The 57671-nt window shown below is 70.5% G+C and carries 40 protein-coding genes (1 of these 40 running past the window's edge); 15 read left to right on the forward strand and 25 right to left on the reverse strand.

What is annotated here, in order from left to right; genetic code table 11:
• Positions 1-106: 106 nt before the first annotated feature.
• From VJ693_RS18845 to VJ693_RS18855, 3 genes are read right to left on the reverse strand one after another with little or no spacing between them, the layout of a single operon-like run.
• Positions 107-514 carry a hypothetical protein gene (locus VJ693_RS18845; protein ID WP_324156673.1) on the reverse strand — a complete coding sequence of 136 codons (408 nt, stop codon included), beginning with the start codon at positions 512-514 and terminating at the stop codon, positions 107-109.
• A 32-nt stretch (positions 515-546) separates the two neighbouring features.
• Entirely contained in the window at positions 547-1257 is a 711-nt protein-coding gene (stbB, locus tag VJ693_RS18850) for a StbB family protein (RefSeq protein WP_324156675.1), read from the reverse strand.
• Positions 1257-1769: a hypothetical protein gene (locus VJ693_RS18855; protein ID WP_324156677.1), complete on the reverse strand. Its 513-nt coding sequence runs from the start codon at positions 1767-1769 to the stop codon at positions 1257-1259. The genes stbB and VJ693_RS18855 overlap by 1 nt, the downstream gene beginning before the upstream one ends.
• Positions 1770-2065: 296 nt before the next feature.
• Between VJ693_RS18855 and VJ693_RS18860 the strand changes: the two genes are divergently transcribed.
• Both VJ693_RS18860 and VJ693_RS18865 read left to right on the forward strand, forming a co-directional pair.
• Positions 2066-2692 (forward strand): hypothetical protein, encoded by a 627-nt coding sequence (locus VJ693_RS18860; protein ID WP_324156679.1) that lies wholly within the window; start codon positions 2066-2068, stop codon positions 2690-2692.
• Positions 2689-3690 (forward strand): relaxase/mobilization nuclease domain-containing protein, encoded by a 1002-nt coding sequence (locus tag VJ693_RS18865; RefSeq protein WP_324156681.1) that lies wholly within the window; start codon positions 2689-2691, stop codon positions 3688-3690. Before VJ693_RS18860 ends, VJ693_RS18865 begins: the two co-directional genes overlap by 4 nt.
• 83 nt (positions 3691-3773) lie before the next feature.
• Here the strand turns inward: VJ693_RS18865 and VJ693_RS18870 are convergent, their stop codons facing one another.
• From VJ693_RS18870 to VJ693_RS18885, 4 genes are all read right to left on the reverse strand, one after another.
• The gene (locus VJ693_RS18870; protein WP_324156682.1) at positions 3774-3941 is read right to left on the reverse strand and encodes a hypothetical protein; all 168 of its coding nucleotides are present in this window, start codon (positions 3939-3941) and stop codon (positions 3774-3776) included.
• Positions 3942-4623: 682 nt separating this feature from the next.
• Entirely contained in the window at positions 4624-5922 is a 1299-nt protein-coding gene (locus tag VJ693_RS18875) for an IS1182 family transposase (protein ID WP_324156684.1), read from the reverse strand.
• Positions 5923-6337: 415 nt separating this feature from the next.
• Positions 6338-7315: a hypothetical protein gene (locus tag VJ693_RS18880; RefSeq protein WP_324156686.1), complete on the reverse strand. Its 978-nt coding sequence runs from the start codon at positions 7313-7315 to the stop codon at positions 6338-6340.
• A gap of 14 nt (positions 7316-7329) precedes the next feature.
• The gene (locus VJ693_RS18885) at positions 7330-9603 is read right to left on the reverse strand and encodes a hypothetical protein (RefSeq protein WP_324156688.1); all 2274 of its coding nucleotides are present in this window, start codon (positions 9601-9603) and stop codon (positions 7330-7332) included.
• 167 nt (positions 9604-9770) lie between these two features.
• On the opposite strand from VJ693_RS18885, the gene VJ693_RS18890 reads away from it, so the two are divergent.
• From VJ693_RS18890 to VJ693_RS18940, 11 genes are all read left to right on the forward strand, one after another.
• Positions 9771-10535 carry a helix-turn-helix transcriptional regulator gene (locus VJ693_RS18890; protein WP_324156690.1) on the forward strand — a complete coding sequence of 255 codons (765 nt, stop codon included), beginning with the start codon at positions 9771-9773 and terminating at the stop codon, positions 10533-10535.
• Positions 10536-10702: 167 nt separating this feature from the next.
• Positions 10703-12166 (forward strand): hypothetical protein, encoded by a 1464-nt coding sequence (locus tag VJ693_RS18895; protein WP_324156692.1) that lies wholly within the window; start codon positions 10703-10705, stop codon positions 12164-12166.
• 102 nt (positions 12167-12268) lie between these two features.
• Entirely contained in the window at positions 12269-13429 is a 1161-nt protein-coding gene (gene glf / locus VJ693_RS18900; protein WP_324156694.1) for a UDP-galactopyranose mutase, read from the forward strand.
• A 59-nt stretch (positions 13430-13488) separates the two neighbouring features.
• Entirely contained in the window at positions 13489-15123 is a 1635-nt protein-coding gene (locus VJ693_RS18905) for a ShlB/FhaC/HecB family hemolysin secretion/activation protein (RefSeq protein ID WP_324156696.1), read from the forward strand.
• Positions 15124-15136: 13 nt separating this feature from the next.
• The gene (locus VJ693_RS18910; protein WP_324156698.1) at positions 15137-25642 is read left to right on the forward strand and encodes a filamentous haemagglutinin family protein; all 10506 of its coding nucleotides are present in this window, start codon (positions 15137-15139) and stop codon (positions 25640-25642) included.
• A gap of 33 nt (positions 25643-25675) precedes the next feature.
• Entirely contained in the window at positions 25676-27367 is a 1692-nt protein-coding gene (locus tag VJ693_RS18915) for a DUF2341 domain-containing protein (RefSeq protein ID WP_324156700.1), read from the forward strand.
• Between the two features lie 217 nt (positions 27368-27584).
• The gene (locus tag VJ693_RS18920; RefSeq protein WP_324156702.1) at positions 27585-27998 is read left to right on the forward strand and encodes a biopolymer transporter ExbD; all 414 of its coding nucleotides are present in this window, start codon (positions 27585-27587) and stop codon (positions 27996-27998) included.
• A gap of 3 nt (positions 27999-28001) precedes the next feature.
• Positions 28002-28403, forward strand: a complete 402-nt coding sequence (locus VJ693_RS18925) for a biopolymer transporter ExbD (RefSeq protein WP_324156704.1) — start codon at positions 28002-28004, stop codon at positions 28401-28403.
• Between the two features lie 10 nt (positions 28404-28413).
• Complete coding sequence (locus VJ693_RS18930; RefSeq protein ID WP_324156706.1) at positions 28414-29136, forward strand: hypothetical protein; 723 nt, start codon at positions 28414-28416, stop codon at positions 29134-29136.
• A gap of 67 nt (positions 29137-29203) precedes the next feature.
• Positions 29204-30871 carry a putative porin gene (locus VJ693_RS18935; RefSeq protein WP_324156708.1) on the forward strand — a complete coding sequence of 556 codons (1668 nt, stop codon included), beginning with the start codon at positions 29204-29206 and terminating at the stop codon, positions 30869-30871.
• Between the two features lie 9 nt (positions 30872-30880).
• A complete protein-coding gene (locus VJ693_RS18940; RefSeq protein WP_324156710.1) occupies positions 30881-31525 on the forward strand; it encodes a hypothetical protein in 645 nt (214 codons plus the stop codon).
• Positions 31526-31550: 25 nt separating this feature from the next.
• Here the strand turns inward: VJ693_RS18940 and VJ693_RS18945 are convergent, their stop codons facing one another.
• The gene (locus tag VJ693_RS18945) at positions 31551-32651 is read right to left on the reverse strand and encodes a hypothetical protein (RefSeq protein WP_324156712.1); all 1101 of its coding nucleotides are present in this window, start codon (positions 32649-32651) and stop codon (positions 31551-31553) included.
• A gap of 11 nt (positions 32652-32662) precedes the next feature.
• Positions 32663-33700: a sulfotransferase family 2 domain-containing protein gene (locus VJ693_RS18950; protein WP_324156714.1), complete on the reverse strand. Its 1038-nt coding sequence runs from the start codon at positions 33698-33700 to the stop codon at positions 32663-32665.
• 56 nt (positions 33701-33756) lie between these two features.
• Here VJ693_RS18950 and VJ693_RS18955 point away from each other — a divergent pair, with 56 nt between their 5' ends.
• On the forward strand, positions 33757-34761 hold the full coding sequence (locus VJ693_RS18955; protein WP_324156716.1) for a hypothetical protein: 1005 nt from the start codon (positions 33757-33759) through the stop codon (positions 34759-34761).
• An 18-nt stretch (positions 34762-34779) separates the two neighbouring features.
• On the opposite strand, the gene galU is transcribed toward VJ693_RS18955, so the two are convergent.
• The 15 genes from galU to VJ693_RS19030 form a co-directional block, all read right to left on the reverse strand.
• The gene (gene galU, locus VJ693_RS18960; RefSeq protein ID WP_324156718.1) at positions 34780-35649 is read right to left on the reverse strand and encodes a UTP--glucose-1-phosphate uridylyltransferase GalU; all 870 of its coding nucleotides are present in this window, start codon (positions 35647-35649) and stop codon (positions 34780-34782) included.
• A 25-nt stretch (positions 35650-35674) separates the two neighbouring features.
• Positions 35675-37168, reverse strand: coding sequence for a sulfotransferase (locus VJ693_RS18965; RefSeq protein WP_324156720.1), 1494 nt, complete (start codon positions 37166-37168; stop codon positions 35675-35677).
• Between the two features lie 5 nt (positions 37169-37173).
• Positions 37174-38007, reverse strand: a complete 834-nt coding sequence (locus VJ693_RS18970) for a sulfotransferase domain-containing protein (protein WP_324156722.1) — start codon at positions 38005-38007, stop codon at positions 37174-37176.
• A gap of 24 nt (positions 38008-38031) precedes the next feature.
• On the reverse strand, positions 38032-38826 hold the full coding sequence (locus tag VJ693_RS18975) for a hypothetical protein (RefSeq protein ID WP_324156724.1): 795 nt from the start codon (positions 38824-38826) through the stop codon (positions 38032-38034).
• 40 nt (positions 38827-38866) lie between these two features.
• Positions 38867-41287 (reverse strand): glycosyltransferase, encoded by a 2421-nt coding sequence (locus VJ693_RS18980; protein WP_324156726.1) that lies wholly within the window; start codon positions 41285-41287, stop codon positions 38867-38869.
• Between the two features lie 114 nt (positions 41288-41401).
• Complete coding sequence (locus VJ693_RS18985; protein ID WP_324156727.1) at positions 41402-41674, reverse strand: hypothetical protein; 273 nt, start codon at positions 41672-41674, stop codon at positions 41402-41404.
• Positions 41675-41743: 69 nt separating this feature from the next.
• Positions 41744-42544 (reverse strand): hypothetical protein, encoded by an 801-nt coding sequence (locus VJ693_RS18990; protein WP_324156729.1) that lies wholly within the window; start codon positions 42542-42544, stop codon positions 41744-41746.
• Positions 42541-45060: a glycosyltransferase gene (locus VJ693_RS18995; RefSeq protein WP_324156731.1), complete on the reverse strand. Its 2520-nt coding sequence runs from the start codon at positions 45058-45060 to the stop codon at positions 42541-42543. The genes VJ693_RS18990 and VJ693_RS18995 overlap by 4 nt, the downstream gene beginning before the upstream one ends.
• 13 nt (positions 45061-45073) lie before the next feature.
• The gene (locus VJ693_RS19000; RefSeq protein ID WP_324156733.1) at positions 45074-47665 is read right to left on the reverse strand and encodes a glycosyltransferase family 2 protein; all 2592 of its coding nucleotides are present in this window, start codon (positions 47663-47665) and stop codon (positions 45074-45076) included.
• Positions 47665-48900, reverse strand: coding sequence for a glycosyltransferase (locus VJ693_RS19005; RefSeq protein WP_324156759.1), 1236 nt, complete (start codon positions 48898-48900; stop codon positions 47665-47667). The genes VJ693_RS19000 and VJ693_RS19005 overlap by 1 nt, the downstream gene beginning before the upstream one ends.
• A gap of 10 nt (positions 48901-48910) precedes the next feature.
• Entirely contained in the window at positions 48911-49735 is an 825-nt protein-coding gene (locus tag VJ693_RS19010; RefSeq protein ID WP_324156735.1) for a hypothetical protein, read from the reverse strand.
• A gap of 101 nt (positions 49736-49836) precedes the next feature.
• The gene (locus tag VJ693_RS19015; protein ID WP_324156737.1) at positions 49837-51729 is read right to left on the reverse strand and encodes a methyl-accepting chemotaxis protein; all 1893 of its coding nucleotides are present in this window, start codon (positions 51727-51729) and stop codon (positions 49837-49839) included.
• Entirely contained in the window at positions 51726-53552 is a 1827-nt protein-coding gene (locus VJ693_RS19020) for a GGDEF domain-containing protein (RefSeq protein ID WP_324156739.1), read from the reverse strand. Before VJ693_RS19020 ends, VJ693_RS19015 begins: the two co-directional genes overlap by 4 nt.
• A gap of 218 nt (positions 53553-53770) precedes the next feature.
• Positions 53771-55921 carry a LamG-like jellyroll fold domain-containing protein gene (locus VJ693_RS19025; RefSeq protein ID WP_324156741.1) on the reverse strand — a complete coding sequence of 717 codons (2151 nt, stop codon included), beginning with the start codon at positions 55919-55921 and terminating at the stop codon, positions 53771-53773.
• A 198-nt stretch (positions 55922-56119) separates the two neighbouring features.
• Positions 56120-56269: a lmo0937 family membrane protein gene (locus VJ693_RS19030; protein WP_324156742.1), complete on the reverse strand. Its 150-nt coding sequence runs from the start codon at positions 56267-56269 to the stop codon at positions 56120-56122.
• A gap of 126 nt (positions 56270-56395) precedes the next feature.
• Between VJ693_RS19030 and VJ693_RS19035 the strand changes: the two genes are divergently transcribed.
• The gene (locus tag VJ693_RS19035) at positions 56396-57373 is read left to right on the forward strand and encodes a DUF72 domain-containing protein (RefSeq protein ID WP_324156743.1); all 978 of its coding nucleotides are present in this window, start codon (positions 56396-56398) and stop codon (positions 57371-57373) included.
• Here the strand turns inward: VJ693_RS19035 and VJ693_RS19040 are convergent.
• On the reverse strand, positions 57370-57671 hold the end of the coding sequence (locus tag VJ693_RS19040) for an SDR family NAD(P)-dependent oxidoreductase (protein ID WP_324156745.1). Its footprint extends 463 nt past the window's final position; only the last 302 of its 765 coding nucleotides appear in the window; the start codon falls outside the window, past its right edge; the stop codon is at positions 57370-57372. The two genes, VJ693_RS19035 and VJ693_RS19040, sit on opposite strands and share 4 nt — an antisense overlap.

A 57671-nucleotide genomic window follows, 5' to 3' on the forward strand; every position in this document is an offset into this window, starting at 1 on the left:
CGCCTGCTTGTCCGACCCTGCAGGGCCGCGCCGCCGGGCGATACCGCTCTGCCGGGTCACCGCTGGCATCCCGGGCGCATGAGTTCAAGTGCGTGGACTTGTCGCCTCAGCCGCCCAGACCGACCAGGTAGATCACCAGGCAGGCCGTCAGCATGCCGGCGGCCGCGCCGATCGCCGCGCCGGTGGCCACAAGTCGCAGCCAGTCGGTGCGCGAGCGCTGGATCGCTTCCCTCGTCAGGCTCTGGCGCACGGCGGCCATGGCGGCTCGTTCGAGGACCTGGGCCTGTTCGCCTACGACGCTGCGGGCGGCGTGCTCGGTCGCGGATGCCATCAGCGCTGCAAACTCCACTCGCAGCCTAGCGAGGGTGTCATCGACACTGGCGCGGAACTGGCTGCTGGCCTGCAGCAGGCTTTGCGCCGTGTTCTTCGCATGTGCCTCGGACCGGTCCTGCAGGTCCCGCAGCGCCTCGACGCGATCGGCCATGCGCTGCAGATCGTCGAGCAGCTCGGCCATCAAGGCCTGTCTGACCGTCTGAGGCTTGTCGCTCATGCCAGCTTCAGCGCGGCGAAGCAGGCCTCCAACTCCGGCAAGACGCCCTGCGCCAGACGGCGCAGGGCCAGGGCCTCCGCCAGCTTGATCTTCTCGGCCCGATCATCGGCTAGCGCGATCAGGCGCTTGAAGTCAGTTTCGTCGTGGGCGACGTCGATCACCGATCGGTCGCTGCCCACCAGGAGCTGGTACAGCTCGTTGGTCGTCAGGCGCGCGGCCGGGTTCAGTTCGCCGCACTCCGGATGCTCCCCGACGAAGGTGAACAGCGCGGCGAACGCTTGCCGGACGTCGGCTTCGGTCCCGTCACCTTCGACCTGGTTGAAGACAACCCGCAGTTTTTCGGGGGGGACACGCATTCGCGCCAGCTCGCTCAAGGTGCCGACGGTATTGAGTTGCTGTTTGACACCGGGCACGGCCGGGACCACGAAGTAATCGAAATCGTGCTGGCTGCCGCTGTATTTGCGCATCAGTCCCAGCAGTTCTTCCACGTTGCTGGCCCCGATATCGACGATGACGTCGGCTGCGGTTTGCAGATATACCTGCAGCTCCTTGAATTGGCGGCCCTTGATGGATTCCTCCTCGGCGTAGTCCGTATTGATTGATTCCACCGAAATCAGACGGGCGCCGGGAATTCGAGGCGCCAGCAGATGCCGGGCCATCGTGGTTTTGCCGACATTGCCGGAGAAATTGATGACAGCGACCTTCATTACTTCTTCCCTTCCTTGAAAAGCGGATTGGCTATGTAGGTGCTGAAGAACTCGCCGGCAATCTGCATCCCGGTTCGAGGGTCGCCGGCCAGACCGGCGGGTTTGTCCGGCCCGGCGCGGGGCGGGCGGGCGGGCGTGACCGAGCCTTCGGATGAATCCGACCAGGCTGCTCGAGGACTGACCGGGCCTGGGGTGAGCGCGGCGGGTCCTGAGGGAGTCTGTCCAGGCGGCCCGGGCGGCGCTGGCAAATCGATCTGCGGCGGCGATCCGCCGGCACGCGCCGCGCTGCTCAGGCGTGCGACCTCGCGTGCGACGGTCGTCTTGCCGACCGGCAGGCCGACGTCGCTGAGCACCAGCTGGATCTCCGCCAGGGAGTACCCGGCTTCGTGCAGCCGAGCAATCTCGTGCGCGAACAGGCCCGCCTTGCGCCGGAGCATGCCGGGCTGCAGGCGGGGGGTGAGCGCCACGCGCTCGGTCTGGTCCCAGAAGGTCTTGAGGCTGTTCGTGGTCATCGGTGCATCGCGTGCCGGATTCGTTCCGGATACCAACCCTTTATGGACCGGATACTACCCACTTGCGTGCCGTTTAGTCCACCACTTGCGTTCCACCTTGTAACTCGCATTCCCGTTTCGTTCCACTTTCGGCCCACATATGGACCGTTTGCGTTCAGGTCTGCAGTTACGAAGTGGAATGCCGGGGGCTGGATTGGGGTCGGATAGCCGGATTATTGGCTGGTAGTATTGGTTGCAGGATAGGCTGCCGCCGGCAAATGTATTACGTCCGCGGAATCGACCAGGGAGATGGCGACGTGACGACGACCGAGTCCCACTTGGAAAGCGCCAATGCGAAGGAGCCTCGATCCGCGGGCCTGCTGTCCGTGGACCTCGGCCCAGCCCTGAAAGCCGCCTGGCGCGCGCATTGCGACGCTCTGGGGGTGAAGGCAGGGCCCGCAATCTGCGCGCTCGTGGAGGCTTCTCTGAAGGCTCCTGAAGCTGCCTCAGCACGCGGGGCCAGCAACGGCGCCATGTCTGGCGTCGGCCGCCCACTCGCTTCGCCGGCTCTGGCCCGGCTTGGCTGCCGCCCCGACCATGGGCCGAAGGTGCCGCGCGAGATCGCGCTCACGCCGACCGAAGATGCTGCCATCAAGGACGTGTGCGCGTCGCAGGGTCTCGGCTACCAGGCGTGGCTGGTGGCGGCGGTCCGCGCTGCGCTCACGCAGACGCCCACCTTCGGTCAAGCCGAGATGGAGGCATTGACGGCCAGCAATGCGCTGCTGGCCGGCGTAGCCATCGACCTGGCCCAATGGCGCCGGCAGGTTGCAGAAACTGCCCTGGCAGATCGCCTGGAATCGTTGGAGGCCACCATCAAGCGGCATGTCGAGTTGAGCAGCCGAACCATGGCCCAAGGCACTCGCCGTTGGGAGATCACGGTATGAATGCGAGGACCGCGGGCAGCGACGATTTCATCGGACCAGCTGCCGATCTGCTGTTGGGACGCAAGCGCAAGAAACCTGCGCAATCTCGACGCGGTCGATCGCTCTGGACCGGGGCTCCTGTCGCGGCGCGGACGCGGCCCGAATATCCCGGCCGGGGCAGCAGGGCCGACCTCACGGCACGCCTGAAAGCCGTCGCGAGCCGACGCAGCCAAGTGGTCGTGAAGATTCCAACCAAGGGACGCAAGACTGCGACGTCGCTGGCAGGGCATTTCAGGTACCTGTCGCGTGACGGTGAAGAAATCCTGCGCGACCAGGACGGCCGGGAGTTTCGGGATGCTGAGTCGGTCACGGACCTGCTGTGGGCCTGGAAGCACACCGGACCCGTCCTGGACGACGACAGCCCGCGCAAGGAGGCGTTTCACATCATCTTCTCGATGCGCGAGGGTACGGACGAGCGAGCGGTCTTCGGTGCCGTCAAGGCAAGCGCGGAGCTCGAGTTCGCTGGCCATCAATGGGTCATGGTTCAGCACCATGACGAGCCGCAGGTCCACGTTCACGTGTGCGTCAAGACCGAGTCACTGGATGGCCAGCGACTGAACCCGCGCAAGGCTGATCTGCAGCGTTGGCGCGAGCGCTTTGCCTACGAGCTGCGAGAGCGTGGCGTCGAGGCCGAGGCCACCCGGCGTGCGCCCCGCCTGCAGCGCGAGAAAACGAACAAGCCCCGGGAGGTGAGCCAGATGGAAGGCCGCGGCGAGCCTTCGAACCGTGCGCCTTCGATGCCGGAACCTGGCAAGGCCGAAGGCTGGCGCCGGGTAGAGAAGGAGGTCACCGGCTCCTACTACAGAATTGTCGAAGCGTTGGGTGCCTCGGAAGACGCTTCTGATCGACTGCTCTCGTCGCAGCTGAGCCGGGTTGTACAGGACAGGATTCAGCACAACCGCCGAACCGATCGTGACCGGCCGGGTCGCGGTCGCGATTCACAGCTCGAACGAGGGTGAGTGTTCTGCGCTGCGGGATCCGGCCGCCGACGATGCGCGAGGTCGGCCCCTGGCTCGCTGCCCAGCTGCCCGACCGGCGGGATTCAGTCGAAGACGGCGCGCAGCGGAACGCGTCGTTGCGCCACCGCTTCTCCTGGGATCGCACCCAGCACCGTGTCCATCGACTCGCTTGCGCGCTCGAGCACCACGCGGCCGTCGGCCTCGATCACATGCAGCGGCCGTGCCGCGAAATCGAGCCATCTCACGTCCACGCGGATTGCAATGCATGGCGCTTGCGTCGGACCTCCTCACCCAGCCGCCGGCGTTGCCGTCAAAGCCGAGCCAGGCGACACGGCCAGCGCAGGCCTCGGGCAGCCACGGCGCCCATCGTCCGATGGTCGCCACGCCGCTGTAGCCGCAGACTGCCAGCGAGAGCGCGTCAAAGACGCCCTCGACCAGGATCAGCGGATCGCCGTGCCAGCCATGCCCGACACAAAACACGTCTCCGCCGGGGCCGATCGTCAGCATCATGTCCTGCACGCGCAAGGTGCTCAGGTAGCGGCCATGCACCGACCTCAGCGTTCCCGTTCGGTCGTAAAGGCCTACCAGCACCGCGGCGCGATCACTCCAGTCTGGGTCGAATCGCAGGCCGGTGGCGTCGGCCAGTTTGATTGGGATGCCGTGCCGCTCCACATAGGACTGGCCGGGCGTGCCTGCCAAGGGCGCAGCTCGCGCCAAGCGCTCGGCTGGCGTATCGCCCGATTGAGGCATGCACAAGGGGTCGCTGCCAAAGTGGGCCCGTGATTGCCGGCCGGTGGCAGACGGCTCGCGGCACGTGGGAAGCTGACTTCAACGGCATCGGCGGCTTGAGTCCGGGCTGTCGATGACGTTGTGCGCGTTCAACCGGCGGCCCGGGGGGCGGCCGTGGAGGCTGCAGGAAGGCCTTGCAGCCCCTCAACAGGCCTGCATTGCAGCCATTCGCCGCAGGTTCAACGCCAAGCAGACGAGTTTCCACTCGGCTTTGACACGGTGCAGCCCGCGCAGGCTGAACTGGCGGAACCCCAGCACGTTCTTGATCCAGCCGTTGGGTGGCTCGGCGATCCACTTGCGTCGCCGGTAGGCGGCCTTGCCATCATCGGTCTGCAGCTTGGCGGCCATCGCCGCCGTGTGCGGTAGCCGCTCGGCATCGAAGCGCAGCGGCCGCTTGCCCTCGCGGCCAATGGCCACCACCAGATCGCAGCCCTTGCCCGCCAGCGCCTCGAACACCGCCTCGGACTTGTAGCCGGTGTCGGCCAGAGCCTGCTCGGGCAGGCATCCCAGGTTGTCCTTGACGGCTTGCAGCAGCGTGGGCAGTTCAGCCGCGTCACTGGCGTTGTTGGTCAGCTCCGCGGCCACGATGATGTGCGCCGCATCGTCGACCGCCGTCTGCGCGTTGTAGCTGGCATCGAAGCCGCCGCCGGCGCGCTTCATGATGCGGCTGTCGGGGTCGGTGAAGTTGTCCTGCGCTTTGTCCTCGGGCACGCCGAACTCGCGCTTGTAGCGCCCGCCTCGGGGCGGCTCGTCGGGGTCGCGCCCGCGCTCGATCTCGGCTTCGCGCTGGCGCTGCTCCAAGCGTTGGCGGGCCTCGGCGATGGCCGCGAGCCTCGCCTCGCGCCGCGCGATCTCGGCCGGGATGTCCAGCTCGGGCTCGTTCTTCTCGGCCTCGTCGGCCTGCTGAGCGCGCTTCAGAAGCGCATCGATCTGCGCCTTCAGCTCCGCTTCTGCCTTGAGCATGTGGCCGTAGCTCATCGCCTTGTGGCGGCTGGCGTTGGCCTTGACCTTGGTGCCATCCACCGCGATCGTGCCCAGCTTGACCAGGCCCATCTCGCGCGCCAGGCGCACCACCTGCACGAACAGATCCGACAGCTCCTTCAGGTGGAACGCCCGGAACTCGCGGATCGTGCGGTGCGCCGGGAAGTTGCCCGCGGCCAGCACCCGGAAGGCCACGTCCTCGTGCAGCTTCTTGGCGATCTTGCGCGAGCTGAACACACCCGTGGCGTAGCCGTACACCAGCACCTTGACCATCATCGCCGGGTGGAACGGCTGGTTGCGCGGGCCGTCCTTGTCGTAACGGGCGTGGAACGCGCCCAGGTCCAGCGTATCCACTGTGTCGCTGATGAAGTGCGCCAGATGCCCCTCGGGCAGCCAGTCCTGGATCGCCTCGGGCAGCAGCAGCATCTGCTGCGGCTCGTACGGGAGGTAGTTCGCGGCCATGGCCGCCAACGTACCTCATCCGTCAGCGGCAGTCAGGGGATTCCCTTCTGCCGCCCAGACTCCTAGCGTCGAAGGTGTCGGGTGCAGCCGAGGCGAGGGCGCACGTGTTCCACGCTCCGGCGAGCGGAGATCGTGGCGATCAACTTGTCGTAGGTGCGCATGGCAAGGTCTCGGAACAAAACAAAAACCCTGGGAAGTTCGCACTTGCCGGGGTTTGGTGCCGGAAGGCGAATGCCTCCCGATCGCGTCGAAAGGCGGGTTCAGCTGGCGAAAGTCGCCTTGGTCATTTGGGACGCGATGTGCATGGGGCTGAATTTTCCGATGTTCGACCTTGACGCGCAAGCGGCCCGGCCCATGACCGTTGCGGCGCCATGACGCTGCGGCGCGAAACCAGTGCGAGCGGGTCCTGACGCCCTCACGCGGTGGCTTCAGCCGCGGACGCGGAGCGCTCCCGGGACAGCCCGCCCAGCAACTGGAGCGTGAAACCGGCGTCGAGATCCTCGAGCGCACAGGCTGGCTCGTGCGGCGGCAGTTCGCCGCCGAATTCGACGCCGAACTCGGCGGCGAGTCGTCGGTTGCAGTCCTCGAACTCGGCGAGCATCCGGCGTCGCTCGTCGCCGCCGAGCAGGTGTCTGACCGGCGGCAGGCCGGTCTGGGCAAGCGCGCGCGCGGCCTGCAGCAAGGGCGCAAGTTCGTAGGGCACCCGCAGCCGGTTCATCCGGTTGAGCAGCAACGCAAGCCGCATGTCGGGCGACGGGTTCGCGCGCCGGTCCGGCAGGCCGAGCGGAGGCAGGCCGAGCGCAGTCTCGAAGGCGGCCATCAGGCCCGGGCCGCGCACCGCAGGGCCGTCGAAGTCCAGCGCCCGCACGCGTGCCGGCAGCGCGGCCCAGCGACCGAGCAGCGCACGGTAGTTCAGCCGTTCCCGGGTCGCCGGCGCGCGCGCGAACGTCAGGATGGGGCGTGACTCGCGACGCGCCGCTTCGCGCACGAACTGGTTGAACAACGCCTCGACGAACAGGTCCTGCCGGCGCAGGAAGCACAACACCTCGATCTCGAAGCGCGCGGACAGCGGGGCGAAGAATTCGGCCACTCGCGGGTCGGGTTCGGACAGGCCCTCTTCGCTGATCAGCAGCGTGTGTGCGCCACTGGCGTCGAACTCGGCGAGCAAGGCCTCGCGCTCGCGCGCCTGCAAGGCCGGGCTGCCGGAAGCCGCCGCGTGGTAGACCGAGCAATGCTTGGGCAGCTCGGGCCAGGGCGGGCGCCGGGTGTCGGGGTAGAGCACGCCATGCTGCCGCAGCACGTCGCGCGCACCGTCGAGCGCGGCCTGCAAGGCGCTGGTGCCCGTCTTGTGCGTTCCGATGTGCAGGATCAGCCGGGGTCGTGAAGAGCTCATGCAAAAGGGGGTCGTCAAAGCCGGTAGCGCCGACCTTCGGCGCGGCCGAACTGGGCATAGTGCAGGGCGGCGTCGATGCCGGTGCGGGCAACGTCGGCGTTCAGCGCCAGGTACTGGGCCGGGTCGAAGTCGGCCGGCAGCGGCTGGGCAGGGCTGCCGGGGTGAGGGTGCCTGGCTGCCCGGCTCACCGGGCGGCGCAGCCCCTGCCACCAGCGGGCCAGTGGCGAGGCCGGTCCCACCATGCCAGCGTGCTGCTGCGGCGCCCGGCCGGCTTGCGCGGCCGCGCCCTGGCGCAGCCGTGCCAGTTGCACCAACTCGCGCTCGATGCGCTGGCGCAGTTCGCGCACGGGCAGGGCGGCGGGCCAGTCGGCGTCGGGCGGTGGCGGGCCGGGCTCACCCGCCGCGGGTGCCGTGGGCGGTGGCGGAAAGCGGAACTTCGCGTGCGCCAGTGCGCGCGTCTCGTCCGCGTGACGCGCGGCCACCTCGGCCCAGAACGCCGCGCCGCCAGAGACGGCCAGCCGCTCGCGCCAGCGAGCGCGCAGGGCATCGAAGTGCTCGACGAATGCGGCCAGCGCGGCCAGGTAGCGGCGCATCAACCACAGCCGATCGGCCGGTGCGACCGGCGGCAGCTCGCGGTAGGTGCCGGCACCGGCATTGACCAGCACGACGGCGCGGTAGCGGCTCGCGTCGGGCTGGTAGCCGGGGTAGAGAAAGGGCCGCAGCAGCACGCCGTGCTCGCCGGCATCGCGCTCCAGGCGTTGCCGTTCGGCCTCGGGCAGCGGGCTCATGCGGGCGGCCTGGAGGGCCGGCAGGGCCGCGCGGTAATGGGCATCGAAGTCGGTCGTCAGCAGGGCGCTGGGCTCGTCCTGCAGGTGCTCGAGCACCTGCAGGTACAGCCTGGCGCCCTCGAGGTCATCGAGGGCCGTGTGCTCGGCCAGGCGTTGCTCGAACCAGCGCGCGAACTCGGCGGCGCCGCTGTCCGAGTGCCTGAAATTGATCAGCACCGCGTGCAGGATGGCCATGTACTCCTGGGCGTAGGAGTGGCCGGGCTCGTGCCAGGCGGCGAGGTTCGGGTTGGTGATCACCGGCACGCCGGCGGCCTGGGCGCGCAGCGAATATTCGATGTCGTCCCCGCGCAGGAAGAAGGCCGCCGGCAGGCCGATGCGGCGAAGCGTGGCCAGCGGCAGCGCGAAGAAGATGAAGGTCGTGTACTCGCAGTGGTTCAGCGGGCCGAACTCGTCGAGGTGCTCGAAGCCGTTGAGCGACAGGCCGTGCTTGAGCAGGTGCGGGAACATGTTGCGCTTGAGGCCGAACCCTCCCTGCTCCTTGAAGTTCAGCCGGCCCCAGAAGCCGCCGTCTTCCCACACGCGCGTGGGCTGGCTCTTCATCAACACCGGGAGGCTGGCCACGTGTTCGACGGCGCGGTAGGCCGAGGCCATCCAGTGCCGCGCCAGCGACTCCATCGACAGCAGCAGGTCGTCGTCCAGGATCAGCACCTCGTCGGGCGCTTCGGCCGGTGCGGCATCGCAGCGGACCAGGAAGTGGTGGATCAGGTGGCTGGCATTGCCGCCGCCGCCCAGGTTGGGCCCGGTCATCACGCGCAGGTCCAGGCCCAGGGCGTCGGCCTCGGGCCACAGGTGATCGGCGGCGGCGCTGGTGTCGAGCACCCAGAATTCGGTGCGGGCCAGCAACGCGGCGTGAAACGGGTCGCTGCGCGCGCCTTGCGCGAAGCGCTCGAGCTGAGCCTGCAGATCGCGCGTGCGGCCCCAGGTGCGCATCAGGACGGCGAGCCGCGCGCCGACGCGCGGCGTCGAGCGGGTGCACCAGGCCGCTTCGTGCAGGCGCGCACCGTCGATCGCGTCGACGTGCCAGAACAGGCGGCTGCCCTCCGGCAGCGCCGACAGCGATCCGAGCGGCAGCACGTGGCGGCCGCGCATCGGCGCATCGATGTGCATTTCGCGCAGCACCACCGGCGCCTGGCCGCGCGTGGCACGCATGACCCGCAGGCGCAGGCTGCCGCGTACATCGACCACCAGCCCCAGTTCGCGTGCGTGGCTGAGCTTCGCCCAGGGGTCGACATAGAAGCTGTTGCGCAGCGTGCCGCCGCCGAGCCAGTCGTCGGCTCGCAGGTCGAACCGGTCGCCGCCGCCGGCCCAGGTGCTGCCTTCGCTGCCGGCCAGGTACAACACCGGTGCGCCCAGCATCGAGCGGTCGATCGCCTGGAGGCGATGCCAATCGGCACCGTCGTGCCGGTGCCAGGCGGGAAGGACGGTCGGCGAAGGTGTCACGAAGGCGGGCGCCAGGAGGCGCAGGCTGGGAAGGCCGCCATCATCACCAGCTCCGATGACGCCACCGCGTCAGCGCGGCGCCCGAAGGGACCAGGAGCCGACACGCTCGCGTCACGGCGGTTTCATGCGCGGCGCCTACCCTGCGCCGTCCTGTCGATCGGCCCCCCATGCATGCCCCGTTCTCCAGCGTGCCCGAACTTGGCGACGCGTTCCTGCGCGGCGTCGAGGCCGCGCACGCGATTGCCTCCCCACAGCAGTTCTTCGTCTGGTTGCGCCTGCACCTGCATCGCTTCGTGCCGCACGAACTGGCCTTGTGCTGGTGCGATGCCGGACGGGATGCAGGGGGGTGCCGTGCCCTGGTGCTGAACTGCGTGCCGCTGCCCGAGTCTCTGATGCTCGCCCTGTCGAACCCGGCGGCGCACTGCTGGCGGCAGCTGGCCGAACAATGGGAGCGGGCCGACGGGCGGGCCTGTCGTGTCGTGCTGGATACCTTGCCGGCCGAGGGCGCGCAGGCGCTGGCCGGGGCCGGCTTCGGTGCGCTGGAACTGCACGCCGTGCAGGGGCCCGGCCGGCCGGGGCCCGAGCTGATCTTCGCGTTCGCGAGCCGCCAGGGCGCGGCGCCCGGCGCCGATGCCCTGCTGGCCCTCGAGTTGTGGATGCCCTACCTGCAGTTCGCCTGGTGGCGTGCCGAAGGCACCGGCGCGCGCCGGGTCGCCACCCGACTGGCGCTTGGCGCGCCGCCGCTGACCGAGCGCGAACTGCAGGTGCTGGTGGCCGTGCGCGAAGCCAAGGCGAATGCACAGATCGGGGCCCTGCTGGGCATCAGCCCGCTGACGGTGAAGAACCACCTGCGCAGCATCCAGCGCAAGCTCGGCGCACGCAACCGCGCCCACGCGGTGGCCGAGGCCATGGCGCGTCGGCTGATCAGCTGAGTCGGCGAATGACAGTCGCTCGAGCCTGCATGGCCCGTTCGCATGGTGTGCGAATCGCTCAGCGCCCACACGCATGTCACCCCGGCTTCGGATAGTGACCCCAGTTCGCCGCGGCATCGCTTCGCGGTGCAACTGATCGACAAACCCATATCTAGGATGGAGTCACCATGAAGCTTCGTTTGATCGCCCTGGCCGCGCTGGCTGCTGCCAGCAGCGCCCATGCGCTCACCCCCGCCCAGATCGACACCGCGCGCAGCAACGGCACGCTGAAGGAGGTCTACATCGCCGGCGCCTCGGCGCAGCGCCTGTTCATCGGCGCCTGGTTCCAGACGAACTGCAACGCCTCGACCTTCGACGTGTTCTTCAACGGCACCGGTGCCGCTCCGGCCGGCAGCAGCCACCGCGCCTATTCGTGCAACCTGAAGAAGAAGGTCGGCAACTGGGTCACCGGCACGCCCGTGCTGCTGGTCAAGCGCGACGCGGGCGGCTCGTTCCAGGGCGTGAACCCGATCGCCACCGGCACGGCGCAGGACTTGATGGCCGTCGACGGCACCTGCACGGCCACCGGCAACCCCAGCCCGGCCACCGACATCCTGCTGCCGAGCTTCGCCTGCAACAACGTCGTCTCGCGCCTGGCCGACGCCGGCCTGTCGGACGTCGAGCCGGCCCTGTTCCAGAAGCAGGTCAACCTGCCCTCGCCGCAGACCGCCGTCAGCACGACGACGCTCGATTCGAAGGCGTTCAACCAGACCATCATGGGCGTGGCGGTCAACAAGAAGCTCTACCGTGCCCTGCAGGAAGCCCAGGGCCTGATCCCGGCCGGCGGCGTGCTCGACGACGCCCCGGCGAAGATGCCCAGCCTGTCGCGCACCTTCGTGACGGCGGCGTTGTCCGGCAACCTGTCGGGCAGCTCGGTCGACAAGCGTGGCTGGAACCTCGTCGTGCCGGCCAGCGTCGACGCCGGCGTGCTGAGCAAGCAGGTCAACGTCTGCCGCCGGGTGATCGGCTCGGGCACGCAGGCCAGCTTCAACGTCGAATTCCTGAACGCCGGCTGCGGCGCGGGCACCTCGACCTACGCCCCGGTCGGCCAGACCGTCGGCGCCAACAACTCGACCCCGCTCGCCTCGCCCGCGCTGTCCGAGAACGGCACGCTGGCCTGGAACCTGGGCTCGGGCTCGGGCAACGTCGAGACCTGCCTCGGCACCACGGTCGAGAACCTGGGCGGCACCGCCTACGCGATCGGCATCCTCAGCCGCGAGAACAGCCCGCTGCCGACGGGCCTGGGCATCGACAAGGGCTACCGCTTCGTCAAGCTCGACGGCATCTCGCCGGCGCGCGACGTGGCCAAGGTGGGCACCTACCAGTTCGCCTACGACGCCACGATGCAGTGGCACAAGACGCTGCTGACCGACGCCGACGTGAAGTCCTTCCTGACCGCGCTGCGCGCCAATGGCGGCAAGGCGGCCCAGCTCAACATCGCCGACGTCGACACCCAGCAGGGCGTGATGGCCCTGCCGACGACCTACACCGGCGCCTATGAGGACCTGACCGACCCGGTCACGCTGAAGTTCGCTTCGCGCATGGACCACAACACGGCGGCGAGCTGCTCGCCGATCCGCATCGTCAAGTAAGACGAGCGTCGTTGGGACGGGCCGGCCGGTGCCGGCCCACCACAACCGGGGGCGGTCACTGCGCGCGGTGCCCGCCCTCAACCCGTTTCCTGCCTGTTATTCATGAGCCAACGCATCCTGATCGTCGGCGCCGGTCTGTATGGCGCCACCTGCGCCCGCGAGCTGCACGATGCGGGTCACCGCGTGCACGTCATCGAGCAGCGCGACGCCCCCGGCGGCAACTGCGCCACGCGCTACCTGCCTGAGGCCGACTGCCACGAGCACGTGCACGGCGCGCACATCTTCCACACCGACAGCGATCGCATCTGGGCCTGGGTCAACCGCTTCGCCCGCTTCAATGCCTACGTGCACCGGGTCAAGGTGTGCCATGCCGACGCGATCTACAGCTTTCCGATCAACCTGTTCACGCTGTACCAGGTCTTCGGCGTGCGCACACCGCAGCAGGCGCGCGATGCCCTGGCGCGCGAGCGGCAGCCGATCGCCGCGCCGGCCAACCTCGAGGAACACTGCCTGGCGACCGTCGGCCCGACGCTGTATCGCCTGTTCATCGAGGGCTACACGCGCAAGCAATGGGGGCGCCATCCCAGCCAGCTGCCGGCCGAGATCATCAAGCGCATTCCGGTGCGGTTGAGCTTCGACGACAACTACTTCAACGACCGCTATCAAGGCATTCCGATCGGCGGGTATGCGGCGCTGTTCGACCGGCTGCTGGCGGGCATCCCGGTGGAGTTCGACGTTGATTTCCTGCGCGACCGCGACCACTGGCTGGCGCGCTACGACCGAGTCATCTACACCGGCCCGATCGATGCGTTCTTCGACCGCTGCCACGGTGCGCTCGAGTACCGCTCGCTGCGTTTCGAGCGCGAGCTGCTGCCGCTGGCCGACTTCCAGGGGGCCGCGGTCGTGAACTACAGCGATGCGGCCGTGCCTTTCACCCGCATCATCGAGCACCGGCATTTCGAGCTGCCGAGCGCCGCGCGCACCGAGGCGGCGCGCCACACGCTGATCACCCGCGAGTACCCGGCCCATGGCGGCCCGGGCCGCGAGCCCTACTACCCGGTGGGCACGGCCGTGAACCTGGCGCGTTACGAGCGCTACCGCGCGCTGGCCGATGCCTTGGCGCCGCAGGTTCACTTCGGCGGGCGGCTGGCCGAATACCGCTACCTCGACATGCACCAGGTGATCGGCGCCGCGCTGGCGCAAGTGCAGCGTCTGCTGTCGCCCGGCCGTCACGGCGCTGTCACCATCGCCCGCGCGGCATGAGCCGATCGGTGCATGTGCCGGGGCGGCCGCCGTCACCCCGGCTCGCGAACATGCCGGCCGTGAGAACCCTCGCCGCCCTCGTCGTCCTGCTCCTGTCGCTGCTGCCCATCGGCCGCGCGTTCGCCGAGGCTGGTTTCGACCTGCTGGCGATCGACGTCGAGGGCAACAGCGTGCTGCCGGTGACGGCAATCGAGGCCGCGGTCGAGCCGCACCTGGGCCCGGGGCGCGGCATGGCCGGGGTCGAGGCGGCGCGCACGGCGCTCGAGGCGGCGTACCAGAGGGCCGGCTACCTGACGGTGCTGGTCGACATCCCGGAGCAGCAGGTCCAAGAAGGGGTGGTGCGACTGAAGGTCATCGAGGGCCGTGTCGGCGCGCTGTACGTGCTGGGCTCGCGCTACCACGACCAGGGTTTCATCCGCGCCAAGGTGGCAGCGCTGCAGCCCGGCGCCGTGCCCGAGTTCAACACCGTGCAGGTCCAGCTGGCCGAGCTGAACCGCAGCGACGACCGGCGCGTGCAGCCGGTGCTCAAGCCCGGGCGCCTGCCGGGCACGGTGGACGTGGAGCTGCAGGTCGAGGACACATTGCCGCTTGGCGGCACCGTCGAGTTGCACAACCAGCATGCCGCCGGCACCGAGCCGCTGCGCCTGCAGGCCACGCTGCGCTACGACAACCTGTTCCAGCGCGATCACGCGCTGGCACTGAGCCTGATCACCGCGCCGTTCGAGCCCGGGCAATCGCGCGTGCTGGTCGCGAACTACACCATCGCGGATGCCGAGGCCGAGACGCTCGGCGACAGCTGGAACCTTTCGCTGACGCTGTCCGACAGCGATGTGGAAACCCTCGGCGGCACGCAGGTGCTGGGCCGTGGCACGACACTGGGCCTGCGGCGCGCACGCGCCTTCGCCCGCCGCGGCGGCGACCGCACGGGCGTGCTGACCTGGGGCGCCGACCTGAAGCTGCTGCGCGAGCGCACGGTGTTCGGCGCCGACGAGATCTCGACGCCGCTGCGCTACCTGCCGTTCCAGCTCGCGTACAGCGACCTTGCGTTGGACGGCCCCACGCGCTGGCAGTGGAACGCCAGCCTGACGGCAGCGGCCCGCGCGCTGCTGCAGCGCGACGTCGACTGCCCGCTGGCCAGCGGCGGCAGCGGCCCGCAGGACCAGTTCGCGTGCAAGCGCAAGGGCGGCGACGGCAGCTTCCTGGTCGGCCGCTTCGATCTGCGCGCGCAGCAGCGCCTGGGGCAAGCCCTGGGTCAACGCGAGGGAGAGGGCCAGCTCGCGCTGCGCCTGGGCGCGCAGGCGGCTTCCGGCGCGCTGGTCAGCGCCGAGCAGTACGCGATCGGCGGTGCCGACACGGTGCGCGGCTACCTCGAAAGCGAGGCCACTGGCGACCACGCGCTGCTCGGCTCGCTGGAATGGCGCATCGCCAACATCGCTTCGGCCGGCACCCCGGACCTGCGCGAGCTGGTGCCGCTGGTCTTCGTCGACGCCGGCCGCGTCTTCACCATCGACCCCGCTGCGGGGCAGCCCGGCGCGCAATCGCTGGCCGGCGTCGGGCTCGGGCTGCGCGTATCCGGCAGCGGCGCGGCGGCCGGGCTCGAAGGGGGGCTGGACCTCGGCTGGCCGCTGCGCGACAGCCCCAACAGCGCGCGCGGCGAACTCCACCTGCATGCCCGGCTCGCGGCGCGCTTCTGAGCGAGATACCACCATGGCCCCTCGTCACCTGTCCGCACGCCTTGCACTGCCCGTTCGCTTGACGCCGCTGGCCGCCGCACTCGCCGCCTGCTGGCCGCTGTGGGCCGCGGCCGCGCGCCCGCCGGCGCCGAGCGCGGTGCCCATCCCGTCGGCGAGCTGGCGCATCTACGGCAACGGCAGCGCCGCGCCGGTCAACACGCCCAACGCACAGGGTGGCATCGACCAGGCCATCCGCCAGGACAGCCAGCGCGCCATCTACCAGTGGCAGAGCTTCGACATCGGCTCGAACAGCAGCGTCACCTTCGACATGGCGTTGAAGAACTCGAGCGCCTTGAACCGCGTGCTGGGCAGCACCGCGCCCTCGCAGATCTTCGGCAAGTTGAAAGCCACCAACGGCGGCGAGATCTACCTGATCAACGCCAACGGCATCCTCTTCGGCCGCGGCGCGCAGGTGAACACCGGCAGCCTGATCGCCTCGGCCTTGAACGTGTCGGACGGTGAATTCCTCTCCGGCCTGACCAACAGCCTGCTGTTCGACAAGACGACGCCCGCCTTCGCCTACGACGGCGCGGCCGGGAACTTCGTCGACAGCCGGAACTTCGTCCGCGTCGACGAGGGCGCGAGCATCACCACCGCCAACGGCGGCCGGGTGTTCCTGTTCGCCAAGCGGGTCGAGAACGCCGGCAGCATCAGCACGCCCGGCGGCCAGACCATGCTCGCCGCCGGCGGCAAGGTCTACCTGCAGCCCCCGGCGGACAACCTGCTCTACGCCTCGGAGGCCAACCCCGAGGTGCCGTCCCTGCGCGGGCTGCTGGTCGAGGTGGGCGCGGGGCCGTCGGACGCACCCGAAGGCGCGCACGGCAGCGCCGTCAACGAGGCCAGCGGCTCGATCGCCGCGCCACGCGGCAATGCGACCATCGTCGCGATGGCGGTCAACCAGATGGGCCGCGTCAGCGCCACCAGCAGCGTGACCGAGAACGGCTCGATCATCCTGCGCGCGCAGGGCGATGCCCGGGCCCTCAACGAGGGCGTGCGCGCCACCCAGGCCGGCGCGCTGGTGCTCGGCGCGAACAGCCAGACGACCATCGGGCTGGACGACGGCGCCGGCCAGAACGGCGGCAAACCGCAGACCAGCGACGGCAATGCGACCTTCGTCAACCCGCGCATCGACCTCGCGGGGGCCAGCGTGTTGCTCGACACCGGCGCGCAGGTGACCGCCCCGGGCGCGACCGTGGACGTGCGGGCCGAGGCGACGCCCAACTTCCAGGCCCATGATGGCCGCAGCTTCGAGGCCGCGGCCGGCGATGGCGAGCGCATCGTGATGGGCGACGGCGCGGTGATCGACGTGTCGGGCACGACCGACACCACCGAGAGCGTGGCGCGCTTTTTCGTGACGACCGGGCTGCTCGGCAGCAACGACCTGAAGGACGCGCCGCTGCAGCGTGACGGGCTGCTGTACCGCAGCAAGGTCACCGTCGACGTACGCGAGGACTCGGCCATCCTCGGCAGCCTCGACGGCTACCGCGATGGCCTGCAGCAGACGATCGGCGAGCGCCTCTCGGCCGGTGGCCAGGTGCGGCTGACCGCCGGCAGCGGCGTGCTGACCCACGCGAATTCGCGCATCGACGTGTCGGGTGGGCAGGTCAACTACACCGCGGCCGAGGTGCGCGAGACGCGCCTGATCGGCGCCGACGGCCGGGTCTACAACCTCAACGAGGCGCCGACCGACCAGGCCTACGGTGCCGCGCTGAACCTGCAGAAGGGCAGTGCCGCGGGCTTCGACCGCTGGGGTGTCAAGGTCAACTACGGCAACCTGACGCCGACCCGGCATGAAGAGGGCTATGTCGAGGGCCGGGCCGCGGGCGGCGTCGCGATCGTCGCGCCCACCGTGGTGCTGCAGGGCGCGCTGGCGGCCGGGACGGTGTCGGGCACCCGGCAGCAGCAGGGCGACGACGCCGAGGCGTCGCGCGGGCGACTGAGTGTCGGGGCCGTGCGCCAGGGCGCGCAGGATTTCGACAGCGCCACCTACGCCGGCGGCGCGGTGCTGCGCAACTTCCAGCTCACGCTGCAGGGCCCGCCGGACGACGCCGGCTGGTGGGGCGAGCCGATGGCGGCCGAGCTGCCGCCCGTCTCGGGCATGTCGCTCGCCACGCTGACCGGGGCGGGCTTCGGCGCGATCGCCATCGCGGCCGACGGCAATGTGCTGGCCCTGCGCCAAACCACCGACGCATCGTTGGCACTGGGCGACCAGGCGTCGCTGCGCCTGCTTTCCGCCGAGGGCGACGTGGTGCTGGGCGGCAGCACGCGCAGCGCCGGCGGCAGCGTCGAGCTGAATGCCAGGCGCGGCAATGCGACGCTGGTCGACGGCGCTCGTGTCGAGCTGGCGGGTCGCTTCGTCAACGTGCTGCAGGACGGCCCGACGCGCACCGACACCGTCAGCGGCGGCCGCTTCAGCGCCAGCGGCGGCCTCGGCGTGCAGCTGGGCAGCGGCAGCCTGGTCGACGTCTCCGGCGGCGCGCTCGTCGATGCATCGGGCCGGGTGAGTGGCGGCGCCGCCGGCAGCGTGCAGCTGGCGCAGACCGGCACCGAGGCCGGCGAGGCCCCCGGGATCGTGCTCGGCGGCACGCTGCAAGGCCAGTCGCTGGCCGCGGGCGGCGCTTTCAGCCTGAGCGCGCGCGCGATCCACGTCGGCGCCGGCGAGGCCGCGCCCGATGCGATGCGCATCGACCCGGCGCTGCTGACGCAGGGCGGCTTCGGCAGCTTCACGCTGGATGGCCGCCAGCAACTCGACGTGGCGGCCGACACGCGCATCGCGCTGCATCGCGACGAGTGGCAGCTCGACCCGCGCGCGGCCGCGCTGGCCGCCAGCGGCAGCGATTGGCTGTCGCTCGCCAGCAGCGGGCCGGCGCCCGGTGTCGCGCCCGCGGCGATGAGCCTGGCGCTGCGCTCCTCGGGCACCGACCCGAGCGATGGCCGGCTCGTGGTGGAGCAGGGCGTCGTGGTCGAGGCCCCGGCCCGCTCGTCGCTGGCGCTGTCGGCCCAGAACCAGCTGTGGATGGACGGCACGCTGCACACCGCCGGCGGCCTGGTCGCGCTGTCGATCAACGCCAGGCAGATCACCGACGCGGGCCAGCCGGCCGCCACCGCCCTGTGGCTTGGCGAGCATGGCCGCATCGACGTATCCGGGATCACGCTGCGGGCCCCGACGACCAACGGCCTGCGCCAGGGCCAGGTGCTCGACGGCGGGCGCATCACGCTGTCGGCCAAGGGCGCGGCCGGCACCGAGCCGGTCCTGGTGATGCAGCAGGGGGCCGAGCTGGTCGCGCACGGCGCCAGTGCGGTGCTCGATCGCAGCGAACTCACGGCAGGCGGTGTGCGCTGGGTGCGCGAGCGGGTCGACAGCGATGGCGGCACGCTGGCCATCGAGGCCAACCGCGCGCTGGTCAGCGAAGCGGCGATCGACCTGCATGCGGGCGGCACGGGCGGCAGCGGCGGCAGCCTGGGCGTCACGCTGACGGCCGAGGCCAGCAGCCAGCCCGGCGCACCCGAGAACGAACGCCGGGAGCTGCGCATCGCAGCCGGGCCGACGCTGAAGACCGCGGGCCTCGCGCTGGGCGACACCGCCGGCGTCGACGGGCTCACCGGCATCGCATCGATCTCGGCGCAGACGATCGTCGCCTCGGGCGCCGCGGACCTGAGCCTGGGGGCGCGCGATGCGCTGCGCTTCCTCGAGGGCGTCGACCTCGATCTTGCCGGCACGCTCACGCTGTCGTCGCGTGCCATCGCGGCGCAGCCCGGCCAGGCGACGCAGCTCGATGCCGGCCAGATCTGGCTGCAGGGCCTGGCGCCGCTGGACGCCGGGGCGGCCGCGCCGGTGCCGGCCGCGCGCGCCGGCGATGCCAGCATCACCCTGCATTCGCGTGACGGGCTGCTGGTCTCGGGCGACTGGGTCACCCAGGGCCTGGACCGGCTCACGCTGGCCGCCGAAGGCGACCTGATGCTGCATGGCACCGGCGCCAACCGGCTCCAGGGCAGCCTGACGAGTGCCGGCGACCTGCGCCTGTCCGCGCGCCAGGTCTACCCCGGCACGGCGACCGAATTCCGCATCAGCGCCGTGGGCCGCGACGTGACGATCGCCGGCCACGCAGACGGCGCGGCGGCCGGGGCCGCGCCGCTGTCGGCCGGCGGCACCCTGAGCATCGAGGCGGCCACCATCACGCAGGGTGGCGTCGTGCGCGCGCCGCAGGGCCGGATCGTGCTGAAAGGCAGCGAGTCGGTCACGCTCGGCGAGGGCAGCGAGACCTCGGTGTCGGCCGACGGCCTGCGCCTGCCCTACGGCAGCAGCGCATCGGGCACCTGGACCGCGCCGGACCAGCAGGCCATGGCTGCCGCCCCGGGCAAGCGCATCGACATCGAGTCGCCCGTCGTGGCCCAGCAGCAGGGCGCGACGCTGGACCTGCGCGGCGGCGGCGACCTGGTCGCCTACGAATTCGTGCCCGGCCGCGGCGGCTCGACCGACGTGTTCGCCGGCGGCAACGGCGCCTACGCGCTGGTCCCCGGCGTGCAGGCAGCGGCGCTGTTCGACGCGACGATCAACGGCGCGGCCGCCCTGGGCCGGCAGATCCAGATCGGCGAGGGCGGCCCGGTGCCGGCCGGCACCTACACGCTGCTGCCGGCGCGCTATGCGCTGCAGCCCGGCGCCTTCCTGGTCGAGCCGGTCGCGGGCGCGACGCCGCTGGCGCTGGGCGCGGCCGTCGCCCAAGCCGACGGCTCCGCCTGGGTCGGCGCGCGGCTGGCGACCGCCGGCACGGCGAACGCCGATGCGCAGACCAGCACCTGGCGCATCAGCAGCAGCGCGGTGGCGCGGCAGCGTGCGGAGATCCGCGAGACCTTCGCCAACGCGGCGTTCACCGAGAGCGCCACGCAGCAGGGCCAGGCGCCCGGCGAGCGGCCGATGGACGCGGGCACGCTGTCGCTGGCGACGACGAGCGCGCGCCTGGACGGCCGCATCGAGATGGCCGGTGCGGCGCCGGGCAGCGGCCGCTCGGCCGGCCGCGGCGGCCGGGCCGAATTCGCTGCCGAGGAGATCGTCGTCGGCGCGCCCGGCGGGGAGCTTGCGGACGGCGCCGACGGCGCGCTGCAGCTCTCGGTGGCCACGCTGAACGGGCTGGGTGCGCAGACCCTGGTGCTCGGCGCGCGCAGCGGTGACAGCGGCGAACTGGGCACGGCGCTGGAGGTCGGTGCAGCCAGCGTGCGCATCGCGACCGGCGGCCAGGCGCTGCAGGTCGAGGACCTCGTCGTCGCGGCCCAGCGCGAACTGCAGGTCGAGGCCGGCTCGGTGATCAACGCCGTGGCGGGCGCGGCCGGCAACGCCGCGGCGCCGACCACCTTCGTGCTCCAGGGCGACGGCGCCGCGCTGCGGCTGGCGGCCGCGCCCGGCGCCGGGCTGACGCGGCAGGGCGCCGCGATGCAGGCGGGCACGCTGTCGCTGGGCGATGACGTGCGCCTGGACACCACCGGTGGCAGCCTGGTGATCGACGCGACCCGCGACACCAAGATCGCCCGGACGGCCTCGCTCGGCGCCGGTGAGCTGACCCTGGGCTCGCCGGTCATCACGGTCGGCGGCCCGGCCGGCGGTCCGGGTGTGCTCTCGTTGACGCCGGCGCTGCTCGAGCAGGTCAGCGAGACGGACCGGCTGACGCTGCATGCCTACCGTTTCGTCAACCTCAAGGATGGTGCCGTGCTGGGCGAGGACGTCGTCGGCGCACCGACGCTGGACCACCTGGTGCTGGACACGCCGACACTGCGCACGACCGAAGCCACGCAGACCGGCGCGCGCATCACGGCCGGCGAGATCACGCTGGCCAACAGCAGCGGCCTCGCCGGGGCACCGGCCCTGGCCGGCGAAGGGCAGCTGACGCTGCACGCCAGCCAGGCGGCGGGTGGTCGCGGCGACATCCGCCTGGCCCCAGGCCGCGTGGTGGTGCAGGACGCCGCGTCGCTGACGCTGCTGGCCGACAACGCCATCGCGCTCGCCGGGCCGGGCGCGGCGCTGGCCACCGACGGCGCCGTGGTGCTGCGCTCGCGCGGCATCGTCGCCGAGGCGGCCGGTGCCGACGGCACGCTGAAGGCCGGTGGCGCGTTGCGCATCGAGGCGCTGGCCGGTACCGTGGCGCCGCCCTCGGCGCTCGGCGCCTCGCTCGACATCGAGGCCGAGCGCATCGCGCAGCTCGGCCGCATCGTGCTGCCCTCGGGCTCGGTGTCCTTGGAGGCCGAGGCCGGGGTGGAACTCGGCGCCGACAGCCGGCTGGACGTGTCGGGCCGCAGCGTCGCCGTCGGCGAGGCCTCGGTGGACCTGGGCGGCGGCCAGGTGACGATGCTCACCCGCACCGGCGACGTGGCGCTGCAGGGCGGCGTGGTCAACGTGTCGGGCGCCGGCAACGGGCCGAGCGGCGGCGCGGGCGGCCGCATCACGCTGGCCGCGCCGCAGGGGGCCGTTCAGGTCCAGGCCGAACTGCGCGGCACCAGCGGCAACACGCAAGGCGCCGAGCTGTCGATCGACAGCGGCGCGCCGGTCGACCTGGCCGCGCTGGCGCGGCACATCGGCGAGGCCGACCCGGCCAGCTTCTCGGGGGCGATCCGGCTGCGCCAGCGCAGTGGGGACTTGACGCTCGGGCCCTTGACCGAGCTCGCCGCGCGCGAGATCGACCTGGCGGCCGACAGCGGCGCGCTGGGCGTACAGGGCACGCTCGACGCGCGCGGGGCTGAAGGTGGCCGCGTCGCGCTGGCCGCCGGCACGGCGCTGACCGTGGCGCCCGGCGCCGCCTTGCTCGCATCGGCCGACTCGGCGGATGGCGACGGTGGCCGGGTCGAGCTGTCGGCGGCTCATGGCACGCTGGCCCTGCGTGCCGGGGCGACGATCGACGTGTCGGGCGGCGTGGCCGGCGATCAGGGCCGCCTCACGCTGCGCGCCGAGCGCCAGGGCATCAGCGACGCGGCCCCCGGTGGCGCCGGCGTGGACATCGCCGCACTGGGCGCCGAGATCCGCGGCGCCGGCCGCATCGACGTGGAGGCGGTCAAGGTCTACGACGGCATCGGCCTGGTCACCGACTACGCGGCGCCCGCACCCGGCACCTTGCTCGCTGGCACCTTGGCCCGCGACGGCCTGGCTTTCGTCGGCACCGAAGGGGGCAAGGCAGCCCTGCTGGCCGACCGCCTGGCCAGCGGCAACGAGGGGCTGCGCGACGCCCTGCGCATCCACGCGGCGGCCGAGATCCGCAGCGACGCCGACCTCGAGGTCTCGATGCTGGCGGGCACCTGGACGACACCGTCCGAGCGCGCGGAGGTGGCGCTGCATGCGGGCGATGTCTCGGCGGTGGGCGACAGCACGATCACCTTGCGCGCCGCCGGTGACCTCGCCGTGCGCTCGTCGATCGATGCCGGCTTCCACTGGAGCGGCAACAGCCGCGCCGGCGGCGCGCTGCATTTCGTCGCCGGGGCCGACCTCGCAGCCGCGTCGGCGAGCGCGACACGGCAAGACACCAGCGCGGACCTGGTGATCGGCCGCGAAGCGCGCCAGCCTCAGGACGTGCGGGTGCGAACGACCACCGGCGATGTCACGCTGGCCGCCGCCGGCGACGTGAACCTCACCGTCGGCCGTGCGCGCGTGTACAGCGCCGGCATCGCGGGCGACGATGCCGCGGCCCAGGCGGTGCGGGACCTGCTCTTCCGCCAGGACGCCTTCCGCGTGGACGGCGGCGACATGCGCATCCAGGCTGGCGGGTCGGTGCGTTCGCGGTCGGTGACCAGCGACGATGGCTGGTACTACGGCGGCCTCGGCCTGCTGGGTGCGCACCCGGATGCCTGGCTGCGCATCGAGAAGGCGGGCCAGCAGGTCTTCTGGGACGCCAGGCCCGACGAATTCGGCGCCGGCCTGCAGCACGGCGTCGGCGCGTTCGGCGGCGGCCGCATCGATGTGCGCGCCGGGGTCGACGTGGTCGACCTGACGGCAGCCGCGCCGTCCGGCGGCCTGATCGACGCCGATGGCGAGGCGCACCGCTATGGTGGTGGCAGCGTGCGCGTCGCGGCCGGCCGTGACGTGGTCGGCGGGGTCGTCCAGGCCGGCGGCCCGGTGCTGGCCGTCAGCGCCGGGCGCGATGTGGCCTGGGCGGAGAAGCCGGCGTTGACGGCGCTGTTCAACCCCACGCCCGGCCTCGTGCTGGCGCACGAAGCCAGCGAGGTGCAGGTCCAGGCACGGCGCGACCTGACGCTGGGCGCCGTCGGCAGCAGTCATGCGCTGAACGGCCGTTGGGTCAGCGGGCTGGACGAGGGCGCATCGCTGACGGTTCGTGCGGCCGGCGGCGACCTTGCCTATCGCGCCGACGGCGAGCCCGCGTCGGCCGACAACCCGAACGGCATGAGCTTCAACCTGCTGCCTTCGCGGGTGCTCATGGCCGCGCCCAGCGGGGCGCTGACCGTCGGCGGCGTGCAGTCCGGCGCGACGGTGATCCAGCAGGCCGAGGCGGGGGCGACGCAGCTCGACCTGCTGGCCGGTGCGGACCTGCGCCTTCACACCGACCTGCAGGTCAATGCGAGCTGGAGCCAGGGCGTGGCCTACCACGATGAAAGTGGTGCCGACCCGCTCAGCCTGAGTGGCGCCGGCTTGCCGGGCAGTTCGTGGCTGGCCCTGTCGTACAACGACCTGTCTCGCGGCGATGGGAGCGGGCTGGACCGCAGCGACCGCACGCCCGTGCGCCTGGTGGCCGCGGCGGGCGATGTCGAGATCGGCAACACCATCCGCTCGGCGCGGCCGCTGCGGGTGCTGGCGTCCGGCGACATCGTGCTCAGCGGCACCAACGTGAACTCCGGCCTCGAGCTGCAGCACCAACCGGCGCGGCAGGACGCCGGGCGCGATGGCGAGGCGATCAGCGAACTGAGCCTGTTGCGCGCCGGTGGCGACATCACGCTCGGCACCGCCGGCGTGCGCGCCGCCGGCCCGGGCGACCTGGTGCTGCTGGCTGGGCGCGACGTCGACCTCGGCCGCGGCGCCGGCGTGCAATCGGTGGGCAACATCGACAACGCGGCCCGGCTGCCCGAGGGCAGCGCCCAGCTGACGCTGGTCGCCGGGCTGCGCGCCGACGGGGCCGACTACGCCACGGCGGCCCAGCGCGGCTATGCGGTGCTCGGCAGCTCGGCGCTCGCGGCCCGGGCGGCGGACATCTACGCGTTGCTCGACGCACCCGACAGCGCGGGCGGTGGCAGCGCGCCGCCGCTCGGCAGCGCCGAGGCGAAGACCTTCGCCGCGCTCGGCACCGATGGCCAGCTGGCCAGGGTGAGGACGCTGCTCGGCGATGTCGCCTACGACGCCGGGATCGTCGGCTACGTGCGCGGCCTGGTCGGCCACGAGCGTGACAGCGCCGCGCAGGCGCTGCAGGCCTTCGAATCGCTGTCGGCCGTCAAGCGGGCGGCGGCCCCGGGCGCGCTGCTCGCCGAGGCGCTGGGCCACGAGGACGCGGCCACGCGCTTGCCCTTCATCGCAGCCGTGGCACGCGCCGACGCACCGCAGGCCGCGCAGGCCCTGCTCGGCTTCATGCAGGCCCAGACCGGCGAGCGGCTCACGCTGGACGCCGCGCTCGCCGCCTTCGAGCAATTGCCGGTCGAGCGGCAGCTGCTGCGCCTGAACGCGGTGCTGGTCGATGAGCTGCGCAGCAACGGCCGCGCCGCGGTGGCCGCGCGCCTGGCCGAGGACAAGGAGGCCGCCTACGACCGCGGCTACGCGGCGATCAACGCGCTGTTCCCGGTCGACGAGGCCGTCGCGGCGGGCCGCCCGGCGGGCGAGATCCGCCTGCCGACGACCCAGGCGCGCACGCTCCAGGGTTCGGGCATCACGCTGCTCGCGCCGAGTGGCGCGGTGAACGCCGGCGAGACCGGCAGCAGCACGAAGAAGCCGAGCGAGCTGGGCATCGTCACCGTGGCCGGCGGCGACATCGCCGGCGTCGCCCTTGGCGACATCCTGGTCAACCAGTCGCGCATCTTCACGCTGGCCGAGGGCGACATCCTGCTGTGGTCGTCGACCGGCGACGTGGATGCCGGCCGCGGCGCGAAGACGGTGGTCGGCGCGCCCGCGCCGGTCTACCGGCTCGATGCGAACGGCCGCATCGTCGTCGACACCAGCGGCTCGTTCAGCGGCAGCGGCATCGCGGTGCTGGATGCCGACAGCGCGCTCGACCTGTATGCGCCGGCCGGCGCGATCGACGCCGGCGAGGCCGGCATCCGCGCGCTTGGCACTGTGACGCTGGGGGCCGATGTGGTGCGCGGTGCCGACGACATCGTCGGCGGCTCGGTGGCCGGTGCGCCGCCGGCCGCGCCCACCGTCGGCGCGACCGCCGCGCTGGCCCAGGCCGCCGACGCCGCCAGCAACGCCACCCGCCCCGGCGACGACGACGAGGAGGAGCGTCGCCGCAAGCGCCGCGCCCGCCGCCAACTGCTGCTCGAGTTCCTCGGCTTCGGCCAGGGCTGACCGGCCGACTCCACGCCCATCAACGAGAACGACATGCTTCGCCGACTGCTCATCACCCTGCTTGCCAGCACCGCTTTCGCCACCCCCGCCCAGGCCTGGTGGAACGAGGCCTGGACCACCCGCACCCGCGTCGTGCTGGACACCAGCGACAAGGGCCTCGCGCTGCCCGGCTCGGTCACCGACGTGGTGGTGCCGGTGCGGCTGCATTCGGGCAACTTCGACTTCGGTGCCGTCGCGCCGGACGGGGCCGACCTGCGCGTGCTCGGTGCCGACGACAAGACCGCGCTGCCCTTCGAGATCGAGCGCTTCGATGCGATCAACGAGCTGGCGCTGCTGTGGGTGCGGGTGCCGGCCGTGGCGCAAGGCAGCGACAAGAACGTGCTGCATGTCTACGCGGGCAACGAGAAGGCGCCAGTCGAGGCCAGGGCCCCTGTGTTTGCTGCCGACCATGCGACCGTGCTGCACTTCAGCGAGGCCGAGGGCCCGGCGCAGGACGCGGCCGGCGGCCCGCCCAGCAGCGGGCCTGCCGCGCGCGAGGCGAATGGCCTGCTGGGCGGCGCCTTGCGCCTGGCCGGCACGCCGCTGGCCTTTGCGCCGAATCCGAGGCTCGCGCTGGCGCCGGGCGGTGGCCTCACGGTCGCGCTCTGGTTGAGACCCGACGCGCCGGCAGAAACCTCGACGCTGGTCACGCTGGGCCCGGTGACGCTCAAGCGGACGCTCGACCAGGTCGAAGCGCGCATCGGCGACGAGAAGCTCGGCGGCGCCGCGCTGCCGGGCTCGGCCTGGTCGCACGTGGCGCTGACGGTCGGCACCGGCAAGGCGCGGCTGTACATCAACGGGCAGCCGGTGGCCGAGGCCGATGCCTTGCTGCCGGCGGCCACGCCGGCGCTGGTGATCGGCCAGGGCTACAAGGGCCTGGTCGACGAGCTGCAGATCCTGCCGGCCGCGCGCGACGCGGCCTGGGTCAAGCTCGCCGCCGCGTCGCAGGGCCTGGATGCCGCCTTCATCAAGAGCCAGAAGGAAGGCGAGGGCGGGGCGGCGGGCGAAGGCAGCGGGGGTGGCGGCTACTTCGGCATCCTGCTGAAGAACCTCACGACCGACGCCTGGGTGGTCATCGTCATCCTGTTGCTGATGTTCGTGGTCGCCGTGGCGGTGATGGTCGGCAAGGCGCGGCTGGTCTCGCAGGTGGGCCGTGCCAACGACCGATTCCTCGACCGCTTCCGGGCTGACTTGTCCGGCTCGGGGCTGGCCCAAGACACGGAGTCGTTCACCCACTCGACGCTGTACCGGCTCTATGCGATCGGCGAGGCCGAGATCGCCAAGCGGCGTGCGCAGGGCGTGCAGACCCTGTCGGGCGCATCGCTCGACGCGATCAAGGCGACGCTGGATGCCGTGCAAGTGCGGGAGAACCACGTGCTGAATGCCCGCATGGTGCTGCTGACGATCGCGATCTCGGGCGGCCCCTTCCTCGGCCTGCTGGGCACGGTGGTCGGCGTGATGATCACCTTCGCGGCGATCGCCGCCGCCGGCGACGTGAACGTCAACGCCATCGCACCCGGCATCGCCGCCGCGCTGCTCGCCACCGTGGCGGGCCTGGGCGTCGCGATCCCTGCGCTGTTTGGCTACAACTGGCTGGCCTCGCGCATCAAGACGATCTCGGCCGACATGCAGATCTTCGTCGACGAGTTCGTGACCCGAGCGGCCGAACTCCACGGCAAGACATGAGGCCCCCACGCTCCCTTCCGGTCGGCGCCTTGCAGGCCGCGCCGGGCCAGTGGCCCGGCCCCTCGCCAGGCATGAACAGTCCACTGGACTGTTCACGTCCGGGCTCGGCCCCCCGAGGGGGGGTGCGCAGCGGACCGGCCAAGCCGGATCCGCGCACGCCACTTGAAACGCGCGGCGCGGTGCCCGCGCAGCGCGCCGATGCCATGGGGTTGCGCTGATGGCAGCCGATATCCGAGGGGACAACGAGCCCTACGACGACATCAACATCACGCCGATGCTGGACCTGGCCTACGTGCTGCTGGTGACCTTCATCATCCTGACGACTGCGTCGGTGCAGGGCGTCAAGGTGAATTCGCCGCGCACCCAGGCGGCCAACCAGCTCGCCAGGCCGCAGACCCGCGCCATCACGATCACCCGCGACGGCGCGGTCTACCTCGATGCCTACCCGGTGTCGCTGGCCGAGCTCGAGCAGCGCCTGGCGAGCTACAAGGCCGCGAACCCGGCACTGCCGGTGGTGCTGAAGGCCGATGCGGCCACGCAGTACCAGAAGGTCACCGAGGTGCTCGAGGTCGCCAAGCGGCTGGACCTGACCGAGATCGGCCTCGTGACCCAGCGCGTGGCACAGGAGTAGGCGATGCACGTCCAGAACGACACCAAGCCCTACGACACCATCAACGTCACGCCGATGCTGGACCTGGCCTACGTGCTGCTGGTGGTCTTCATCCTGATGACGACCGCCTCGGTGCAAGGCCTGTCGATCACGCTGCCGAAACCGTCGAACCAGCCGAGCACCGAGCGGCACGAGCTGCTGATCGTGCAGATCGCCGCCGACGGTGCGCTGCTGCTCAACGGGGCCGCGCTGTCGCTGGACGAGATCGAGCAGCGCCTCGCGCGGGCCAAGGCCGCGGACCCCAGGCTGACGGTGGCGATCAAGGGCGACGGTCGCGCGGCCTATGCGCCGGTGGTGCAGGTCATCGACCTGTGCAACCGGCTCGCGGTCGACATGGCTCTGGTCACCTCGCGCATCGGTACATGAGGAGATCACGATGCACCACACCACCGCCCTGATCGCGCGCCGCCGGGCGCTGCGCCAGTACGAGCGCGGCCGCGTGTCGCCGCAGCTGATGCGGCAGATCGGCATCGGCGCCGGGCTGTTGCTGTTCACCGGGCTGGTCGCCTGGGGCCTGTCCCGCCTGTCCTTCGATGCGCCGGCGCCCAAGCGCCAGGTCGCGCGCATCGCGCTGATGCCCGACGCGCCGCCCCCGCCACCGCCGCCGCCGAAGGAGACGCCGAAGGAGACACCGCGCCCCGAGGCCCGCCCGCAGCCGCGCCCCGACGAGGCGCCCAAGCCGCAGGCGCCGGCCAACGAGCCGCTGAAGATGGAGGGCGCGGCTGGCAACGGGCCCAGCGCGTTCGCCGCCGGCAGCGTCAACGACGACTACCGCGGCGGTCCGGTCTCGGTGGGTGGGGGCGCCTCGGCGCCCAACGTGGCCGACCGCGCCGCCGAACGGCTGTACGCCAACACCGTGCGCCAGCTGCTGCAAGGCGAGATCGAGCGGCGGCTCGCGCCCGAGGCCGGCGAGTTGAGCGCGAACTTCGCCCTCTGGATCGGCGCCGACGGACGCATCGCCCGCTGGGAGTCCGATGCCGCTGCGCCGCCGCTGAAGACCGCCCTCGACGCCAGCGCCGAAGCGCTGCGCCTGCCCAACCCGCCTGCGCTGTCGCAGCAGCCGATGCGCTTTCGCCTGACCGTGCGCGCGGGCGCATGACCGATTCCTTGTTCACCCGGAGCCCCTCATGACACCACCGACGCCTCGCCGTCATCGCCTCGCCCCCATGGCGGCAGCACTGTGTGCCGCCATGTCCGGGCCCGCGATGGCGCAGACGCCGACGCCGGCCGCCCCACCCACCGCCGAGGCGGCCGCCCTGAACGAACTGCGTGCGACCACCCTGTCATTGATCGAGGCCCTGGTCGAGCAGGGGCTGTTGACGCGGGCCAAGGCCGACGAGTTGTTGCGCCGCGCGCGTGCCGCCGGCGACGCGGCCAGCGCCGGCGCCAACGCGCCGGTGACCGGCTGGGGGGCGCCCAAGCCCGTCGTGCGCGTGCCCTACCTCAGCGAATCGACGCGCGAGAAGATCAAGGACGAAGTGCGCAACGAGGTGCTGGCCACCGCGCGCGACGAGGGCTGGACCGACGGCCGCCGGCTGCCTTCGTGGCTGAAGTCGGTCAGCGTCGAGGGCGACGTGCGCGTGCGCGCCCAGGCCGAGATGCTGCCCGACGACAACATCGCGCCCGAGATCTTCCGGGCGCAGACCGATTCGCCCGCCTGGTCGCCGGACCTGACGAACACCCAGCACGACCGCCACCGCCTGACCTTGCGCGCCCGCGTCGGCGTCACCGCCAAGGCCAGCGACGCGCTGAGCGCCGGCGTGCGGCTGGCCACCGGCAGCACTGGTGGCAGCCCGACCTCCGAATCCGCCACGCTGGGCAATGGCAACAACCGGCTCGGCGTCGGCATCGACCGGGCCTGGCTGCGCTGGGAGCCGCGGCACGACGTTCGCATCGAAGGCGGCCGCATGGCGGTGCCGTTCGACGGCACGGACCTGCTCTGGCCTGACGACATGGGGCTCGACGGGCTTGCCGGCCGCGGTGAGTTGGACCTGGCCAGTGGCCTGTACGGCTTCGCGACGGCCGGCGCCTTCCCGCTCGAGGAGTTCGCCAACTCGTCGCGCGACAAGTGGCTGCTCGGCGGCCAGATGGGCATCGACTGGGCCTTCGGCAACGCCTGGCAGCTGCGTGCGGCGCTGGGCGTCTACCAGTTCCGCAACGTCGAGGGCGTGCGCGAGAGCGAGCTGCCGCCGACCGGTGCTCTGGCGGGCGTCGTGCCTTACCAGGCCAGCGCCTACCCGGCGGCGATCCGGCAGAAGGGCAACACGCTGATCAACCTGAACGCGCCGCTGTCGACTGCCGCGCCGGTGTGGGGCCTGGCCTCGCGCTTCCGGCCGGTCGACCTGACGCTGAGCCTGAGCTCTCGGCACTACAGCCCGTACGAGGCGACGCTGTCGCTCGACGTGGTGAAGAACACCGCCTTCGACATCGACGACATCGTGCGCCGTGCCGGGACCAGCGCCGTGGCCGACCTGCGCGACAAGACGCTGGGCTACCAGGCCAAGCTGTTGTTCGGCTCGCCCAGGCTCGTCGAGCAGGGCGACTGGCAGAGCTTCGTCGCCTTCCGCCACTTCGAGCGCGACGCCTGGGTCGATGCCTACACCGACACGACGTGGCACCTGGGCGGCACCAACTACAAGGGCTTCTCCCTCGGGGGCCAGGTCGCCTTCGACCACAAGGCCACGCTGGGCCTGCGCTACACCAGCACCCGCAACCTCGACGACGGCGTGCGCTTCCTGGCGATCCCGGGGGACGAGACCTCGATCAGCGGCAACCTGAGCAGCGCGCCGTTGAGGATCGAGGTGTTGCAGCTCGAAGCCAACCTGCGGTTCTAGGAAGCTGCCATGAAGCACCGCACTCATTGGGCCGCGCTCGTTCTCGCCCTCGCCGCTGGCGTGGCCCATGGCGCCGACGCCAACGACAGGCGCGTGGCCCAGGCCAAGGAGGCCGCGCGTCGTGCGCAGGCCGCGCTGCAGCAAGTCCAGCAGGAGCGCGACGCACTGCGCCAGCAGCAGACCAGCACCGCGGCCGAGAAGGAGGCGCTGGACCAGCGCCTGCTGCATGCGCAGGCCGACGCGCGCGCGAACCAGGCACGCGAGAAGCAGCAAGCCCAGGCGCTTGCCGCGGCGCGGGCCGAACTGGAGCGGGTGCGCGCCGACCTGGCAGCGGAGCGCGGGCGGCGCGAGAAGGCCGAAGGCCTGGTGGCCGAGGAACGGCTGCAAGGCCAGCAAGCGCTGCAGGCCCAGCGCCAGCTCACCACTTCGGTGGCCGCGCTGCTGGAAAAGAGCGTGCAGTCGTTGGCGCGGGCCGAGCAGGCGAATCGCCAGTTGCATGCCCTCGGCTTGCAGGCCGTGGACGCCTACACCCAGCGCACGCCCGAAGCGATGCGCACTCGCAGCGAGCCTTTCCTGGCGCTGGGCGCGGTGCAGTTGGAGGACGAGGCCGAGACTTTGCGCAAGGCGCTGGACGCGCACCGCGTGGCGCCCTAGGCGGAACGGGGCGTCGCCTGGCCGATCATTTCCCGCTGTTCTTCTTGAACTGCGCGGACCAGCGATGGAGCGTCTCCGGCGCGATGTCCTCGTAGCCGCCGAACGCGGTCTCGCCCCAAAGTTCGAGGGCCCCCGCGCCGAGAGACAGTGCGTAGTTGACGGTGGCTTCCCACGCGAGCCCCTTGGGCGAATGGGTTTGCAGCTCGATCGGCGGGCCCAGGCGCTTCATCTCGTCGTAGATCGGCTGGAGGAACGCCGGTGGTGGAAACTGGACCGAGTCGTTCGACAAGACGCCCCGTTCACCCAGCGTGGCGCGCCAGTCCTTCATCACCCGCAAGGTGAATCCGAGGTCGTGCCGGACCTTGCCGCCGCCCGTGGTGCGATAGGGATTGAAGGCATAGTCGATGCGGGTGGTCGGCCAGGCCGCATAGTCCTGCGCCGCATCGAGCAGGCACTTGGCGAAGTCGTCGTCGTTGAAGCCCGCCTCCTTCAGGTTCTTCAGGGATTCCGGATCCGCCGGAAAGACGAACGGCTCGCTCGTGATCGAGGAACACGAGGTGTTGGAGACGCCACGAATGAGCGACTCACCGTCATAGCGGCTCCCGAGCCGGCCTTGGAAGCGGCGCCACGCCGACCGGTAGGGGCCGCTCCAGAACCGACCGACCGTCACGCGCACGCCGCGATGACGCACCGCGACCGGCGGGCCCCCCAGCTTCTTGGCCCACTCCGGCGCCCCGGAGCCGTGCCAGATCCGCAGCCGCAACGCCAGCCGCCGGTTCGGGTGCTGGGCATTGAACTGCCTGATCTTGGCCAGGGCTGCATCCAGCGCGGCCGTGTCCAGCCGCTCGGGATCCGGCTGCAGTTGAGCCCAGGTCAGGTTGACGACCAGCCCGTCGAAGACGTCCCCGGCGGCCGCCACCTCGTCCAGGCCGAGCGCCGGGATGCCGCCATCCTGGCGATTGAAGCGGATGTCGCCCATGTACAGCAGGCCGCCCAGTGGCGGCTTGGGCGGCGGCTTGGGTGGCAGGGTCTCGGCCGCCGCCATCGACCAGCCGACGCACAGCGCCAGCCACCCTCCAAGCTCACGCCGCTGTCGTCGCGTGCGACAAGCTTCCTTGCTGGCCATCACGCGACGCCTCACGCGCTCTCGGACGGACCGTAGAGCTGGATGTCCTCCCGGTACAGCCGTTCGAGCCGGCCGCGCGCTTCGGGCGTGATCAGCCCGAGCGGCCAGGGCCCTGCTTGCGCGCGCTGCCGGGTCAGCACCATGCGGTAGGGATCCCCTTGTGCCGGAACGCTGCGCGGCATCCGGGAGGCCTGCAATTCGTGGATCCAGTGCATCTGGGCGAAATCAGTCGACGGCATGCCGAGCTTGCGCTCGAAGGCCTGCAGACTCTCGAACAGATTCTGGCGGCTGGTGTTGATGACCACGTCGGGCCGGCGCACGGCTTCCAACGGGTGCTTCTGGCGACGGTGGTGGGGATCGCAGCTGTCCAGGTCCTCGGTCTCGAGAAAGTCGATGTAGCGCTCGAACGAAAGGCCCTGGATATCCGTGTCCACGCCAAGAACGCGCCCGATCGCCTCGCGGGCGTAGCCTGTGCCCAGGGCGTGGCGGAAGCTCGAGGCTGCCCGCTCAACGGGGTCGCGCACGATGCGCAGCACGGTGACGTCGTCAGGGCCGAAGCGGTCGCGCGCGTCGAGGTAGTCGGGTCGCTGGTAGAGCTTGTCGATGCGGTACAGGTGAGGCCATTCGTTGTGCGCCCGGGCCTCGGCCGCGAGGCCGAGGGTGTGCAGGAACCAGATGACCACCGACGAACAGGCGGACTTGGCCGAGAACACGACGACGAACCGGTGTTCGGGGTGGATCAAGGGGCGCATCACCGCCTTCAGGGCTTGCTCCCAGAGGTGGCGCTCGGCGCGCATGGACCGCAGCGATGCTTCCGGCACGAAGATCAGCCGGCGCGGCGCTACCGGTTGATTGGGGGGCTGGTCGGGGAGCTCTGGCCGCGGCCGAAAGCTGCCGAGGCCCGGCACCACCAGCCGTTCGCGCTCGAATTCGCTGGCAGCGCGGCTGAGGGCCTTCAGCGTGGCCTGCACCAGCCGTTGCTGGGCCAGCGACGGGCCGGCCGCCGCCGCTGGCAGGGCCAGCGGGTCGGCCTCGCGGATGCGGCGCATCAGTTCGTCAATGTCCATGTCGCAGTTCCATCAAATGCGGTGGGCACAATCGATTCATGGCCGTCATCTACCTTCACATCGGTCTGAACAAGACCGGCACATCGTCGCTGCAGGATTTCCTGCGCATGAACGCGCAGGCCTTGGGGGACGAAGGCGTGTGCTACCCGCAGGCCGGGCGCGATGCGGCGGCGCACCACCCCTTGTCGAAGTGGCTGAAGTCGCCCAAGGGCATCGAGCTGGGCGCCGCAGCGCCGATGGTCGCGAGCCTGCTGGACGAGATCCGCGGCGCGGACAAGGTCGTGATTTCGTCGGAGGACTTCCACACCCACGGGCCGAAGAGCATCGAGCATCTGGCGCGGCTGCTGGCCGGGCATGAAGTGCATGTGGTGCTCTACGTGCGCGAGCATGTGGCCTACCTCGCCAGCTGGTATCAGCAGAACGTGCAGGCGACCCATTTGTCCTGTGCGTTCGACAGCTTCTGCTACTTCACACGCAAGCCCCTGGCCAAGATCGCCGATCAATGGGCCCGGGTCTTCGGCCGCGATCGTGTCGTGGTCGGGCTGTACGACCGGGCCCAGTTGGTCCAGGGCGACGTGGTGCAGGATTTCGCCGCCAGGATCGGCTTGGGCGGCGATCTGCAGCGTTTCAAGCGCAAGCCTTACGAGAGCAACCCCAGCGTGGCGGGCAACCTGTTGTTCATCAAGCGGCTGGTCAACAACTTCCACAGCAAGCCGGTGGCGGCGGGTTTCGTCGACGAGGTCACCGCCTTGTCCAAACTGAAGCCAGAGTTCCAGGGCGCCATGCAGGTCGACGCCGAGGTCGTTGCCTACGTGGCCGGCATGTACAAGGGCGACCGGCAAGAGCTGCTCCAGCGCTATGGCGTCAAGATCGAGGCACCGAGCGGTGCCCTCCCAGGTCGGCCGACGCCCGACTTTGCGACGCTCCAGCAGGATTGGACGCTGGTCATGGACGCGGCGCGCGAACGCGGCTTCGCCCTCGGTGGCAACGCCGAGCTGATGCAGCTGACCGACTGCCGACGGCTGGTCGCCACCGAGGCCTGAGGCCTGGGGCGTGGGCGCTCAAAGCGGCAGGCCACGCAGGTAGGCGCGGAAGCTCGCGCCCAGCTGGGGGTGAGCCAGCGCGAGTTCGACGTTGGCCTCGAGAAAGCCTTCCTTGCTGCCGCAGTCGAAGCGGCGCCCTTCGTAGCGGAAGGCGAACACCTTCTCGCGCCGCATCAGCGAGGCGATGCCGTCGGTCAGCTGCACTTCGCCGCCCACGCCACGCGGCTGGTTGGCGATCTCGCGGAACACGCCCGGCGTCAGGATGTAGCGGCCGGCCACGCCCAGGCGCGAGGGCGCGTCCTCGGGCTTCGGCTTCTCGACGATGTGGGTCAGGTCCATCATCCTCGCATCGACCGGCGTGCCGGCCACGATGCCGTAGCGCTGGGTGTCCTGGTCCGAGACTTCCTGCACCGCCAGGATCGAGGCATGCCAGTCGGCGAACTGCTCGACCATCTGCTCGAGCACCGGTGGCGAGCCGACCATCAGGTCGTCCGCCAACAGCACCGCGAAGGGCTCGTCGACGACCACGCACTGCGCGCACAGCACCGCGTGGCCCAGGCCCAGCGCCTTGGGCTGGCGGATGTAGATGCACTCCATGTCGTCGGGCTTGATCGAGTGCACGAGGGACAGCAGTTCGTGCTTGCCGGCCGCCACGAGCTCGCTTTCCAGCTCGTACGCGGTGTCGAAGTGATCGGGGATGGCGCGCTTGTTGCGGCCATTGACGAAGATCATCTGCCGGATGCCGGCGGCATAGGCCTCCTCGACCGCGTACTGGATCAGCGGCTTGTCGACGACGGGCAGCATCTCCTTCGGCTGGGCCTTGGTGGCGGGCAGGAAGCGGGTGCCCAGGCCGGCGACCGGGAAGATGGCTTTGCGGATCAGGCTCATGGCGGTGAAGTCTTTCGGGGTTCGATCAGCGCACGGCGTTCTCGTGCGGGAAGGGGGCTGCCGGAACCGGAACGCCGAGAAAGGCACAGAGCTCGGGCCAGCCCTGGCCGGCGAACACGTCGAGTTCGAGGAAACGGCCGGAGGGCTTGTCGGCAAAGAAGCGGCGCACCCGTTGGTCGTGGGCGTGCCATGCGCTCAATGCGTCCGGATGATTGAAGTACAGCGCCGCTTCGACGGCCGCGACGGGCAGCGGCAGCCTGGCGGTCAGCGTGCGCAGCTCGCCCCAGTCGCTGCTGCCGAAGTGATGACGATGATGCTTGCGCAGCGAAGGCAGCCAGCCTTCCAGGGGCCGGGTCGTGTAGATGAACTTCGCCTGCGGGAAGCTGTGGTACAGCGCCTCGAAGCAGTGGCTGATCGGCGTGTCGTTGCAGGCGTCGAAATACAGGGCCTGCTCGGCATCGAGCACCTCGAAGCTCAGCGGGTTCTGGTAGTGCGCCGAACGCAGGCCGAGCAGCGTCAGCGCTTCGGACAGGCTGGTGGTGGCGGTCTTCGACAGGCCGATGCCGAAGACCTTGGGTGCATCGAGAGCTTCGCGCAGCGGTCTGGCCAGGCGGCGCGCCATGTCGGTGCCGGCGTCGTGCAAGCCCGTGGGCAACTCCGCCGCCTCCAATGGCGCCAGCAGTGCCAGGAAACCGGCGTGGTCACCTTGTTGCAGCGCCACGCGCAGACGCAGCTCGTTGCGCAGCTGTCGGCCGGCGGCGGGCAGCGTGGCCGGGTCGATGGCGGCGAGTCTGTCGCCAGCGAGCCGGGCCAGGCGCATCGTGTCCGACCTGGCCGCCAGCTCCGGCAGCAGGCGCACGATGCCCGGGAAGGGGTCGAGCGTGGTCGCCGCGTGCAGCAGCTGCTCGGCCAGCGCCGCGGCCTCGGCCACGCGCCCGCGTCGTGTCATCAGCTTCAGGTACTGGAACTGCAGCGGGACGACGGCCAGGCAGGATTCGCGCCGGTCGTCGATCGTGCGCAGGGCCTCGGCCAGGCGCCCGGTCTTGTCGAGCAGGTTGACCAGCATCTGGCGCGCGCCGATCTCCTCCGGGTGCAGGTCGAGGGCCTGCTGCAGGCACTGCGCCGCGTCGTCGTGCAAGCCCAGGCGCAGCATCGCGCGGCCCAGCCCGACTTTCCACAAGGGGTGGTTGCGGTCGGGGAAACGCTGCAACGCCGCGTTCCAGCAGGCCATGGCCTCGGTCCAGCGTTGCTGGCGGGAGGCGAGGTGCGCGAGGCCGACCCAGCCGGCCGGCAGCCCCGGGTGCTGGTCACGCAGGGCCGTCCAGACCCGTCGCGCCGGGTCGGCCAAGCCGGCGTCGCTGAGCGCGCGTGCCAGGGCCACCGTGCCCGGCACCATGCTCTGCGGGTCGAGCGCGGGCGGTTCGCTGCAAAGCTGAAGCAGGGCGGCATGGCGTGGCTCGTCCTGCAGGACCTGCCGGACCTCGTGCCACGCTGCGGCCAGGGCGTTGTCGTCGTGCACGCCGCTCAACGCAGGCGGTAGCCGAACTGGCGGCCCACGTCCTCGAAGATCAGGTTCAGCGCTTCGATCGTGGAGCTGCGCAGCTTCTCGACATGGTCGCCGGGCGTGACCTTGCGGATGAATTCGGCCGTGTTCTCGGTGCCGGGCTTGATGTCGTTGAGCTCGACCAGCTTTTCGATGAAGCCCTTGTGCTTGGGCAGTTGCATCACGTCGAGCATGCGGCGGATCCAGGGCTCCTTGTCCTCGATCACGTCCTCGTAGCGGAACAGCTTCAGGTTGTCGTCTTCCAGCAGCGGCACGTAGCCTTCGAGCGTTCGGCGGAACGAGCGGGCATTCAGCAGCACGTAGTCGTCCACCGTCAGCTTGGCGGCCTCTTCGCGCTGCTTCAGGATCTGCTCGGCCGCGCCGCCCTCGCCCTGTTGCAGCTTGGGCAGCGAATGGGTCTTCAGCGTCGAGAAGTACTGGCTCACCAGGGCATCGCGCGGGTCGCGCACCAGCAGGATCTTGCGGCTCTCCTTGAAGACCGGGCTGGCCTGGAAGTGCGTGTAGCTGGCGCGAAAGCCGCCGAAGATGTAGCCGGGCTTGAAGACCTCCTGAACCGCCAGGTCGTCGACCCATTGGCTGGCCTTCAGGTCGCGCGAGAAGAAGCCGCCACCGATGTCGACGAAGGGCACGTTGTAGTGCTTGCCGATCGCGATGACCAGGCGGTTGAGCAGCGTCGAGCCGGACTTGCGCACGCCGAGCACGAAGGTGGTGTGCGGGTGGTCGGGGTTGACCTCGGGCAGATCGAATTCGACCTCGCGGCCGCATTGCAGGGACAGCTTGATGGGGGTGTTCATGGTGGTGGTGCTCGCTTCTCGTAGTCAGGGCGGGTAGCCGAATGCACGCATGGGTTCGGCCAACCGGGCGTTGAGCTGGGCGATGACCGCGGGCGCCAGCTTGTTGCGGTGGTCGCCCGGCAGCACGCGGCGCACGAAGGCGGTGGGGCGTTCCTCGTCCGGCAGCACGTCGGCCCACTCCAGCACCTTGCCGAGGTGGCCTGCGTCCAGGCGCCAGCCGAAGTGCGCGCCGATGCCCTCGAGCAGGGCGCGCTTGCGGGTGATCACGTCTTCGTAGCGGTACAACTTCAGCAGCGGGTCGCCCACCGAGCCGGCGTACTCCATCAGGGTGCGCCCCATGGCGGCAGCGCGCTCCAGCACGAAGGCCTCGATCGACGCCTGCAGCGCCTGGTGGCGCAGCGTGAGCATCTGATCGCGGGCGTCGCCCTCCTGGGGCAACGAGTGCGAGAAGGCGTTGGAAAAGTACTCGCTGACCAAGGCATCGCGCGGGTCGCGCACCAGCAGCACCTTCTTGCTGGCCATGAACAAGGCGTGCTTCTGCAGCCCGGCGGGAAAGTTGCGGAAGCCGCCGTAGACATTGCCGCCGCCAAGCACGCAGGACAGGGCCGGGTCCTTCTGCCAATCGTCGACCTTGATGCCGGCCTTGAACAGCTGGCCCGGGATGTCGACGAAGGGCAGCCCCTGTCTTTGCGCCAGCGCCGTGACCATGCTGTTCAGGATGGAGCTGCCCGACTTGCGCACGCCGAGCACGAAGTAGGCGGGCTGCTGGGTGTGCTCCGACAGCGTGAAGGGAATGCTCTTGTAGGTGACTTGGGTCATGGGTCGGCGGGCAGCGAGGTAACGAGAGGACTTGGCAGCGTCAGCGCACCGTGTAGTCGACCAGGCGGCTGAGCGGGTCGACGCCGACGATGCGCGACAGGCCCGAGACCGCATGCAGCCAGCGGCGCTGGATTTCCGAGTCGTGCGGGTAGGCGCTGTCCCAGGGCTTGGGCCGGTCGAGTACGTGGAGCATGCAGACCTCGCTGACCGGGGTGGCTGCGAGCTTGTGCTCGTCGTGCGGGCCGGCGAAGTAGTTGAATCGTTCGGGCAAGGGCTCGAAGGCACCGGCAAAGCCGATGTTGAGCGCGCACTGGTCCTGGAACAGCAGCTCGCTGCCGCGTTCCTCCGCCGCCTGTTCGGCCTTCAGCAGGTGCTGCACCAGGGTGGCATTGACCTGCGGGAACCACAGCACGCCGGAGTTGAAGTAGCGGCCCTCGGGCAGGCCATGCTGCGCGATGGCCTGGCGGACTTCGGGCCGGTTCACCTCGAGGCGTGCCAGCAGCAGCGTGCCGGGGTTGGCCGGGGTCTTCAGGATGCCGTCGAAGCCGTGGGTGATGACAGTGTCCGAATCGACGTACAGCAACTGGTCGAACTCGCCCGTCTCGGCGAGCCGCCGCGCCATGTAGATGCGGTAGTAGGCCGCGGCCGCCAGCTGGTGCCCGCCGGTGAACAGGCCATAGGTGGCGGCCAGGCGGGACTTGTCCGGGATCAGCGCAGAGGTCGGTTGCGCGACGATGCGCACACCGTGGTGTGCAGCGAGCCTGTCGATGCTCGGCTGCACGCTTTCGATCAATTCGTCGTCGATCACGAGGTAGAAGCTGGCGTCGCGAAAGCCGTGGTTGTGCTCCAGCAGCGAGCCGAGGCTGACCAGCGCGGGCAGCACATAAGCCTTGTCCGCACAGAAGAAGACCGCACGGCGCTGGCGCGCCCCGGCTGGCAGCCAGGCTTCGAGCGCGGCTTGCCGCATGGGAGCCAGCATGCCCAGCTTGAACTCCAGCAGCGGCGATAGCTCCAGGCGGATGGCGGCCGCCATGTCGAGCGCGGCCTGGGTGTCGACCGCGTCGCCGACCACCCAGTCCTGGTAGAGCGCCGAGGCCAGGTAGTGGATCGACGGCGGCAGCCGGCCCGGCCGGGCCGCCAGCGCGGCGAGGATGCGCTGCTGCCCCTGCACGCGGCGCGCGGTGCGGATGATCAGCTGGGCATGATCGTTGCGCAATTCATCCTGGCTGGCGAGCAGGGCCTCCAGCATGTCGAGCGCCTGCTCCCACTGCCCGAGCTCGGCGTGGTAGCGCGCCACGGCAGCTTGCTGCATCGCGTCCAGCTGGGCCACATCGAGCGATGCCAGCAGTTCCCCGGCGCGGTCGAGCTCGCTGGTGAAGCAGGCGACCTCGAACAGCTTGAAACCGAAGCCTTGGCGCTGGCGTTCGTCGGCGGCGCAGTCCAGGCCACGGCGGCTGAAGTCGGCGGCGGTGCCGAACTGGCGGCGTGCGACTTCCAGGTTGGCCAGGCACATCAGCAGGTCGGGGTCGTTCGGGAATCGACCCTCCAGCGCGGCGTAGAGCGTGGCCCGCTCGTCGGGCAGGCGGTCACCGGCCTGGTAGAGAAACTCGATGAAATGCCAGCGGTTGGCAAAGCCGGAGCTGCAGGCCAGCGCGACGTCGGGCCGCAGTTGCGGGAAGCGGGCCGCCACGCTGACCTCGAGCAAGGCCATCTCCGGCGCCGCCAGCCTGGATCGCCAGGTGGCCAGCAGGCGCTCGGCAGCACCCAGCCGGTTGGCTCGGCGCAGGTGGTCCATGACCGCCATCGCCGCCACGGGGTTGTCGGGCAGCAGCTCGCTCGCGGCCAGCGCATGGCGCTCGACCTGGTCGGCATCGTTGCGCGCGGCGTGGTAGCGCGCCACGGCCAGGTGGCCCCAGGCGTCGCCGGGCCAGCCCAAGGCACCCAGCAGCCGCCCGGCGGCGTCGAGTTCACCGGTATCGACGACCCCTTCGAAGGCGCGCAGCACCGTGAGGTAGCGCTTGCTGCCGAGTTCGGTCAGCCGCCGGTACTGCGCAGCGACCAGGCCACGCTGGCCGCGCTCGAACTCGCGGTCGAGGATGCGTTCGCAGGCGTCCTGCTGCGCATTGTTCAGGGGCTTCTCGTGGGCAGCCAGGAAATCGCGCAGTGCCGGCAGCGCGAGTGCACCCTGGCCTGCCATGGCGTGGGCGCGCGCCAGTTCGTACGCGGCCCAGTGCTGCTGCGGCGACAGGCGGCGGCAGGCTTCGAGGTGGGTCACGGCCTCGTCGAGCCGGCCCAGGTCGACGCAGGCGCGGCCGGCCACGAAGCGCAGGTAGCCGTGATCACCGTGCTCACGCAGGATCTCCAGCGCGGCGGGCAGCAACTCCACGGCCGACTTCTTCAGGGACACCGCGGTCATCAGCTTGCTGATCGGGTCGGGGCTGAGTTCTTGGGTCGCAGACATGGTGCCGGTTCTGGCGAGGAAGGTGCAAGACACCACCCCGGCGGCCGTCGAGGCCACCCGGGCGATCCGGTGGAGCCCCGCCCGTGGCGAGGCGTTGGGCTCAAGTCGGCACGATCAGGAGGCTTCGGCGGTCTGCCGTTCCTTCGCGGGCAGGAAGACCGTGCGGCGGGTCACGCGCTTCTGGCCGTTCTGCTCGGTCTCGACGTCCTTGGTCTTGAAGCGGCCCAGCGACGGCACGGCCACCACGTCGGTGCCCGCTTCGTCGATGGCCTCGCGCACGGCGCCGAAGCCGGCGCGCAGGACGGTTGCCACCGCGCTGTTCGACAGGCTGCCCAACGCATCGGGCTCGGATTCGCGGATCTGGTTGACGAGTTCGGAGAGTTTCATGGTGGTGGCTGCTGAGTGGAAGGCTGAGGGAGCGGAAACGGTTTGTCTTCGCAGGCGAAGCGCAGAAGCTTAGGTGGGGGTTTTGACAGCGTGTTGGCGGCAAGCTCCTTCGCAGATGGTGCTGATGGCACACGCGCTGTCATAGAGCGCAAGGTCGGCCGCATTGGCGGCCAGCAGCGCGTCATGGCGCTCGGCGCCGAGGCTGTCTCGCATCAGTGCAAGGCGATCGTCCAGGCCGACACGCGGGTCTCGGCTGCTGTTGGCCGCGACATCGGCGCTTCGAAAGTCGGGGTAGTGCTCGCGCACCAGGTCGGCCAGGCGCTGCATCGAGGCGTCGAAGCGCTCGACGATTCCGACGAAGGGCAGAGCGGTCAGGGCCCGCTGCGCGCGTTCGAGCTCGCTGCCCTCGCTGGCCGGGAACATGCGACTCAGGCGGCCGACATGAAAATCCCGGCACTGGCGGTCGTGCCCCATGGCCAGGCGCACATCGATGTAGCCGGCCAGCGTGGTGTGGCGAGCCAGCACCGCACCGAAACCGTTGCCGCCCTGGCGGCGCTCGAAGGCATAGGCCGAGGCGATGCGGTCCAGCGGGTGGCGCAGCAGCACGATGGGGAGCAGGCGCACGCCGGGCAGCCTCGGTGGCGGCAACTCGGCGGTGTGCGAGGAGAAGGCGACGGCCTGGGGCTGGGAGACGAGCCAGTCCGCCACGTCCTGCCGGTGCAGCGCGGGGCTGCCGCGCGGCTCGAATTCCCGCGCCAGCCAGCGCTCGCCGAAGTTCAGCTGCAGCACCTGGTCGACCGAGGTGCCCGCGTTCTTGAACAGGTGGTAGTGGAACAGCACCACCCGCTCGGGGGCCTCGGGCGCGGTCATGCGCACAGCTCCAGCGCGGCACCGATGCCGCGGTCGACCACCGCGGCCGAGAAGTGGGTGTCGATCATGCTCAGGCCGATGGCCGCCAGGCGTTCGGCATGCGGGCGATCCCGGTGCAGGTGCACGATCGTGTCGGCCAGCGCGAATGGCTGCTCGGCCACCAGGGCCGTCAGCGCCGCAGGCAGTGGCACGCCCTCGGCCGCCATGGGCGTCATCAGGCAGGGCAGGCCGGCAGCGAAGGCTTCAAGCACCTTGCCCTTGACACCCGCGCCATAACGCAGTGGCGCGATCGACAACAGGCACTGCTCGTAGATGTCCTGCGTGTCCGGCACATAGCCCACCGTGCGCACGCAGCCCGACGCAAGGCGCTTGAGCTCGTCGGGCATGTGGCTGCCGACCAGCATCAGCGGCAGGTCGGGCAACTGCGCCCAGACCAGCGGCATGATCGCCTCGACCAGCCAGCGCGCCGCATCGACGTTGGGCTTGTGCCGGTAGCCGCCGACAAAGACCACGCCCTGGCGACGATCGGCCGGCGTGGCCACCGGGCGCAGTGCATACGTCCACGGCACGACGTGCACCTTGGCCTGCAGCGCCGGGTCGTCCAGCACCTCCTTCTCGACCACCGAATGGACGATGGTCGCGTCGGCGGCGGCGATGGCAGCCAGCTCCTCCAGGCGGATCATCGCGGCCTGTCGCGCCAGCGCGGCGTCGCGGGTCAGCTCGGCCTCGCGCGCCAGGCGCAGGTGGTGCAGGTCGGCCACGTTGTAGACCACGCGTGCCGTGGGCTGATGGCGCCGGACCAGGCCCACGTACTTGGAGCCGTTGGCGAAGCGGTGCAGGTAGACCACGTCGATCGGCACCTCGCACTTGCGGAAGTACTCCTCCACGCTCCAGTAGAACGGGTGGTAGATGCACTCGACGCCGAGCGCCTGCAGCGCCTCGGTGTAGGGGCTCGAGCGGGCCAGGTTGTCCGACGGGATGAAGGTGACCTTGTAGCCGAGCCGGATCAGCGACCGGATGTGCTGCACCGCGGCGTTCGAGCCGGCGTCCAGGTCCGGCGTGGGCGTGGTCTCGTCGATGAACACGGCGCGCTTGTTCACGCTGCGCTCGCACTCGAGGTGGGGCTGTTCGGCATTGAACCGGTGCGCGCTGAGCACCCCCTTCCAGCGCTGGAAGAACTTGCGGTGGTTGACCGCCTGGAAGCGCTTCATGCCGCTGCCGGTGACGCTGGTGCCCGAGGTCTGCCCTTCCAGGTGAACGACCACCGACAGCGGCTGCACGACGACGCGCCAGCCGGCCTGGCGTACGCGGAAGCACAGGTCGGTGTCTTCGTAGTACGCGGGGGCGAAGTGCAGGTCGAAGCCGCCGAGCTGGCGGAACAGCGCCGCCGGAATCATCAAGGCGGCGCCGGACACGTAGTCGGCATCGCGCAGGTGGCAGAAGCGCGGCTCGTCGGGGTTGGCGTGCCGGCCCCAGTTCCAGCCGTCGCCCAGCCGCCAGACGATGCCGCCGGCCTCCTGCAAGCTGCCGTCGGCGAACAGCAGCTTGGCGCCGGCGACGCCGATTCGCTCGCTGCGCTCGAAGGTCCGGACCAGCTCGTCGAGCCAGCCCGGGCGAAGCAAGGTGTCGTTGTTGAGGAAGAACAGGAACTCGCCGCGGGCGGCCTCGGCGCCGCGGTTGCATGACTTGACGAAGCCGAGGTTGCTGTCGTGGCGGATCACCCGCACCGTGCCGCCGAAGACCAGTGGCGCGAGCAGTGTCTCGTCGGTCGAGCAGTCGTCGACGACGATGACCTCGAAGCTGGCCTCGGGCAGGTGTTGCGCGATCGAGCGGATGCAGTCGTAGGTCAGCGCGAACTTGCCGTACACGGGGATGATGACCGACACCCGGGGCTGCTCCGAGGTCGGCAGGGCCAGCGGCGGGTAGGCCTCGGCCATCGCGCGGCCGGCGCCTTGCACCCACTGCGCGGGCGCGATGCCGTCCGCCAGCCCGGCCAACCGTTCGAGTGCCTCGTCGCCGGGTGCTCCCGCCAGGGCCAGGCGGCGCTGCAGCAGGCCGCCGATCAGTTCGCTGACGAAGGCCAGCGCGGCGTCCAGGTCCTCGGCTTGCCGCGCCGCCTGCGCCTCGGCGTGGAACAGGCGCGTCACGTGGTGGCGCGCCGCGGCGTCGAGGGTGCTGACATCGCGCTCCAGCGTGCGCGGCGAGTTGACCAGGTCCACGCCGTCGGGCAGGCGCCGCACGCGCAGGCGATGGCGGGCGTGGGGCAGCACGGTGGGGCCGAAGTCGAAGGCGAAGCCGTGGCGGCCGTCGCCCATGCCGAGCGCGGCCAGGTCCGGCCGGGGGCGGTCGGCGCGCACGACGGCCAGCTGCTCGTCGCCGTCCAGCAGTTCCACCTCGACCGGCATGTCCGGGTGGTCGGGGTTCCAGGCCCAACCGCTGACGTGGCCGAAGTTCAGTGCATCGACCGTGCCGATGCCATACGCGGCGGCCAGCTCGTGGAAAGGGGTGGCGCTCATTGGCGATGGGGTGTCAGTTGAGCGACTTCTCGCCGTGCACCCAGCCGCTGATGGCCGGGTGGCGGAAGGGGTCTGCGGCGAAGGCGGCGGGGTGCTTTTGCAGCAGCTGCTCGCGCTCATGGTCGGCGCGCTGCTGCTTGGCCAGGTTCATGAAGTCGAAGCCACGCGACTTGGATTCGTAGTGCACCAGGCTCAGGGCCGGTGCGTACAAGACCTTCAGGCCGGCCTGGGTGACACGCAGGCACCAGTCCACGTCGTTGAAGGTCACGCCCAGGCGCTCGTCGTCGAAGCCGCCGACCGATGCGAACACGTCGCGGCGGCAGGCCAGGAAGGCGCCGGTCACGCCGCTGACCTGTCGGGTCAGCTGCGAATCGAACAGGGCTTGCGGGTCATCCGGCTGGCGCTCGACGGCCTCGTGGCCGACAAAGCCCTCGAAGCCGAAGACGATGCCGGCATGCTGAATGCTCAGGTCCTCGTACAGCAGCCGCGCGCCGACCGCACCGACATCGGGCCGCTCCAGCAGGCCGCGCAACGCGTGGTCCCAGCCGCGGGTCAGCATGCAGGTGTCGTTGTTCAGGAACAGCAGCCGGTCGCCGTGCGCCGCTTCCGCCAGGCGGTTGTTGAGCCGGCTCCAGTTGAAGGGTTCGTCGATGCGCAGCACCCGCAGTCGCCCGCCGGCCTGCGCCTCGGCCAGGTAACTCAGCGTCGAGGCGTCGGTGCTGCCGTTGTCGGCGATCACGATGTCCAGCGCTTGAGCCTGCGCCGCGAGGGCGCGCAGGCTGTCGACGCATTGCCGCACCAACTCGCCATGATCGCGGGTGGGGATCAGCACGCTGAGCACCGCCTCGGGCGCGCGGGGTTGCCAGTGCACCACGGGCTTGGGCAGGCCCCCGGCGATCGCGTCGGGCTGGCGCTGCCAGGCGCGGCCTTGCCATGCCGTGGGCAGCAGCGGCTGCAGCGCCGCAGGCTCGATGCGCGCCACCAGCCGGCTGGCCCCCAGCGGCTCGTCTGCCGCGGTCTGCTCGCTGCGGGTCAGCAGGAAATGGGGCACATGGCTCAGGCGGCCCAGTCCATGCAGCGCCCAGACCAGGCGTTCGCGCTCGTCGCGGGCGAGCGGGTGGATCCCGTCCCGGGGATGCCGAGCCAGCGCGGCCAGTGCGTCGGCGACGGCTGCTGCCCGCGCGGCGAAACTGGTCCCGACGACGTTCAGCTCCAACATTGCGTCGGCGTCGAACGCGCTGCGCAGGATCGGGTCGACGTGCCGTGCCTGCCGCTGCGGCAAGGCCTTGCCGCGATGTTCGACACGGTCCTCATCCCAATAGACCAGGCAGGGCGCCGGCACCTGGGCCGCTGCCTGGGCCAGCCAGGCCAGGGCATGCGCGTCCAGCAGTTCGCCGGCCTGCAGCAGCAGCAGCCACGCATCGGGCTTCGAGGCCAGCGCCAGGGTGAGCGGCCCTGCCTCCTCGAGACTGGGCAGCACGGTGATGCGCGGGTCGGCAGCCGCCAGCGCGCTGGCAGCCTCGCGCACGGCCGGGTCGCCGCCAACGACGCACGCCTGCCAATGCGGCCTTGCGTGCTGCTCCCGCAAGCGTTCGATGCTGAGCCGCACGGCCTGCGGCCCGGCGCCTTCAGCGTCGATCAGCACGGTGGTGTGCAGAGGTGGGCCGTCGGCCGCTGAGACGGCCATCCAGGGTGGCGGCGGCACGCGGCGCACGCGACGGTACAGGTCGAAGTGCGCCAGGGGGAAGGCGGCGTAACCCAGGGCCTGGGGCACCATGCCGGCCAAGGCGTCCAGTCGCTGCTTGATCTCGTCGAACTCCTTGGCCAGCAACTGGGCCACGGTGAGCTGATCGACGCAGGAATTCGCATAGCGGTAGGGGGCACCGATCAGGGCACCGGTCGATGCGTCGTGCAGCCTCAGCTCGATGGACTCGCCGGGTGTGAAGCGGGCCGGGTGCCAGCGGGCCCGAAAACCGACCAGCCCGTGGCCGCCCAGGCGCTGGTGGATGTCCGGCCGAAAGCTCACGGCGAGCGCGCTGGCCACCACCTGGTCGCCGCGCCGCACTTCGAGCTGCAAGCGCGTCTGCCGCCCGCTCAGGTCGAGCGCCCAGCCGCTGATGAAGTCACGGTTGGCGAACTCGATCTTGCCGTCGAATCGGTGAGGGCCGGCCCGGCGCAGCGCGGCAAGCTCGACCAACGCCTGGGTGAACAGGCTGCCGTGCGCGGCCAGCAGCCAGCGCGCGACCTGGGGGTGGCCGTACAGCCGGCTGAGCACGGCGGCTGTCGTGCCGCGCAGAGCGGGGTCGCCTTGCGACTCACCGCCGCCCGGAAGGTGGGCATCGAGCCAGTCGGCCAGGCCGTTCAGGACGGTGTCGTCGAACGCCTGGTGCGGCAAGGGCCGTTGCTGCACCAGGGCATGCAGCACGCACTGGTTGATCTCGTCGCTGGCCGCCATCTCGCCCGCCAGTTCGTGCAGCGGGCGCGGCTGGGCACCGGCCAGCACGCCGGGTTCGGCGGCGCGGCCGAGGAACAGGCGGTACAGCTGGGCGAGGTCGTCCGCCGACGCCAGGCCGGCCAGGCCATCGCCGACCAGCGGCTCGCCCATCATGCCGCCACCAGTTGGGGGCCGTGGGGCCCGATTCGGCCGCCCGCGCCATGGCCGCTCGACAGGCCTTTGCCCAGGCCGTCCAGGAGCTGCGAGTACATGGCGGCAGACTGCTCGACCGAACAGTGCACGCGCATGTGCCTCCTGGCTGCCTGGCCGAGGCGGGCGCGCCAATCGGGGTAGAGCATCAGGCCTTCGAGCGCGGCAGCCAGGGCGGTCGGTTCACCAAGCTCGAGGGGGACCTTCAGCACGACGTCGTCTGGCAACTCGGCAAGGGGGCCGAAGTTGTGGACGATGGCCGGCAGGCCCAGGGCCAACGCGCGCGCCAGCGTGCCCGAGCTCTCTCCGACCGTCGGGTAACGCAGGTTGACCAGCACGTCCGCCGCGACGATGTGATGAAAGAACGCCGTCTCGTCAAGATAGCCCGTTACGCGAACGCACTCCTCCAGGCCGTGACGGCGTATGTGCGCGTCGATGTCGAAGCCGGGATTGCGCTGCCCGCCGATCACGAACACGAAGCGCGCTCCCCGTCGACGCAGCATGGCCAGCGCCGCCAGCGTCGCCTGGATCTGCTTGGGAGGCGTGATGTAGCCCAGCGACAGCACGACGAACGTGTCCTGCCGCAGGCCGAGCGACTCGCGGGCCTGCGCAGGCGTCAGTGCATCGAACTCGGTCGCCTGGGGCGCGAAGTGGTGCGGCACGACGAGCGTGCGCCCGTGCACTTCGGCGGGAAGGCGATCGTGCACCCACTGGCTGTGCACGATCAGCCCGCTGGCGCGGTGCAGCAGGTGCGTGTTCAGCGGCAGTGCCAGCTTCTGGGATTCCGAGAACAGACCGATCTGGCGCATGTCGGCCAGGGTGCCCCCCGCATCGCCGTACTCTTCGCACAGCACGTCGCGGTAGCCCTCGGCGTCCCCGGCGGCCAACGTAGCATCTTCGACCAGATAGTGCAGGTTGAAGTCGTGCTGCACCAGCACGCCGGGCCGGCGCTTGAAGGCCCGGTAGGCAAACACGTGGTCGGCGTTGTTGCCGATCTGGTAGACGTGGGGCAGTGCCGCGAGCGAGCTGTCGCGCTCGTAATCTTCCAGGGTGATCACCTGGCAGTTGCCGCCGGGCGGGGCCTGCGGTGCCCGCTCGCAGACCACCAGCACCGGTCGAATGGCGCTCAGCGCGGGCAGCAACTCGCAGGCGTAGTCGGCGATCCCGGACTTCGCAGGTGGCAGCGGCGAGAACATCACCACGGGACTACCCACGCTCGGCCCTCTGGCGCGCGCCGAAACGGTCGGTGGTCGACGGCGGAATGCGTGTCGGCCGGCGCGCCGGCGGGGCCTGCACGGTCGGCGCGTGGGCGGTCTGCGCCTGCGTCAAGGCGTTCACGTAGTCGGCCACCTGACGCTTGAGTTCGACCGTGGCGAATGCGTGCAGCTGCGCAAATGAGCTGCGCAGCTCGGCCAGTTCGGCGTTGAGTGCCCCGACCAGCTGCCGCGTGGCTTCGAGCTCCCCTTCGATCACGATCTGGCGTTTCACCAGGTGACGCCAGGCAGCCACGTCCTTCGATGCTGCGGCATCGCCCGGGATCACGTCGGCCTGGGCGTGGCGTGCACCGGCATCCAGGCTGTTCAAGCGGCTCTCGAGTCTCGCGTGGTGGGCCTGCTGGGCCTGCACGACCGCTTCGACGGCGCCGGCCAGCTTCTCGGCCGTCAGGTTGCCGACCGAGCGGCGCAGTTGCTCGAGGTCGGCCACCGTGCGCCCGAGGCGAAGTGTCAGGCTCAGCTCGGTGAGCCGCGCGCGGTCGTTGTCCTCCGGCCGGAACTCATGATCCGGGGGCAGGTCGTCGATGAACTCGACGCCGCAGCGCCGGGCGTTCTCCGATGCGGCAATCTCGCGCAGCACCCTGGCACGGCTGGCGCCTGCCTGGCCGAGCACGAACAGGTAATGGCCGTAGCCTCCGACATCGGGCCACTGGCGCTGCAGCGCGAGATAGGCATTGGTGACGAAGTCGGCGTCGCTGCCGTTCAGCAGCGTGCTCGCGCGCACGCCGCGCGGCAGCTCAGGAATTGCGAGGCTCATCGTCCCTCCCGTTGTCACTTGTGCTCACTGCATCCCGGGAGCACTGGGAGTGTTCTTCAGGTGGTTGACGGTGTCATGACATGCCTCTGGTGCGACCCGAATCAGTACCCGGTGCGGAATGCTCCGACCAGGGCGTGCATGCGGTCCGAGTGTTCGCGCAGTGCCCCAGCGGCGGCAGCCGACTGTTCGACCAGCGCCGCGTTCTGCTGGGTCATCGCGTCCAGGTGAGAGATGTCCGTACGCAAGGCGCCCAAGTCCTTGCGCTGGGCCTGCGCACCGGACGCCAGATCGGCCATCCTGTGGCTTGCACCCTCGATTCGATCCGCGATGTCACGCATTGCGCGGCCGGCCTGGCCGGCGAGGTGATGGCCCTCTTTCATGCGTTCCACCGAATCCGTGATGAGTGACTTGATCTCGCGGGCAGCGTGGGCCGAACGCTGGGCGAGGCTGCGCACCTCGCTGGCGACGACCGCGAACCCGCGGCCTTGCTCGCCCGCTCGGGCAGCCTCGACAGCGGCATTCAGGGCCAGGATGTTCGTCTGGAACGCGATGCCGTCGATGACCCCGGTGATCTCGGCGATCCGATGTGAACTCGCTTCGATGCCGTGCATGGTCTGCAGCACGTCGGCGACCACCCGGCCACCGTGGGCGGCGGCCTCGCAGGCCTGGCGCGCGAGAGTGCTGGCCTCGTCGGCAGAACTGGCGCCTTGATCCGCGTTGGCGGCGCAGCGCTGCATGTCGTTTGCCGCGCGCTGCAGGTGCGCGGCGGTGAGCTCGGTACGCCGGCTCAGGTCGTCGTTGCCCGATGCGATCTCGGACGCGGCGCCGGCCAGCTGACCCGAGCTGGCATGAATCTGCGTCACCATGTCGTGCAGGCCCTGCTGCATGGACCTCATGGCCGTGAGCACCCGGCCGATCTCGTCGCCGCGGCCGGCCGGTACCGGCCGCGTCAGGTCGCCCGCCGCGATGCACTCGGTGGCATCGACCGCCGCCATCACCGAGCGCAGGATGCTGCGGATCGTCCGCCAGAGCAACACGCCGACGCCCAGCAGGCCCGCCGCAACGGCGCATAACATGGCGGCCGCCTGCATGCGCAGGGCTGCGTTGCGCTGCGCGAGCTGCTGGTCCAGCGACTCGAGCGATTGCGACGCGAGCCCGGTCTGCAACCGAGCCGCCTCGGTCAACGTGGCACTCATCTGCTCGAGTGGGTAGTTCACGTCGCTGCCCGCCGCCACCAGCATGTCGTCCACGCGCGTGCGCTGGGTGGCCAGCTGCTCGAGGGCCGGCGACAGCTTCTCGCGCAATCGTGCATCACTGGCGACGGCCTGCTCCAGGGCACGGCGCAGCTCGTCGGCGCGGACCCGGTAGCGCGTCGCCGCGGAGGCGACGAGGCCGACGTCGTCGACGACGATGGCCGCAGCGATGGAGCTAAGTTCCGACAAGGCGTCGCTCACGCGGGGGGCAGCGACCAGGCCGGCCTGGACCAGGCGATACGCGGCCGGGTCGAGGGCCAGACCCGAGCGGTCGATCAGGTCATCGGTCCGTTCGAACAAATGGCCGCTGAATGCCAGATGAGCCGCCAGCAACTGGGCCGGATCGAGGGCCTTCCTGCCGGCCCGTGCAGCGAGATTGGCGAATTCCTGGCGCAGGGCGTCCAGCGCGCGAGCGTCGGCCACGTTGCCTCGGGGTGCCGCAGGAATGGCCCGCAGGGCTGCCTCGACTCGCTGGGCCGCCTGGCCACGCTCGGCTGCCGCCTCCGGCTTGGCCCGCATGGCGGCGGCCTGCAGGCGGTGGTCCTGTGCCGCGTCGATCACCGCTTGCCATTGGCGGTGCATCAGCAGGGCCTGCTGTTCCGAGCGCAAGGCGGCCAGGCGCTGCAGATGGTCGTAGCTGAGGAATCCAGTCGGGATGACCGCCAGAAGGCCGCACAGTCCGGCCACGAGCAGAAGGCGGCCACGTACGCTCATGGCGTTGGCGGAATCAGGTGCAGTCATGCTCGTTCAGCGGTGGCTTGTGGGGATGCGCGCCGATCGACGAACATGGCACTGCCGCGCGCGCGTTTCGCCAGTTGGCGCATGTCGGCCGCCACGCGCGATATCTGGCGATGCGACTCATGCTGGCCGGGGCGCACTGGCACCACGCCCACCGCCAGCGTTGCGAGCGGGTGAAACACCTCCTGGCCCCGGCGATCCTGCGTCACGAAGCCGCCTGCCGCCAGATGCTCCGGTGAGTAGAAGCGCCGAACGCCGGCATCGAACAGCGCCAGGCCCTTGCCGATCCTGGCCTCCCAATCGGTGCTGGTCATGACGCCGACGAAGTCGTCCCCGCCCACGTGGCCGAGCATGTCCGCCTCGGCGTGCAGGGCCTGTGACAGCACCTGCGCGGTGAAGCCGATCATGTCGTCGCCCGCGCGATAGCCGTAGACATCGTTGAAGGCCTTGAAGCTGCTGATGTCCCAGTGACCCACCACGAAAGGTACCTGCTGATCCAGCAGGCCATCGACGTGTTCGTCCAGGGGCACATTGCCGGGCAACTGGGTCAGCGGGTTGGCGTAGCGGGCCGCGAACAACTGGCTGTCGGAGACCGCGCGCAGCAGGTCGCTGATGCGGCCGGTCCCCCAGTAGCGGCCTTCGCGCGTGACGATGAACCCGTCGATCAGGTGGCGCTCTTCGACGTTCGCCACCGCTTCGGCCATGGACGACAGCGAGCTCTCGACGTCGAAGGCCAGCGGCTTCGAATCCATCAGGTGGATGCAGGACTGCCGGCCGAACAGCTCGGCGAAGTACCGGCGACTGCCGCGGGCCAGGCTGTCCAGGCTGCGCAAGACGCCGATGGGCCGCCCCAGTTCGTCCAGCACGGGCACGGCATGGAGCTGTGGATTGCCACGGAACAGCTCGAGCACGTCGTCGCAGCTCACTTCGACGGTGACGGTGAGCGACGGGCGCGCCAGATGGCCCGCGCGGACCTGCTGGCGCCGGCCTTCGCGATGGTGTCCGTTGGCGCCGAGCAGGCGGACGATTTCGGGCCGCACCGATGTCCGAGGCGAGGCCGTCGGCTTCGCAAACAGGTAGCCCTGCGCGCTGTGCATGCCCAGCTCGCGCAGGACCGCCAGGTCCGACTCGGTCTCCACGCCCTCGGCCACCACGTGACAGCCCGCACTGCGGGCCATGTCCAGGATCGAGCGGATGAACTGCTGGCGCAAGGGATCCTGCGACAGTCCATCCACGAAATGGCGATCGATCTTGACGAAGTCCGGCCGGACGACGGTCCAGCGCTTCAGGCTCGAGAAGCCCTCGCCGAGATCGTCGAGCGCCACGACGAGGCCCAACGCACGCAGCGCGGCAATGGCATCCAGCAGCCGGTCCGTGTCGTGCACGGCGTGGGTTTCCGTGAGTTCCACGACGATCCGGGTGGCGGCCAGGCCCGCGCCTCGAAGCGTCTCCTGCAGGGCGTCGTGGAAGCCGGCCGCCTCCGTGATGACCTGCGGCGAGACGTTGATGAAGAGCCGCCCTGGCAACTGCAGTCGGCCGAAGGCCGAGACGATGGATCGGATGGCGCAGCGCTCGAGCTCGAACAGCCGCCCGGTGGCCACCGCCGCTTCGAACAGGGCGACCGGCGAATGCAAGAAGGAGTCCGATGGCCCTCGGGTCAGCCCTTCGAACCCCAGGATCTGGCCCGAACTCAGGTCGACGATGGGCTGGAAGTGCGGCGCAATCGCCGAGCCGGCGATGATCCGCTCGACCTCGTCGGCGAGTGCTGGGCCAGCCCCCGTACGGGGTGAGGGGAGTGCGAAGGGGGAAAGTTCAGTGTCGAACATGGGTCACAGCGGCCATGCCGCCGGTATCACAACGACACAAACTTTGCGGTTCCATGACGACCGGCTCGTGACAGCGGGCCTTGCCGGTGCACGACGCTGCGCAATACCTCACGCCATGGCCGCCCCAGCCGGCCACGACGGCGTTCGTCGAAGCGCCGTCCGGGGGCCGCGCGAAAGTGCGGGCCCTTTCTTTGCGGGCCCCTTCTTCCTTGGCGCCTTCAGACCGCCAGCGCGGCGACCTGCCCGGCGTCGAGCGCCCCGCTGCAGATGCGCAGGTCCTGCATCCGGCCGTTGAAGCAGGGGTCGGCGGCGTACTGCGAACGGCCGAGCCAGTTCTGCGTGGTGGCGCCGAGCTGGAAGGGCGCGAACGTGATGCTCGGGTTGCTGGCGACGGCCGCACCGTCGACGTAGAGCGTGCCCAGGCTGCCGGCCAGCGTCACCGCCAGGTGGACCCAGCGGCCCGTGGCCAGGGGTGCATCGGCCGCGATCGTCTGCTCGCCGTACCACATGGTGCCGGTGATCGAGCAGCGCAGGCGGCCCCCGCCGTCGCGCGGGATCAGCGCCAGGTACGCGATGTCGCTCGAGCCGAAGTCGAAGACCCGCGTATTGGTCGAGGCGGCATTCCAGTAGACCCAGACCGCGATCGTGAAATCGCCGAGGCCGGCCAGCACGCCGGTGGGCAGCGCGAGGTGGCCGCTCTTGCCGTCGAGCGCCAGCGCGCTGCCGGCGACACGGCCGCTGCCCCAGCTCGCGCCCGTCGCCAAGGTACCCGCGTTGCCGAGGCCGCTGGCATCGGCGGCGGTGCTGCCACCGCCTTCATTCAGTGGCAAGAGAGCGCGCAGCTCGGTCGGCAGCGCGACGCGCACCGTGTCGGCGCCGACCTGTGTGCTGTTGCTCGCCAGGGCCACGACGCGGTAGTACCACGCCCCGTTGCCGGGCGTGTCGGTCCAGGTGCGCAGGTCGGTGACGGTGCCGATGGTGGCGAAGGGGCCGGCAGCGGCGCTGGCGCGCTGGACCTGGTAGCTGGTGGCGTAGGCGCCGCCCCACCAGGAGAGCACCACATTCGCCCCCGCCATGTGGGCGGTCAACCCGCTCGGCGCTGCCCCGGCAGGGATCGCGTCGCGCGAGAAGGTCAGGGTGCCCATGCTGGGTTGGTCGCCGTTCCACTGGTCCGTCTCGGGCCGCAGTGCCGCCGCCATCTGCGCGACCCACGGGGCGGACAGGCCCTGCCGGTTGACGTAGTGGTTGTAGACCATCTCCCAGCAGCGCCGCTGGGCCGGCTGCCCGGCGGTGGACACGGCGGTCATCGTGCCCTGGCGGTTGACGTAGCGCGAGAACGGTACCTGGTAGGGCACGCCGTTCGGATCGAGCAGGTTGGATTTGGCGACGTATTCGGCGCCGGCCAGGAAGCGGTTGTTGTCGAACCCGTAGAGGTCGTCGCCCTGGTTCCAGGCCATCTCGCACAGTGGCCCGGTCAGCGCGATGCCGAGCGTGGCGTGACCCTGGTCGCGGCCGCTCTCCTGCCACTGGCCGAAGTGGCCGGGGTGCCAGCAATAGACCGCGTGGGCCGCGGCGCCGTTGCCGCGCCCGGTGTTGCGGTAGTAGGCCATCGCCTCGTCGTACAGATCGGCGCGGTCGCAGAACACGCCGATGGCCAGGATGTTGCACAGCGAGCACAAGTCCCAGTTGGCCCAGTAGTTCGTGATGTCGGCGCCGTTGTGCTTCAGCAGGAAGTCGTGGCTGAGCGGGTAGAAGATGTCCAGCAGCCACTGCTGGAAGCGCGCGATGCCGGGGGCCGACCAGCCCTCGTAGGTGCGCATGATCTCGGCGGCGTTGGCCCACTGGTAGCCGTAGATGCCGGCGGCGAGGAAGCGGTCGGCGTTGCCGGTGAGGGTGGTCATGGTCGACGACCAGGCGTCGAGGTAGGTGACCACCTTGTCGGCATAGGTGGTGTCCCCCGAGACCTTCCAGCGCAGTGCGCCCTGGTAGGCACGCAGCATGTCTTCCACCATGATGCGGAAGTTCTCGCCGTCGCCACCGCGGATGATGGTGGCCTGGGGGTTGGGCGTCCCGAGGTTCGTGCGGCTGCTGCGGGTCAGCGCGTTCCAGCCGTCGACCCAGGGTTGTGCGCCGGCGGCCACCTTCTCGCGCATGCGGGTGAAATCGGCCTCGGTGTGCAGCAGGCCCGGGTGGACGAAGACGCGGGCCGGCGTGATGCTGTCGCCACTGTCGACCGGGCTGCTCGGGCTGCTGCCGCTGTCGACCGGGCTGCTCGGGCTGTCGCCGCCCTGGACGGGGCCGCCTGCACTGCCCGAGTCACCGGGGTTGCCGCTGTTGCCGCAGCCCGCCAGGTTGGCGAACAAGGGCATCGTCGCCAGCCCTTTCAGGAGGAGCCGGCGTTCGAATCGGGGAAGTCGTGCGTCGCGGCGGAAACGGTCGTCGTCGTGCATGCGGCGATGCTCCCATGGCGCCGCTGCCTGCGCAGCAAGCGCCGGGCACGAATGCAGCCCGCGCACCACGCTGAACGTGTGTTCATGGCGGGCTGCACGTGACGTGCTGCACGCTCGTTACGGCGCGCGACGACCCGTGATGAGCTGATACAGCGCGATGACGATGGCGGCGACCAGCAGCAGGTGCAGCAGGCCGCCGGCGGTGTAGGCACCCAACGCGCCGATGAGCCAGAGGATCAGAAGGACGAGGGCGATGGTGTAGAGCACGATGGTCTCCTGACAAGGGAAGCGGATGTCTCAACGTACCGTGGCCGCACGGGCCCGGCTGTCAGCCTGCCGCCCGCCTCGGCGTAGGAATAGCGGACGAGCCGCGGCGCGTTGCATGATGGCGGCATGAACGTGCCGCCCGAGTTGCCGCAGGACCCGCTGTTCGCCCCGGCGTCGTCGAGGCCGGTCGGGCGGCGGCACAACATCCGCGTGGGCACGTGCAGCTGGACCGACCCGTCGCTCATCAAGGCCAAGACCTTCTACCCGCGCGGCTGCAGCACGGCCGAGAAGCGGCTCGCCTTCTATGCGAGCCAGTTTCCGGTGGTCGAGGTCGACAGCAGCTTCTTCGCGATGCCGCAGCCGCAGCACGCCGCACTGTGGGCCGAGCGCACGCCGGCCGGCTTCCAGTTCAACGTGAAGGCCTTCCGGCTGCTGACCGGGCACCAGACGCCGCCCGAGGTCTTCCCGCCGGACATGAAGCCCTGGCTGCCGCCGCTCGCTGCGCGCAAGAAGAACTACTACTACGCCGACCTGCCGCCCGAGCTGCAAGACGAGTTGTGGCGGCGCTTCATCGCCGCGCTCGCGCCGCTGAAGGCGGCGGGCAAGCTGAAGGCGGTGCACTTCCAGTTCGCGCCCTGGGCCACTTCGGCGCCGGAGTGGCGCGCGCATGTCGAGCTCTGCGTCGAGCGCATGGCGGGCCACCTGCTGGCGGTGGAGTTTCGCAACCAGAGCTGGCTGAACGAAGCCCAGGCCGAGCGCACGCTGGCCTGGGAGCGCGAACTCGGCGTGGCCCATGTCGTCGTCGACGAGCCGCAGGGCGTGGGCAACTTCGTGCGCAGCGTCTGGGCGCTGACGAACCCGCAGCTGGCGGTCGTGCGGCTGCACGGCCGCAATGCCGAAACGTGGAATGCAAAGGGCCTCGCCGCCTCGTCCGAGCGCTTCAACTACGAGTATCGCGACGAAGAGCTGCAGGCCCTGGCCGGGCAGATCGAATCGCTTGCCGAGGAGGCATTCGAACTGCAGGTGCTGGTCAACGTGAACTTCGAGGACCAGGGCATCCGCGCGGCGCAGAAGCTGGCCACGCTGATGCGCCGCGAGGTCTAGGCATCGCGCACGTCGGCCACCGGCGCCTGGCCGAAATCGGGCCGGTCGAGGTAGGCCAGCACCTTGGTGGCGGCGGTGGCGGGCGAGTCGAGCTGGCCCAGCCGCTGCAGCTGCATGAAGCGCTCCCGCTCGGGGAAGGCGGCCGGGTTCGCATCGCGCAGCTTGATCTGCATGTCGGTGTCGATCACCCCGGGCGCCAAGGAAGACAGGCGCGCGCCATTCGGCAGGGCCGCCTGCTCCAGCGCCACCGCGCGGGTGAAGTGGTCCATGCCGGCCTTGGCGGCGCAGTAGACGGCGC

This window comes from Ideonella sp. (assembly GCF_035254525.1).
Lineage (GTDB): Bacteria > Pseudomonadota > Gammaproteobacteria > Burkholderiales > Burkholderiaceae_C > Ideonella.

What these genes read in the sequence shown, in the direction of transcription:
- VJ693_RS18845 (WP_324156673.1), bottom strand. Translation starts at nt 514, where the DNA reads ATGGCCGAGCTGCTCGACGATCTGCAGCGCATGGCCGATCGCGTCGAG.
- stbB (WP_324156675.1), bottom strand. Translation starts at nt 1,257, where the DNA reads ATGAAGGTCGCTGTCATCAATTTCTCCGGCAATGTCGGCAAAACCACG.
- VJ693_RS18855 (WP_324156677.1), bottom strand. Translation starts at nt 1,769, where the DNA reads ATGACCACGAACAGCCTCAAGACCTTCTGGGACCAGACCGAGCGCGTG.
- VJ693_RS18865 (WP_324156681.1), top strand. Translation starts at nt 2,689, where the DNA reads ATGAATGCGAGGACCGCGGGCAGCGACGATTTCATCGGACCAGCTGCC.
- VJ693_RS18875 (WP_324156684.1), bottom strand. Translation starts at nt 5,922, where the DNA reads ATGGCCGCGAACTACCTCCCGTACGAGCCGCAGCAGATGCTGCTGCTG.
- VJ693_RS18880 (WP_324156686.1), bottom strand. Translation starts at nt 7,315, where the DNA reads ATGAGCTCTTCACGACCCCGGCTGATCCTGCACATCGGAACGCACAAG.
- VJ693_RS18890 (WP_324156690.1), top strand. Translation starts at nt 9,771, where the DNA reads ATGCATGCCCCGTTCTCCAGCGTGCCCGAACTTGGCGACGCGTTCCTG.
- VJ693_RS18895 (WP_324156692.1), top strand. Translation starts at nt 10,703, where the DNA reads ATGAAGCTTCGTTTGATCGCCCTGGCCGCGCTGGCTGCTGCCAGCAGC.
- glf (WP_324156694.1), top strand. Translation starts at nt 12,269, where the DNA reads ATGAGCCAACGCATCCTGATCGTCGGCGCCGGTCTGTATGGCGCCACC.
- VJ693_RS18910 (WP_324156698.1), top strand. Translation starts at nt 15,137, where the DNA reads ATGGCCCCTCGTCACCTGTCCGCACGCCTTGCACTGCCCGTTCGCTTG.
- VJ693_RS18915 (WP_324156700.1), top strand. Translation starts at nt 25,676, where the DNA reads ATGCTTCGCCGACTGCTCATCACCCTGCTTGCCAGCACCGCTTTCGCC.
- VJ693_RS18920 (WP_324156702.1), top strand. Translation starts at nt 27,585, where the DNA reads ATGGCAGCCGATATCCGAGGGGACAACGAGCCCTACGACGACATCAAC.
- VJ693_RS18925 (WP_324156704.1), top strand. Translation starts at nt 28,002, where the DNA reads ATGCACGTCCAGAACGACACCAAGCCCTACGACACCATCAACGTCACG.
- VJ693_RS18930 (WP_324156706.1), top strand. Translation starts at nt 28,414, where the DNA reads ATGCACCACACCACCGCCCTGATCGCGCGCCGCCGGGCGCTGCGCCAG.
- VJ693_RS18935 (WP_324156708.1), top strand. Translation starts at nt 29,204, where the DNA reads ATGGCGGCAGCACTGTGTGCCGCCATGTCCGGGCCCGCGATGGCGCAG.
- VJ693_RS18940 (WP_324156710.1), top strand. Translation starts at nt 30,881, where the DNA reads ATGAAGCACCGCACTCATTGGGCCGCGCTCGTTCTCGCCCTCGCCGCT.
- VJ693_RS18945 (WP_324156712.1), bottom strand. Translation starts at nt 32,651, where the DNA reads ATGGCCAGCAAGGAAGCTTGTCGCACGCGACGACAGCGGCGTGAGCTT.
- VJ693_RS18950 (WP_324156714.1), bottom strand. Translation starts at nt 33,700, where the DNA reads ATGCGCCGCATCCGCGAGGCCGACCCGCTGGCCCTGCCAGCGGCGGCG.
- VJ693_RS18955 (WP_324156716.1), top strand. Translation starts at nt 33,757, where the DNA reads ATGGCCGTCATCTACCTTCACATCGGTCTGAACAAGACCGGCACATCG.
- galU (WP_324156718.1), bottom strand. Translation starts at nt 35,649, where the DNA reads ATGAGCCTGATCCGCAAAGCCATCTTCCCGGTCGCCGGCCTGGGCACC.
- VJ693_RS18970 (WP_324156722.1), bottom strand. Translation starts at nt 38,007, where the DNA reads ATGAACACCCCCATCAAGCTGTCCCTGCAATGCGGCCGCGAGGTCGAA.
- VJ693_RS18975 (WP_324156724.1), bottom strand. Translation starts at nt 38,826, where the DNA reads ATGACCCAAGTCACCTACAAGAGCATTCCCTTCACGCTGTCGGAGCAC.
- VJ693_RS18980 (WP_324156726.1), bottom strand. Translation starts at nt 41,287, where the DNA reads ATGTCTGCGACCCAAGAACTCAGCCCCGACCCGATCAGCAAGCTGATG.
- VJ693_RS18985 (WP_324156727.1), bottom strand. Translation starts at nt 41,674, where the DNA reads ATGAAACTCTCCGAACTCGTCAACCAGATCCGCGAATCCGAGCCCGAT.
- VJ693_RS18990 (WP_324156729.1), bottom strand. Translation starts at nt 42,544, where the DNA reads ATGACCGCGCCCGAGGCCCCCGAGCGGGTGGTGCTGTTCCACTACCAC.
- VJ693_RS18995 (WP_324156731.1), bottom strand. Translation starts at nt 45,060, where the DNA reads ATGAGCGCCACCCCTTTCCACGAGCTGGCCGCCGCGTATGGCATCGGC.
- VJ693_RS19000 (WP_324156733.1), bottom strand. Translation starts at nt 47,665, where the DNA reads ATGGGCGAGCCGCTGGTCGGCGATGGCCTGGCCGGCCTGGCGTCGGCG.
- VJ693_RS19005 (WP_324156759.1), bottom strand. Translation starts at nt 48,900, where the DNA reads ATGTTCTCGCCGCTGCCACCTGCGAAGTCCGGGATCGCCGACTACGCC.
- VJ693_RS19010 (WP_324156735.1), bottom strand. Translation starts at nt 49,735, where the DNA reads ATGAGCCTCGCAATTCCTGAGCTGCCGCGCGGCGTGCGCGCGAGCACG.
- VJ693_RS19015 (WP_324156737.1), bottom strand. Translation starts at nt 51,729, where the DNA reads ATGACTGCACCTGATTCCGCCAACGCCATGAGCGTACGTGGCCGCCTT.
- VJ693_RS19020 (WP_324156739.1), bottom strand. Translation starts at nt 53,552, where the DNA reads ATGTTCGACACTGAACTTTCCCCCTTCGCACTCCCCTCACCCCGTACG.
- VJ693_RS19025 (WP_324156741.1), bottom strand. Translation starts at nt 55,921, where the DNA reads ATGCCCTTGTTCGCCAACCTGGCGGGCTGCGGCAACAGCGGCAACCCC.
- VJ693_RS19035 (WP_324156743.1), top strand. Translation starts at nt 56,396, where the DNA reads ATGAACGTGCCGCCCGAGTTGCCGCAGGACCCGCTGTTCGCCCCGGCG.